General features: G+C 50.6%; 43 protein-coding genes and 1 pseudogene (2 of these 44 running past the window's edge). 32 read left to right on the forward strand and 12 right to left on the reverse strand.

The features are described from left to right. The 5 genes from MKQ68_RS13675 to MKQ68_RS13695 all read left to right on the forward strand — a co-directional run. Positions 1–918 carry the final stretch of a TonB-dependent receptor gene (locus MKQ68_RS13675; protein ID WP_264279622.1) on the forward strand. 2,394 nt of this gene lie to the left of the window's left edge, so 918 of the gene's 3,312 nt are visible here — the last part of the coding sequence; its start codon lies beyond the left edge, outside the window; the stop codon is at positions 916–918. An 11-nt stretch (positions 919–929) separates the two neighbouring features. After that, a complete protein-coding gene (locus MKQ68_RS13680; RefSeq protein ID WP_264279623.1) occupies positions 930–1,877 on the forward strand; it encodes a RagB/SusD family nutrient uptake outer membrane protein in 948 nt (315 codons plus the stop codon). A 5-nt stretch (positions 1,878–1,882) separates the two neighbouring features. Next, positions 1,883–2,380: a RagB/SusD family nutrient uptake outer membrane protein gene (locus MKQ68_RS13685; protein ID WP_349773785.1), complete on the forward strand. Its 498-nt coding sequence runs from the start codon at positions 1,883–1,885 to the stop codon at positions 2,378–2,380. Positions 2,381–2,402: 22 nt separating this feature from the next. Next, on the forward strand, positions 2,403–3,665 hold the full coding sequence (locus tag MKQ68_RS13690; protein WP_264279624.1) for a polysaccharide pyruvyl transferase family protein: 1,263 nt from the start codon (positions 2,403–2,405) through the stop codon (positions 3,663–3,665). 144 nt (positions 3,666–3,809) lie between these two features. Further along, on the forward strand, positions 3,810–6,338 hold the full coding sequence (locus MKQ68_RS13695) for a TonB-dependent receptor (protein WP_264279625.1): 2,529 nt from the start codon (positions 3,810–3,812) through the stop codon (positions 6,336–6,338). Between the two features lie 58 nt (positions 6,339–6,396). Here MKQ68_RS13695 and MKQ68_RS13700 read toward each other — a convergent pair whose 3' ends face one another. Beyond that, on the reverse strand, positions 6,397–6,906 hold the full coding sequence (locus tag MKQ68_RS13700) for a DinB family protein (protein WP_264279626.1): 510 nt from the start codon (positions 6,904–6,906) through the stop codon (positions 6,397–6,399). A 74-nt stretch (positions 6,907–6,980) separates the two neighbouring features. Between MKQ68_RS13700 and MKQ68_RS13705 the strand changes: the two genes are divergently transcribed. The 7 genes from MKQ68_RS13705 to MKQ68_RS13735 all read left to right on the forward strand — a co-directional run bounded on the left by MKQ68_RS13705 (position 6,981) and on the right by MKQ68_RS13735 (position 16,208). Then, the gene (locus MKQ68_RS13705) at positions 6,981–7,571 is read left to right on the forward strand and encodes an RNA polymerase sigma factor (RefSeq protein WP_264279627.1); all 591 of its coding nucleotides are present in this window, start codon (positions 6,981–6,983) and stop codon (positions 7,569–7,571) included. 115 nt (positions 7,572–7,686) lie between these two features. After that, the gene (locus MKQ68_RS13710) at positions 7,687–8,874 is read left to right on the forward strand and encodes a FecR family protein (protein WP_264279628.1); all 1,188 of its coding nucleotides are present in this window, start codon (positions 7,687–7,689) and stop codon (positions 8,872–8,874) included. 299 nt (positions 8,875–9,173) lie between these two features. Then, positions 9,174–12,713, forward strand: a complete 3,540-nt coding sequence (locus MKQ68_RS13715; RefSeq protein ID WP_264279629.1) for a SusC/RagA family TonB-linked outer membrane protein — start codon at positions 9,174–9,176, stop codon at positions 12,711–12,713. Between the two features lie 11 nt (positions 12,714–12,724). Continuing rightward, complete coding sequence (locus MKQ68_RS13720; protein ID WP_264279630.1) at positions 12,725–14,095, forward strand: RagB/SusD family nutrient uptake outer membrane protein; 1,371 nt, start codon at positions 12,725–12,727, stop codon at positions 14,093–14,095. A gap of 17 nt (positions 14,096–14,112) precedes the next feature. Beyond that, a complete protein-coding gene (locus MKQ68_RS13725; RefSeq protein WP_264279631.1) occupies positions 14,113–14,727 on the forward strand; it encodes a DUF1735 domain-containing protein in 615 nt (204 codons plus the stop codon). 1 nt (position 14,728) lies between these two features. Then, positions 14,729–15,049: a discoidin domain-containing protein gene (locus MKQ68_RS13730; protein ID WP_264283647.1), complete on the forward strand. Its 321-nt coding sequence runs from the start codon at positions 14,729–14,731 to the stop codon at positions 15,047–15,049. 28 nt (positions 15,050–15,077) lie between these two features. Next, positions 15,078–16,208, forward strand: coding sequence for a TlpA disulfide reductase family protein (locus MKQ68_RS13735; protein ID WP_264279632.1), 1,131 nt, complete (start codon positions 15,078–15,080; stop codon positions 16,206–16,208). 263 nt (positions 16,209–16,471) lie between these two features. Here the strand turns inward: MKQ68_RS13735 and MKQ68_RS13740 are convergent, their stop codons facing one another. Further along, positions 16,472–17,476 carry a LacI family DNA-binding transcriptional regulator gene (locus MKQ68_RS13740; protein ID WP_264279633.1) on the reverse strand — a complete coding sequence of 335 codons (1,005 nt, stop codon included), beginning with the start codon at positions 17,474–17,476 and terminating at the stop codon, positions 16,472–16,474. Positions 17,477–17,884: 408 nt separating this feature from the next. Between MKQ68_RS13740 and MKQ68_RS13745 the strand changes: the two genes are divergently transcribed. From MKQ68_RS13745 to MKQ68_RS13775, 7 genes are all read left to right on the forward strand, one after another. Beyond that, entirely contained in the window at positions 17,885–20,749 is a 2,865-nt protein-coding gene (locus MKQ68_RS13745) for a SusC/RagA family TonB-linked outer membrane protein (RefSeq protein ID WP_264279634.1), read from the forward strand. 12 nt (positions 20,750–20,761) lie between these two features. Next, positions 20,762–22,564, forward strand: coding sequence for a RagB/SusD family nutrient uptake outer membrane protein (locus tag MKQ68_RS13750; RefSeq protein ID WP_264279635.1), 1,803 nt, complete (start codon positions 20,762–20,764; stop codon positions 22,562–22,564). 11 nt (positions 22,565–22,575) lie between these two features. After that, positions 22,576–25,656 carry a SusC/RagA family TonB-linked outer membrane protein gene (locus MKQ68_RS13755; protein ID WP_264279636.1) on the forward strand — a complete coding sequence of 1,027 codons (3,081 nt, stop codon included), beginning with the start codon at positions 22,576–22,578 and terminating at the stop codon, positions 25,654–25,656. Between the two features lie 27 nt (positions 25,657–25,683). Then, on the forward strand, positions 25,684–27,528 hold the full coding sequence (locus MKQ68_RS13760; RefSeq protein ID WP_264279637.1) for a RagB/SusD family nutrient uptake outer membrane protein: 1,845 nt from the start codon (positions 25,684–25,686) through the stop codon (positions 27,526–27,528). A gap of 11 nt (positions 27,529–27,539) precedes the next feature. Then, complete coding sequence (locus MKQ68_RS13765; RefSeq protein WP_264279638.1) at positions 27,540–27,947, forward strand: hypothetical protein; 408 nt, start codon at positions 27,540–27,542, stop codon at positions 27,945–27,947. An 82-nt stretch (positions 27,948–28,029) separates the two neighbouring features. Beyond that, on the forward strand, positions 28,030–29,214 hold the full coding sequence (locus MKQ68_RS13770; RefSeq protein ID WP_244845672.1) for a serine hydrolase domain-containing protein: 1,185 nt from the start codon (positions 28,030–28,032) through the stop codon (positions 29,212–29,214). Between the two features lie 320 nt (positions 29,215–29,534). Continuing rightward, the gene (locus MKQ68_RS13775; protein WP_264279639.1) at positions 29,535–31,589 is read left to right on the forward strand and encodes a M48 family metallopeptidase; all 2,055 of its coding nucleotides are present in this window, start codon (positions 29,535–29,537) and stop codon (positions 31,587–31,589) included. 5 nt (positions 31,590–31,594) lie between these two features. Here the strand turns inward: MKQ68_RS13775 and MKQ68_RS13780 are convergent, their stop codons facing one another. After that, a complete protein-coding gene (locus tag MKQ68_RS13780) occupies positions 31,595–32,236 on the reverse strand; it encodes an alpha/beta hydrolase family protein (RefSeq protein ID WP_264279640.1) in 642 nt (213 codons plus the stop codon). Positions 32,237–32,478: 242 nt separating this feature from the next. Here MKQ68_RS13780 and MKQ68_RS13785 point away from each other — a divergent pair, with 242 nt between their 5' ends. The 10 genes from MKQ68_RS13785 to MKQ68_RS13830 all read left to right on the forward strand — a co-directional run bounded on the left by MKQ68_RS13785 (position 32,479) and on the right by MKQ68_RS13830 (position 46,903). After that, a complete protein-coding gene (locus tag MKQ68_RS13785) occupies positions 32,479–33,198 on the forward strand; it encodes an SDR family oxidoreductase (RefSeq protein WP_264279641.1) in 720 nt (239 codons plus the stop codon). A 106-nt stretch (positions 33,199–33,304) separates the two neighbouring features. After that, positions 33,305–33,889, forward strand: coding sequence for an RNA polymerase sigma factor (locus MKQ68_RS13790; RefSeq protein ID WP_264279642.1), 585 nt, complete (start codon positions 33,305–33,307; stop codon positions 33,887–33,889). A 306-nt stretch (positions 33,890–34,195) separates the two neighbouring features. Next, a complete protein-coding gene (locus MKQ68_RS13795) occupies positions 34,196–34,549 on the forward strand; it encodes a hypothetical protein (RefSeq protein ID WP_264279643.1) in 354 nt (117 codons plus the stop codon). Between the two features lie 132 nt (positions 34,550–34,681). Beyond that, complete coding sequence (locus tag MKQ68_RS13800; RefSeq protein ID WP_264279644.1) at positions 34,682–35,893, forward strand: FecR family protein; 1,212 nt, start codon at positions 34,682–34,684, stop codon at positions 35,891–35,893. A 360-nt stretch (positions 35,894–36,253) separates the two neighbouring features. Then, positions 36,254–39,613, forward strand: coding sequence for a SusC/RagA family TonB-linked outer membrane protein (locus MKQ68_RS13805; protein ID WP_264279645.1), 3,360 nt, complete (start codon positions 36,254–36,256; stop codon positions 39,611–39,613). A 13-nt stretch (positions 39,614–39,626) separates the two neighbouring features. Further along, positions 39,627–41,135, forward strand: a complete 1,509-nt coding sequence (locus MKQ68_RS13810; protein ID WP_264279646.1) for a RagB/SusD family nutrient uptake outer membrane protein — start codon at positions 39,627–39,629, stop codon at positions 41,133–41,135. A gap of 8 nt (positions 41,136–41,143) precedes the next feature. Next, positions 41,144–41,965 carry a DUF4843 domain-containing protein gene (locus MKQ68_RS13815; protein WP_244845688.1) on the forward strand — a complete coding sequence of 274 codons (822 nt, stop codon included), beginning with the start codon at positions 41,144–41,146 and terminating at the stop codon, positions 41,963–41,965. Between the two features lie 18 nt (positions 41,966–41,983). Continuing rightward, positions 41,984–43,456 carry a PKD-like family lipoprotein gene (locus MKQ68_RS13820; RefSeq protein ID WP_264279647.1) on the forward strand — a complete coding sequence of 491 codons (1,473 nt, stop codon included), beginning with the start codon at positions 41,984–41,986 and terminating at the stop codon, positions 43,454–43,456. Between the two features lie 87 nt (positions 43,457–43,543). Next, complete coding sequence (locus MKQ68_RS13825) at positions 43,544–44,401, forward strand: peroxiredoxin family protein (protein WP_264279648.1); 858 nt, start codon at positions 43,544–43,546, stop codon at positions 44,399–44,401. A 3-nt stretch (positions 44,402–44,404) separates the two neighbouring features. Continuing rightward, the gene (locus MKQ68_RS13830) at positions 44,405–46,903 is read left to right on the forward strand and encodes a zinc-dependent metalloprotease (protein ID WP_264279649.1); all 2,499 of its coding nucleotides are present in this window, start codon (positions 44,405–44,407) and stop codon (positions 46,901–46,903) included. A 66-nt stretch (positions 46,904–46,969) separates the two neighbouring features. Here MKQ68_RS13830 and MKQ68_RS25920 read toward each other — a convergent pair whose 3' ends face one another. The 5 genes and pseudogenes from MKQ68_RS25920 to MKQ68_RS13855 all read right to left on the reverse strand — a co-directional run bounded on the left by MKQ68_RS25920 (position 46,970) and on the right by MKQ68_RS13855 (position 53,631). Beyond that, positions 46,970–47,512 (reverse strand): OB-fold nucleic acid binding domain-containing protein, encoded by a 543-nt coding sequence (locus MKQ68_RS25920; protein ID WP_432803745.1) that lies wholly within the window; start codon positions 47,510–47,512, stop codon positions 46,970–46,972. A 14-nt stretch (positions 47,513–47,526) separates the two neighbouring features. After that, positions 47,527–50,172 (reverse strand): annotated as a pseudogene (locus tag MKQ68_RS25925) (helix-hairpin-helix domain-containing protein); the annotation flags it as partial. A gap of 14 nt (positions 50,173–50,186) precedes the next feature. Continuing rightward, positions 50,187–51,791: a Y-family DNA polymerase gene (locus tag MKQ68_RS13845; protein ID WP_264279650.1), complete on the reverse strand. Its 1,605-nt coding sequence runs from the start codon at positions 51,789–51,791 to the stop codon at positions 50,187–50,189. Position 51,792: 1 nt separating this feature from the next. Continuing rightward, positions 51,793–52,524, reverse strand: a complete 732-nt coding sequence (locus MKQ68_RS13850; protein WP_264279651.1) for an ImuA family protein — start codon at positions 52,522–52,524, stop codon at positions 51,793–51,795. Between the two features lie 159 nt (positions 52,525–52,683). Continuing rightward, positions 52,684–53,631, reverse strand: a complete 948-nt coding sequence (locus MKQ68_RS13855) for an alpha/beta fold hydrolase (RefSeq protein WP_264279652.1) — start codon at positions 53,629–53,631, stop codon at positions 52,684–52,686. A 118-nt stretch (positions 53,632–53,749) separates the two neighbouring features. Here MKQ68_RS13855 and MKQ68_RS13860 point away from each other — a divergent pair, with 118 nt between their 5' ends. Beyond that, the gene (locus MKQ68_RS13860; RefSeq protein WP_264279653.1) at positions 53,750–54,424 is read left to right on the forward strand and encodes a DUF2625 domain-containing protein; all 675 of its coding nucleotides are present in this window, start codon (positions 53,750–53,752) and stop codon (positions 54,422–54,424) included. A gap of 87 nt (positions 54,425–54,511) precedes the next feature. Here MKQ68_RS13860 and MKQ68_RS13865 read toward each other — a convergent pair whose 3' ends face one another. Continuing rightward, positions 54,512–55,057, reverse strand: a complete 546-nt coding sequence (locus tag MKQ68_RS13865) for a sugar O-acetyltransferase (RefSeq protein WP_244845706.1) — start codon at positions 55,055–55,057, stop codon at positions 54,512–54,514. Positions 55,058–55,165: 108 nt separating this feature from the next. On the opposite strand from MKQ68_RS13865, the gene MKQ68_RS13870 reads away from it, so the two are divergent. Next, positions 55,166–55,753, forward strand: a complete 588-nt coding sequence (locus MKQ68_RS13870; protein WP_264279654.1) for a YjaG family protein — start codon at positions 55,166–55,168, stop codon at positions 55,751–55,753. Positions 55,754–55,789: 36 nt separating this feature from the next. Here MKQ68_RS13870 and MKQ68_RS13875 read toward each other — a convergent pair whose 3' ends face one another. From MKQ68_RS13875 to MKQ68_RS13885, 3 genes are all read right to left on the reverse strand, one after another. Continuing rightward, positions 55,790–56,092 (reverse strand): hypothetical protein, encoded by a 303-nt coding sequence (locus tag MKQ68_RS13875; protein WP_264279655.1) that lies wholly within the window; start codon positions 56,090–56,092, stop codon positions 55,790–55,792. Positions 56,093–56,165: 73 nt separating this feature from the next. Then, positions 56,166–56,609, reverse strand: a complete 444-nt coding sequence (locus MKQ68_RS13880; RefSeq protein ID WP_264279656.1) for a hypothetical protein — start codon at positions 56,607–56,609, stop codon at positions 56,166–56,168. 121 nt (positions 56,610–56,730) lie between these two features. Continuing rightward, the gene (locus MKQ68_RS13885; RefSeq protein WP_264279657.1) at positions 56,731–56,925 is read right to left on the reverse strand and encodes a YwbE family protein; all 195 of its coding nucleotides are present in this window, start codon (positions 56,923–56,925) and stop codon (positions 56,731–56,733) included. A gap of 88 nt (positions 56,926–57,013) precedes the next feature. Here MKQ68_RS13885 and MKQ68_RS13890 point away from each other — a divergent pair, with 88 nt between their 5' ends. Next, positions 57,014–57,671, forward strand: partial view of an AraC family transcriptional regulator gene (locus MKQ68_RS13890; RefSeq protein WP_264279658.1) — the 5' portion only. The gene runs 242 nt beyond the window's last position; the window shows 658 of its 900 coding nt (coding positions 1–658); the start codon lies at positions 57,014–57,016; its stop codon lies beyond the right edge, outside the window.

Consider the following 57,671-nt stretch of genomic DNA (forward strand, 5'->3'; position numbering starts at 1 on the left):
TCCGTAAGCGTGCCTACCTCTTCGGGCTTCACCAATACGCTGAAAAACATTGGTAGTGTGCGTAACCGTGGCGTGGAGCTGTCTATCGGCGGTACGGTCATCGACAAGAATGATTTCCGGTGGAGCAGTGACTTCAACATCACTTTCAACAGGAATAAAATACTACGCCTCGATGGCCGCGAAGAGTTTACCACCGGCACCGACGCCCGCATTTTCAACACCTTTCCGAACCCGATATTGCTGAAAGTAGGCAGTCCGCTCGGCAACTTCTACGGACTCGTGATGGAAGGCATTTTTCAAAGTAAGGAGGAAGTGGATGCTTCTGCACAAAAGACCGCCAAACCCGGCGACATCCGCTATCGCGACCGTACCGGCGATGGTGTGATCAATGACAAAGACCGCGAAATTATCGGTAATTCGAACCCGGATTTTTTCGGTGGATTCAACAACACGTTCAGCTATAAAGGTTTTGAACTGAACGTGTTTGTACAGGGTAATTATGGCAACGAGATATTGAATTTTGGCAGTTTCGACTTGCTGAACCTGACGGGCGGCAACAACCTGAGCGCCCGTGTGCTGGAACGCTGGACGCCCACCAACCCGAGTACGACCATGCCGCGAGCCAATGCCGGCGGCGGTTCGCGCATCATCAGCAACTTCCAGGTGGAGGACGGATCGTACCTGCGCTTCAAGAACATCTCCCTGGGCTACAATTTTTCTGCATCCTGGTTAAACAAGTTACACATCCAGTCGCTGAAGGTGTATATCGCTGCACAGAACCTTTTTACAATAACGAACTACCATGGTTACGACCCGGAAGTGAACCGTTTCGGCAGCTCGTCCTTAAGCCAGGGACTGGACTATGGCACTTATCCCGCTGCCAAAACAGTATTGGCCGGTGTTAATCTGAAATTTTAATCCGACTGATCATGAAAAAACATGCCACATACATCGTTTCCACCTGCATGCTGCTGATGCTCACAGCCTGTGAGAAGAAGCTGGACATAGCCTCGGTAAGTAACCTTACCAACGCTACTTACTACAAAACACCCGAAGATGCCAAGGCCGCTTTGGGCGCCTGTTACAAATTCATGGGCGTGCTCGATCCCTTTGCCGACCTGGTGATGTCGGACGATGCGGTGCCCTTTCTTTCCGGCGCTGCGGACCGTGTAACGTTATGGCGTTACAACCTCACCCCCTCCAACGTATTTTTTGCCGTATATGCGGGTGCCTACGCGGGCATCAATCGCTCCAACATCGTGATTGACCGTGTGCCTGGCATTACGATGGACGAAGCGCTGAAGGAACGTTACATCGCGGAGGCCAAGGTATTGAGAGCGCTGCATTACTTTAACCTGGTGCGCCTGTTCGGCGGGGTACCCATCAGCATAAAAGAAACCGCCGCACTGGAAGGTTTGAATGCGCCCAGGAACACGGCAGACGAAGTGTATGCACTCATCGAGAAAGATCTGAAAGAGGCAGAAGGCGTACTGCCGCCACGTTACAATGCGGCAGATGCCGGCCGTATGACCTCCGGCGCTGCGAAGGGCCTGCTGGCGAAAGTATACCTTACAAGGGCGGGCAGTACCAAAAGCTCTCCTTTTTGGGCACAGGCAGCGGCCAAAGCGAAAGAGGTGATCGATCAGGGCGTATATGATTTGTACGACAACTATGCCGATGCCTTTGCGCTGTCGGCGCGCGGTGGCAAGGAAAACATGATCGAGATGCAATACCTCACGGACGTGTACGGGCATGGTTTAGGAAGAGGCTATGGCCCGCGTTCCGCGCCAATCTTTCCCGGGGTGGCTCCGCCATTGCCCGTCCTACCGCGAGCCTTTTTAACAGTTACACCGCTAACGATAAGCGGAAAGCCGTGACGTTCATGACTTCCTATGTGTTCAATAATGTAACGACCACCCTGTCCATTTCGGATGCCGATCCGGCCAAAGCCATTTCCTTTCAGAAGTTGTGGGACAGAAGCGCTAAGACCAATGGCGGCGAAGGTACCAGCCGGGTGGCGTTGCGGTATGCCGATGTACTGCTAATTTACGCCGAGGCGGCGAACGAAGCTAACGGCGTACCTACCGAAGATGCTTACACTGCATTGAATAAAGTGCGGTTCAGAGCGGGACTGAATAAACTGGAAGGACTGACGTACGAAGCCTTTCGCGAGGCCGTATGGTTAGAAAGGCGACTGGAGCTAACGTTCGAGAACTGCCGCCGGTTTGACCTGGTGCGTACCGGCAAGCTTGAAGCAGCAGTAAAAGCAGAGAACAGCTTTAACCGTAACGCGCAATTCGAATCCTATCACACCCTGTTTCCCATCCCCGTTTCCGACATGGATGCCAATCCCTTGCTGGAGCAAAATGACGGGTATTAATTCATCAAAAAGTACTTAACGCATGTATACACGCAGACATTTTTTAACCCAATCCCCTGCCCTGCTGGCCTTACTGGCAGGACTACCCGCACTGGCCAACACTCGTAAAAAGACCATATTGCTACGATCCTCGTGGCAAACGGTGAACATCGGCGATATTGGTCATACACCCGGAGTAATCACGCTCATTGAAAAATATATTCCCGAAGCGAACGTCATCCTCTGGCCATCCAGTGTCGACAACGGTGTAAAAGAGATGTTGCAGCAGCGTTTCCCGAAAGTGCGCATTGTGCAAACGGAGGCGGAGATAACGGCTGCCATAACGGAATCGGACTTCCTGGTGCATGGCTCCGGCCCTTCGCTGGTGGCGCGTAAGGACGTGGAGCGCTGGGCAGCTACCGGCAAACCGTACGGCATTTACGGCATTACGTTCCCAGGATATTACGGGGAACCTTCCGAAAGCCAGAAAGCCATGCTGCCTACAGAAGTCGCCCTGCTTACCGGTGCGAAGTTCGCCTACTTCCGCGACTCCATTTCGCTCGACTTTGCGAGGAACAACGGCGTTACATCGCCCGTGATGGGCTTTGCGCCAGATGGGGCTTTTGCTGTAGACTTAACAAATGAAGCTGCCGCAGATGCTTTTATGCAGCAGCATGGCCTGGAGAAAGGCAAGTTTCTCTGCGTGATCCCGCGGCAGCGTTATACACCGTATTGGGAGATCCCGTCGAAGAACAGGCCTCTTGACGAGAAGCGCAACGACCGTAACCAGGAGATGCGGGAACATGACAACGCGCCGATCAGGGAGGCCATTATCGCTATCGCCCGCCAAACCACCATGAAATTGCTGATTTGTCCGGAAGATGAAACGCAGGTTAAACTTGGTAAAGAAATCTTATTAGATAAACTACCGGAGGATGTAAAGCCGAAAGTCGTATGGCGCGACCGTTACTGGCTTACCGACGAAGCACTGAGCACCTATCGTCGCTCCGCCGGTCTTTTCGGGCTGGAAATGCATTCGCCCATCATGTGTATTGGTCATGGCGTGCCCGCCATAGTAGGGCGTTTTGCGGAACAGAGCAGCAAGGGCGTCATGTGGAAAGACATCGGCCTGGGAGAATGGTTGTTCGATATGGACGTACCCGGCGACGTACAAAAGATAGGACCTGCCGCGCTGGCCATGGCAAAAGACCCCGCAGCCGCGAAACGGACGGCCCGTAAAGGACAGGCGTTCGTACAGCAAAAACAGCGCGAAACCATGGGAGTATTGCGCAAAGCACTCGGGTAAAACAATCACCTATAAAAACTGGGGGCAGTTGCAGGCTTAGGCAGGCAGCTGCCATTTTTTTTCCGGATTTGATAAAAGATTTTCCCGAAACAGCAAACCTTCCGGGCTTTTTCAGCGGACTTTTGCATAAAAATCCTCTCCCGTATGAACATCAGGAGCTTTACCTTCCTCTTTTTTCTATTAATAGCCAGCATCGCTACGTATGCACAAAACGCCACGCTGTTTGGCAAAGTAAGCAGCAGCCAGGGCCAGCCCGTGAGCGCCATCAGCATATCCCTGCAGGATACCCGCCTGGTTGCCTTTACGGACGATAACGGCGAATACCGCCTGCAGCACATCAAACCTGGCGCCTATACGGTAAATGTTTCCTTCGCAGGTAAATTACAGAAATCCGAAAGCGTTACGTTCGCCGCAGGCGACAATAAACAGCTGGATGTGACCATCTCTTCCGGCGCACGCGAGCTGGACGAGGTGGTGGTAGAAACCAGTAAGATCATGAACCGTGCTGCGGCTACTGCCAACAAGATCCCTTTAAGCTCTCTGGAAACGCCGCAGATCGTACATTCCATCTCCAACGTCATCCTGCGCAAGCAAAACGCCATGACGTTGGAAGATGCGATGAAAAACGCGCCGGGCGTGGCCAAATTATGGGATGCGACCAGCCGTCCGGACGGTGGTTCTATCTTCGTGAGCCGCGGCTTCCAGGTAACTACCAAAGTGCGTAACGGGTTACCGAATATCGTTAACACGAACGTTGAAATGGCCAACCTCGAACGTATCGAGATCATCAAAGGGCCGAGCGCCACCATGTTTGGCAGCATTGTATCTTCCTATGGCGGTTTGATTAACCGCGTTACCAAACGTCCTTACTTCGATAACGGTGGTTATGCAGATGTATCGTACGGCAGCTTTAACTTTTACCGTGCTTCCGCAGATGCGAACTTCGTCATCAAAAAAGACAAGATCGCGGCCAGGCTTAACGTGGCCGGTCAGAACCAGGACAGCTGGCAGGATGCAGGCTTCCAGCAAAGCTATATCATCGCTCCTTCCTTCCTGTACAAACCGAACGATAAGTTTACACTGAATGTGGATGCGGAAATCGTAGGTTCAAAAGGTAACAGCAACGGCGGTAACTTTATGTTCGTGTTGGCTCCCAGCCAGATCAACGGTGCACTTGCGGGTGTACTCGCGGCACAGGGGTTGAACCAGCAGCAGATTGCGGGCATATTGTCGCAGGCGCCGCAAACCTTTAAGCAGGCTTTTGGAACTGATAAAGTCGACGAGCTGAAGCTGGACTACAACCGATCTTTCCTGCACAACGACGTCTACCCAAAAACTCAATCCAACGCCTACTTTGCAGACGCTACTTACAAACTGTCGCAGCACTGGACATCGCAAACAGCCTTTACCTACAGCCTGAGCCACAACAGTGGTTACAGCGCGTATCAATACATTATTCCTAATTACCTGCCTGCATTTATCGGCTCCATCAGCACGGGCACTCCTAGCTTCGGCACACCAGGTACCGACAGCATGGCCCGTATGGTATGGAACCCGATCGGCAGCACTAATACCATTAACGCACAGCAAAACTTCGTGTCTGACTATCAGTGGGGCAAAGTAAGAAACCGTGCGGTGATCGGCGTCGACTATGCGCGTTATAATTCCCTGGTAACGTACCGCCGCTTTACGGGCAGCCTGTTTGGCGTACCTTATGCGGATGTATTCGATATTGTACCATCCAACGGTAACTCGCCTAAAATGGGTGACTTTAATAAAGAGAACGTAGAGAACGCCTTTGCTGCCCGCCCGCCCAGCGAACTGGTATACGATCAGCGTTCGGAGGTATGGAGCGGTTATGTGAATAACGTAACGAACATCACCGATTATGTGATCGTATCTGCCGGTGTGCGCGTAGACAACTTTAAGAACCGCGTATCTGACGAAGACCAAACGAAATGGTCGCCTAAGTTCGGGTTGATCATTATGCCGATCAAGGACGTACTCACCATCTTCGCTAACTACCAAAACAGCTTTACGAACCAGTTCGGTGCAGACCGTAATAATGTTCCTTTCGATCCGGAAGAGGCCAACCAGAAAGAAGTGGGTGTGAAATATAGCTTCTTCAAGAACAAGCTGACCGGTAGTTTGAGTGTTTATGACATCCTCGCTAAAAATGTACTTCGCGCCGACCCTGTTAACCCGCAGTTCCAGATACAGGATGGTGAGCAGAAGAGCAAAGGATTTGAAGCCGAAATCGTGGCCAACCCCTACACCGGCTGGACCATCCTGTTCGGCTATGCATACAACGATAGCCGTTATGTAAGGGCCGATGCAAATGTAGAAGGTTTACGTCCTGTCGGCAGCGGTCCGCTCAACATGGCGAACTTCTGGACGAACTACACCTTTACCACTACAAAACTGAAAGGTTTAGGTATTGGGGTGAGCCTGAATTATTCCGGTGAGTCAAATGCATTTAATCAGAAACCCGATGGCGCGCTGATCCTGCCATCTTACGCCATCCTCGGTTCGCACGTAACGTACGACATGAAACGTTTCCGCCTGGGTGTGAAAGTAAATAACATTACTAACGAGCAATACTGGATGGGCTGGAGCAGCATCATCCCACAAATGAAAAGGCAGCTGATCGGTACACTGACCGTGAAGTTCTAGGATCATTTATCTAAATAAATAGTGCATGCGGTGTATATACTGCATGCACTATTTGTTTTTAGGCCGGCATGTCTTTCGACTGCTCGTACGTGGGGCCGTAGAGTCCGGGTACTTTGTTGCCAGTTGCACGCAGGTACACAATCATTTCTCCCCGGTGATGGTAGATGTGGTTGAACAGGAAACTGCGCACCACGATACCGCGGGGCATGGGGCCTAACACCACCTTACCGCCCGCCTTCATAGACCAGGGCTGTTGCAGATCTTCGTCCTTCAAGCCTTCCAGGGCTTTTCTTGCCAGTTCTACATTCTTTTCGAACAGGGCCAGCGTGGCCTTAATATCAGAAGGGGCACCGCGTTCGAGCGTGTCGGCGGTAAGGTCGTATTCAGCTTGCGTAAGCGTGCCTACGTACCAATAATAGATAGTGGCGATGTGTTGGGCAAGTTCGCCCATCGTCCAGGAAACCGGGGATGGCTTATAAGCGAGGTCCTTTTCAGGAATGGCTTCCAGCAGTTTCCGGGTGCTGTTCGTTTCGTGTTCGAACTCTGCGAGCAGGATTTGTGATAGCATATGGAATTTGTTTAAGCTTTCGTTAAAATTAAGCTATGTTTACAGCATAAAAACATTACAACCGGAAGCGTAAATTGGAGAAGAATGATATACATAGAGACCGGGCACTTTTTACCCGGATAGCAGATGGGAACGAGCAGGCATTTGAAGAATTGTTCCATCTCTATATGCCACAACTCTACCGTATTATTTACAATCTCGTACCGGTTGAATCTACTGTGAAAGACCTCGCCCAGGAAGTATTTCTGCATCTTTGGCTAGGCCGGGAAAAACTAAGCGAAGTAGAAGAACCGCAGCACTGGATATTCCGGATTGCCTACAACCGCTCCTTCAAATTCCTGAAGCGGCAACAAACCGAAGCTGCCAAACTCGGCACCACTGACGAACGCCTTTTACATACCAACGAAACCGAAGAAGCGGTACAATTGTCCGAAACCATTCGTCTCATCCGCGAAGCAATACATGAGCTTCCGGCACAGCAGCAACGCATTTATCAACTGAACCGCTTATCGGGCAAAAAGCCCGCCGAAATCGCCGCCGAGCTGGACATTTCCGTACAGGCCGTTCGCAACTCGCTCACCCGTTCGGGCAAGATCATCCGCGAGTACCTGGTAGAAAGAGGCATCGACATTCCGCTGGTAATCATCCTTTTATCCCAATTTTAAGATTTTTTTCTTTTGCGTGTGTATATTTTCTGCCGGCAGGGTACTGTATGATTGTACCGTTGCCTGGAAGCAACGCCATACACCAACCTAATCGAACATCTAACAAATTACATATTTGAACAGGAAAATTATTGAGCGCGCCGACGAGTTACTGAGTCGCATATTAACCGAAACAGCCAGTCCGGACGACTACGGGGAGCTATTACAGCTGATGAATGCTCATCCTGAGCCCTGGTTCGTGGCACACATCCAACACTACTTCAGTGAACACCCCAAACACGTTCCTGGCCAGCTACCTTCTTCCTACAGCCCGGCGTGGACGCAGGTATTGCAAAACGTACTGGAGTCAGACAAGCCGGTTATTACCGAAGCAACTGCTACCCGCGTTCGTCGTATGCGTACATGGTGGAGCGTGGCTGCGGCCGCTGTGGTAGCAGTTGGTACAGGCATTTGGTTACTGCGGGATCAGTCTCCGGTAAACAACGCCCCGCTGGCCGTTACGCAGCCCGTGCCCGCTATTGAACCGGGCAGAGAGGGCGCCGTACTCACCCTTGCCGATGGCAGCACGATGAGCCTCGACAGCCTGGGCAACGGTGTGATAGCTTCGCAGGGAGGATCGAAGGTGCTGTTGCAGAACGGGCAACTGGCCTACGAACAGGCTGATGGTACCGCTCCTGCCTGGAATGCTATTACCACTCCCAACGCCCGCCAGTTCCGGCTTACGCTGCACGACGGCACGAAGGTTTGGCTAAATGCGGCTACCGTACTGCGCTACCCAACCGCTTTCAAGGGCGGCGAGCGTAAAGTGGAGTTATCGGGGGAAGCATATTTCGAAGTGGCTAAGAATGACAGGCAGCCGTTCCGCGTCGTAGTCGGCGACACGGCCACTGTGGAAGTACTGGGCACCAGCTTTAACGTAAACGCCTACCATGACGAACCGGCTGTACGCACCACCCTACTGGACGGCAGCGTACGGATGCAAAAAAGTAAGGACGCCGTACTGTTACGTCCCGGCCAGCAGGCGGTGATGCAGCAAATAATCAGCATCGACAAGCAGGCAAATATTGAAGGTGCAGTAGCCTGGAAGAATGGTAAGTTCAATTTCGAAGGCGCTTCGCTGGAAGAGTTTACCCGGCAGATCGCCCGCTGGTACGATATAGAAGTGGAGTACCGTGGGCGTACGCCAAAGATGCAGATCAAAGGAAAAGCGGGGCGCGACCTTCAGCTGCAGGAACTATTAGATGGTATGGCCGGTTTCGGCATCCGCTATCGACTGGAAGGGCGTAAGCTGATCATTTTGTAATTACAGATAAATCACAACTAATCAAACTACATGAGAGGAACTTAATGAAAAGAGGAGAAGCCAGAAGAAGCCGGAGGGTGCTTGGAACCACCTTCCGGCGGAGCCCGGGCAGATCCTGAACGAGTCATCCCGCAAAGGAATCAACTGTTTATTCAATCAACCAAAGCTGTTGCAAAAGTATGAAATTAATCACTCTTTGTAACGGAGGGGCGTTTATTGTCAGGTCCCTCCCGACATCAACCAAATCTGGGATCGCTGCCTTATTCAATTGCGATCCGGCAATTAAAAGGAAATTTCTGATGCAGGTAAAACTGATCACGCTCCTGTTAACGGTTTTTATTTGCCATGTTTCGGCAAAAACGTTTTCACAAACCGTTACCATTTCGGGCAACCATCTTAAGCTGGAAAACTTACTGGCCGCTATCGAGCAGCAAACCGGCTACACCGCGCTTTACAATGAAGCAGACCTTCGCAACGCAGCGCCCGTATCGGTATCCGTACGCGACCTGCCCTTAAAGTCGTTCCTGGACGTAGTGTTCACCGACCAACCGTTGGACTACACCATCAGGCGCACGACCATTTTCATCCGCAAAAAGCCATCGCTGCCGGAGAAGAACGATATGACCGATGCGGCTGCGCTGCCGCCGGTAAAGGGACGCGTTACTGACTCCACCGGCAACGTATTGCCTGGTGTGAGCATCACCATCATGCGCGGCAACTCCCCTATTGGCGTGGCACTTACAGATGTACGTGGTGAGTTTACCATTGCTGTGGAAGTGGCGAAAGGCGACCGTTTGTACTTTTCGTCCGTAGGATTCGAGAGCCAGATGCTAACGCTGGATAATACGGGTGCATCCCTGAACGTGGTGATGAAAAATGCAGTGAAGGCGTTGGCTGCGTTTGAAGTTAAAACCGTTAATACCGGTTACCAACGCATTCGCCCGGAACAGAGTACCGGCGCCGTTTCGCAGATCAGTACCAAAGAATATGAATCGCGGATCAGCACCAACTTCCTGGACGGCCTCGTAAACAGGTTACCCGGGTTAATGATCAACAACGACGTACCTTTTACAGTGGGTACAAACTCGCGGCCATTGTTCAACATCCGTGGAATTTCCACCATGTCGGCCAATCAAAGCCCACTCATCGTGATCGATGGCTATCCAACCGAGCTTACGATGGACATGATCGACCCGAATGAAATTAAATCTGTCACCATCCTGAAAGATGCGGCAGCAGCTACTGTATATGGCGTAAGAGCATCCAATGGTGTGATCGTGATCGAGCGGAAACAGGCATCGCTGGGCAAACCGAAGTTCGCCTTCCGGGCTACTGCGGGCTTCACGCCGAAAGAAAACTTCCAGCGTTACCGCTGGGCAGACGATGCTTCGGCGATCGTAGCCAACTATGGCAAAACCGTTGCAGAGCGTACAGTGAACGCCACCTCGTGGGGACAGCTGTTCACCAATACCGGCGGCTCTATTACGCGCACTGCACCTTACTACATTCTCGCACAGCAGGCCGCCAGCATCATTACGCCGGAACAGGCCGCCAGCGCATTTACCGACCTGGAGAACTACGATAACATCGATGATTACAGCCGTTTGTTTCTTCGCCCGGCCGTCACCCAGACTTATAACCTAAATGTATCTGGCGGTACCGCGAATGCACTGTACTATATCACGGCCAACTATACCGGTAACCGCGAACCGGCGATCAATAACGATAACAACCGGCTGTTGTTCTCCGCGCGCAGCAACTTAAAACTATCGCAGCGCCTGTCGCTGGAGCTCACCACCGATTACCAGGAGCGTAACATCAATGGCGCACCGGAACTGAATATTACGGGCATAGCACCGTACGAACGATTCCAGGATGTAAATGGCAAGCCAAATTATATAGTTGGCAGCGGCATCTCCCCTTATTATAACAATGTACTGATTGCAACAGGCTTGTACAATCATCTCTATTATCCGCTGACAGAAGTAAACGAGGTGAGTGATAAAACACGTACGATCAACAACCGCATCACCGCGAACTTCAATTACAATTTTGGTGGCGGTTTTGATTTAGCGTTTGGCGGCATTTACGAAACCTCGCGTTCCGACCTGCGCAACCTCGCGTCTGAAAACTCCAGCGCGGCCAGGCGGCTGATCAATTCCTACGCGGCCCTGAACACCGATGGCACGATCAAGTTTAATGTGCCGAGGGGCGGCTATCTGACGCAGCAGGCGGCGACGACTACGAGCATTACCGCACGCGCGCAACTTAACTATAACAAACGTTTTGCCGGCCATCATTCGATCAATGGTATTTTGGGGGCAGAAGTACGGAACCTGGTGAATAAAAGCAACCAATCGTCCTACTTCGGCTACAATGATGAAACACTGCTGCACCAGCCGATCGATTTTTCCGGCATCAACAACGGTGCGATCCGTGGCACTTACGGACTTTCGGCGCCTTTACAGGGCATGTTTACCAACTGGTTCGACCAGCAGTTTACGGAAGACCGGTTTATTTCCGGTTATGCTAACATTGTGTACGCCTTTAAAAACACTTACTCCCTTACTGGTAGCATCCGTGTAGATCAGTCCAACCTGTTTGGTACCAATCCTAAATACAAGTACAAACCGTTATGGTCTGCCGGTGCCGCGTGGAACCTGCACCAGGAGCCATTTATACAGGATATTGTGTGGATCAGGCAACTGAAGTTGCGTACTGCGTATGGCTTCAATGGTAACGTAGCTAAGATGTCGCTGCCACAGGTAATTGCGCAGGCGGTGATGAATAACCAGACCTCGCCCGCCAGTCCGTCGCTGCGCATGCTATCGTATGCGAACAGCAGCCTGCGTTGGGAGCAGACGAAGAACTTCAACGTAGGGTTAGATTACGAGTTGTTCAAACACGTTTCCGGCAGCCTGGATTACTACAGGAAACATAGCTCTGACCTGCTGGGCAACTCACTCATCGATCCTACGATCGGTGTAAGCCCCACGCTGATCAACAAAGCGACGATCAATAACAATGGCGTGGAACTGGCTTTGCATGCAGACTGGATCAGCACTAAAAAACTGAACTGGAATACCGGGCTCGTAATGGCGAGAAATACCAGTAAAGTGCTGGAAGTATACCAGCGTGGAGACTTTGGTGCGCATACTATCAGTTCCATCGGGTACGTAAAAGACTATCCCGTTGGTGCGCTGTTCGGTTACCGCTGGGGCGGCCTGGACACCGCAGGTTACCCATTAGTAGTGAGCCCTAAAGGCACCGTGTACCGTACAAACGTGAACACGATCAATAATGCAACAGCGGCAGCGATGGCCAGCGACACCTCTGGACTTACGAGACACCTTGGCTCATCCATCCCTACAATCAACGCGGGTTTGAGCAACCGGGTCGACTTTGGAAATTTCTACGTGTTTTGCATGATCAATTACTACGGCGGGTTTAAGGTAAGAGTACCCCGTGCTAATCCGTCAGCCAGCAGGCCATTGGAAGGTGCGGGTGATTACTGGAAGATGAAAGGCGATGAGAACAATACCGATGTAATGGCACTTATTGCCTACACCAGCGCCAACTCTAATAATGCCTACAACTTTGCCGATAAATACGTAGTAAACGGCGATTACATCACCCTGGCGGACCTTACCCTGTCGTACAGCCTGGATAATGCCGCCTTTGTAAAACGAGCCGGTTTCAGTCATGTGGAGCTGAAGGCACAGGCCTCCAACATCTGGACCGTTGGATTAAACAGTTACAATTATAGCAGGGCGACCGGTAGTTTCCAGAAAACATATGTGACACCATCGTTCACCTTCGCCATTTTCACCAACTTCTAAACAGCGCATCCGTGAAAAAACAAACATATAAACTTCTGCCCATCCTGCTTTGCTGCCTGTCCCTCACCGGCTGCGATAAATACCTGGGCATCACCCCCAAGGGTAAAAAACTGCTCAGCACTGTAGCCGATTACGACCAATGGCTGAACGACGAGTTCCTCGCTTATGGCGCCGGCCGTTCACAGAGCCTGGTCAACATCCTGGGCGATAATTATGATTTTGTAAGCATTCCTACTCCACCAGCGAAACCGGCAGAACTGCTGTACGTATGGGCATCGCAATTTTCCCCCGACATCAATATAGCACCAATGTTCTGGGGCGAGCATTATGGTAATATCAACTTGTACAATACCGTGCTGGTTGGCATCGACAACGCCCAGGCAGGCACCGCCGCACAAAAAAGGAGCCTGAAGGCCGAAGCATTATTGGGCCGCGCATGGGAGTACTTTAACCTGGTGAACGAATACGCACAACCGTACGATTCCGCTACCGCCGATACCGACCTTGCCGTGCCTTTCGTTACGTCGAACGACGTATCGCAGACCGTTCCCGGCCGCAGCACCACCGCTGACATCTATCAACATATCATTACAGATATTACTGCTGCCATAGAAGACCTGCCGGCCGACAACAGTGCTAACCGTTTCCGCGGATCGAAGGCGGCGGCATACAGCTTGCTCGCACGCGTATACTTTTATGCAGGCAATTATGCAGACGCCCGTACAAACGCAGCCCTGGCGCTCTCTAACAGCGCCGCCGAAATGCTGGATTACAATGCAGCGGCGCCTTTATCAAACCTGCTGAGCATTCGTAAGGACGCCATCTTTGCCAGGATGGTGGCCGCGAACGATGTGCCTACCCTGGAGTATATGCGCAGCTTCGCCACGAACGACCTGCGTGTAAGAAAGTTGTTTTACAGCACCGATGGTTACCGATTCACCACCAGGGGCGCTACCCTGCACTTTCCGAACCTGGTGACGCCTACATTGATGTATGCTAACCTCGGCACCTCCGTACAGGAAATGAAACTGATGATCGCCGAGTGCGCAGCCCGTAGTAATGATCTGGCCGTCGCTTTGCAGCAGCTGGATGAAGTGAGAAAAAATCGCTTCGCTGCAGCAAGTTATGTGCGTTTCGAATCTGCAAGCCAGGAAGCCGTATTACAAGAAGTATTAAAGGAAAGATACCACGAACTGGGCTTCAATGGGCTTCGCTGGTTCGACATGCGCCGCTTCGATAAAGAGAACCGGATGCCTGCCGTTAACCGCTACAACGCGCAAGGGGCCGTTATTGCTACCCTGGAGCCGCACAGCCCGCGCTACACCTTACAGATTCCTGTGCAGGTGATCAGCTTCAACCCCGGTATGCCACAGAATCCTTAATCACAAAACAGCTCATCATGCAAAGAATATATATCGCTATCATTTGTCCGCTGCTAATTTTACTGGCGGCCTGCAGTAAAGACAGCTCCCCTGCACTGCTGCCGGAAGGAAGCATTTCTTTCAAACTATCGGAAGGTAAAGACACCATTGAAATGCCTTTATCTATCCTGAAAGATTCAGCCGTTGTACTGAAGTTACAAGCTGCCTTTACCGGCAGCACGTCCGGCAACCACTGGATCACCTTCGCGATAGACACCACGAAGATCCGCGACTACCGCGCTAGGTTTGGACAGGGCATACTGGTTCCTGCACCGCACTACCTGTTCTTTAAGTCCAACGTGCGGTTGTCTGCCGGCGCTACGGAGTCCGACACGGCGCAACTGAACATTGGCCAGCAAACGAAGCTGATGGAATACAGCACTTATGTATTACCGATCGTCATACAATCCGTGGATGGCGAGCCGGAAGGCGCTGCTTCCGGAAGAGTGATCTATTTTGTATTTAAAACCGGCAAACCTTTATTCATCAATAAACAGGGCTGGACGATCGCGGCATTTACGTCGCAGAACGGCACGAACGCACCAACCGGCTTGCTCGACGAAAAACAACCTGACTACCTTTTGGGCCAGTAACATTACGCAGTTCATGCCGCAGAGCGTTACGATCAACATGAACAGGGAGGTGACTTTTACCGGGTTGAATTACTACCTGCCTACGGTACTGAACTACCCTAACCTTGGCGGCTATCCAACCTCTATCAAAATAGAAACCAGCATGAACGGTACTACATGGACAGACAAAGGCACATTTGCCGGGAACGTCAGCAACAACATGCAGTCCATTCTCTTCGGGCAAACCACGGCGAGGTTTGTGCGCTTCACCGCGCTGGCCAGCGTAAAATACAGCAACACCTATGACGCCATATTTATCAGCGGTATCGGCCTGCTGCCTTAACCATTAAAAAACATAGAAAACATACGCAATGAAAACGAAATTCATGTTGGCAGCGGCCTGCTGCCTACCATTCAGCCTAATGGCACAAAAAGGCTTCACCGTGCGCGGTAAAGTAGGTACGCAAAGCGCTCCTGCCATTGCTTACCTGGAATACTCCGATGCGGGCGTAAAGAAGAAAGATTCTGTACTGCTGAACAAAGGCCAGTTCGTGATCAAAGGCAAAGTAAGTCATCCCGTGATGGCTTACCTCACCGTTAAACATGATACGGCTGCCGCCAAACCTTACCGGAGCGACAACACCCAGTTTTACCTGGAAAATGCAGACATCACCGTTACCTCTCCCGACTCCGTATACCGCGCGGTAGTTAAAGGATCGCGCACCAATGAGGAAGAGGCGATGTTACGCAGATGGCAACGTCCATATAAAAAATCGGCCGACTCAGTTACTAAGGCATACTACGCCCTCACACCAGAGCAGCGTAAAGACGAAGCATTCCTGAAAGACTTACGCGTTGTAATGGCTGCTACGCAGGCCGGTTACGACAGTGTAAACCGCGCTTTCATGAAAGCCTATCCGGCATCGTTCATTTCGCTGAATGTGTTCAGAGAAGTAGAACTGGCCTACAACTTTAACCCGGATACTGCAGCTGCGCGTTTCGCCAGATTACCGCAACAAGTGCGTAACTCTTATGCAGGAAAACAAATTCAGAAAGCCATCGATACCGGGAAGAAGACCAACCTGGGCATGATGGCGATGGACTTCCAGCAGAACGACAGCACCGGCAAACCGGTGAAGCTCTCCGACTTCCGCGGTAAATATGTACTCGTTGACTTCTGGGCATCGTGGTGTAAACCGTGCAGGGCAGAAAATCCGAACCTGCTGGTGGCTTACAATAAGTTCAAGGAAAAGAATTTTACGATCCTCGGCGTATCACTTGACGATGAAAAAGCCCGCAGGGCATGGCTGATGGCCGTTCAGCAGGACAATATGCCCTGGACGCAGATCTCCGACCTGAAAGGCTTTAAATCCGAAGCAGCCGTGATGTATGGCGTGAATGCTATTCCTACCAACTTCCTGGTAGATCCCAGCGGTAAGATCGTAGCCCGCAACCTGCGCGGCGACGACCTGCAAAAGCAACTGGCCGTATTGATCAAATAACCCCGGGTTAACTATTAAATGCAAAGGGCTGACCAACACGTTTGGTCAGCCCTTTATCGTTAAGGCGATTTTCAAAGCCTTCAGGTTGCTTTTTGGTTGATCCATTTGATTTTATTAGACGAGCGGCCGGGCGTGGGTGTGATCAAGCTTAACCAGATCGAGAAAAGTTGAGCGACTTCACGACTGGCAAACTGGCCTTTTGGACGGATAATAACTCCGGCGGTTCGTAGAGGAACATCGAACCTGATCCGGCCAAATCACAGCTATCCGCGGAACGTAGACTTCCGTTCGATCAGTCTCGATTGCAATACTACGTCCCCTTTCGCACTTCCTTTTTTGCGGATGATGCGCAGCAATTCGCGGGCGGCGGTTTCACCGATCTCGAAGGCCGGCTGAGTAATAGTAGTCAGCGATGGATTGAGCAGCGCTGCTGTTTGCAGGTTGGAGAAGCTGATGACCTTAATATCTTCCGGGATTTTTACATTGGCCTGTTCGCATACGCGGTAACAGATCACCGCGAGCTTTTCTACCGACGCAAAAATGCCATCCGGCTTTTCGGCCAGCAGCATGTTGTGAATGGCGGCAAAGGCCTCGTCGTTGTTATTGGGACACTCTACTACGAGCGGCGTTTTCTGTTTGGAATATTTCTTCAGCGCCTGCAGGTAACCATTCTTACGGATGTTACCTACCGGGATGCTCTTATCCACTTTGAGGTAAGCGATCTTTTTACAACCTGTGTCGATGAGATGTTTGGTGGCCGTAATCGCGCTTTCGTAATTATCAGACGTCACCTTCACATTATCCATACGCTCACTCACGCGATCGAACAGTACCAGGGGAATACCCTTATCGTTCAATTGGGCCAGGTGTTCGTTGTCGTTACTTTCATCGGTAATGGACAACAATACGCCATCTACCCGGCCGTTTACCAGTGTATTAATAAATGACACCTCCAGCGCATGGTCGCCATGCGTAAAGTAAAGGAGAATATGATACCCCTGTGCCTGCGTTACCTTTTCTATCCCACTGATCACCAACGAAAAGAAATCATTTACCATGTCCGGGATCACGACGGCGATCATTTTGGTTTCCTGGGCGCGTAATCCGCTCGCATTTGCATTCGGTTGATAATTTAATCGCTTCGCCAGGGCAAACACCTTTTCCTTCGTTTCCGGGCTGATTTCATGGCTGTCCCTCAATGCGCGTGACACCGTGGAAATGGCCAGGTTCAGCTCCTTCGCCAGGTATTTTATGTTAATCTTGTTCATCAATCCGCTCACATTATAATACTATTCCGCTTACTATTACACGTATAATTTACGCTTTTAACGGAAACGTTTCCGTAAAAAAACGCTAAAAGCACTGTACTTTTTCCTAAGTTAACCGCGGTTTTAGCTATTCCACGGTAAAAAATGACATGTTGCAAACTACTACTTATATGAAAATAGAACAAGAATCGACCAGACACTAAATCGGTATTGCTGTATATCCTCTGGTTAAAGTGAATGGATGATGACTTATGTGAACGACTGCCAATGACAAGGCAGCCTACACCGTGCATTTCGCACACATGACAACTAAAGTTTTATTTGCCCACCGGGTAAGGGTTCTTTATGCCTAGACCAACCAGGTGACCACGTTTTTAAATCCTTAATCACTCATTGAATTATCACGCTATGAAAAGATCAGCCTCAAGCAAGGCCTTGCTCAAGTACCATCTGTATTTGAGAGCTTCCATCGGGGTCATTATTTGCCTGTGCCTATCGCTCGCTGCCAATGCGCAGAAGCCAGACAGTTCCAAGACTATCAGCACCTTTAATGGTAAACAGCTGTTCCAGGAAACGACGGGCGCTTTTTCGCAGATCCAGGGCAAAACGGTAGAGAACGTGCCCATCATTAACAATCTTAATCGCATGCAGGGCATGTTGCCAGGCCTCTTCCTGATGCAGAACAACGGGGAGCCGGGCGACGAATCAGCCTCGCTGCAAATGCGCGGTAAACGCACGTTCAGAAGCAATACGCCGATCGTATTAGTCGACGGCTTCGAAAGAAGCATGGACCTGCTGGACCCGAACGAGATCGAAAGCATTACGTTGCTGAAAGATGCTGCTGCCACCGCGCAGTACGGTCTTCGCGGCGGTAATGGCATCATCCTCGTGACCACCAAACGCGGAGCAGAGGGTAAGATCAAAATTACCTTTAACGCACGCGCCGGGGTAAAAGCACCAACTACTACGCCTAAACTGCTCAACTCCTTCCAGTACGCTACGCTGTACAACGAGGCGCTCGCCAACGACGGCGCAGCTCCAAGGTACTCAGCAGCCGACCTGGAGAAGTACCAGAATGCCACGAAGGGCATCTACGAGAACGAGATGGACCGCTACCTCTATCCCAATATCAACTGGTACGACCAGTACGTGAACGAGTCTACCTGGCAACAGCGTTACAGCGTGAACGTACAGGGCGGCAACAAAAATGCCCGTTACTTCCTGTCTGCAGGTTACACCGGCAACAGTGGACTGTACAAAGTGGATAAAGCGGCTAACACTTACAACACCAACGCAGACTTCAATATGATCACCCTGCGTTCGAACATAGACGTAAACGTGAACAAACGCTTCAGCCTTACGCTGGACCTGGCGGGCCGCCAGGAGCAGCGTACCTATCCGGGCGAGCGTGGCGATGCGGCCCTGCGTGTGTTCCGTACGTTATATAAAACACCGCCTAATGCCTTCCCGGTGCTAACCCCTGATGGTAAACTCGGCGGCAGCAAAGACTTTCCTGCCAACCCTTACGGTTTGCTTAACAAAGAAGGCTACTCGCTGTACTATGTGCGCAGCATGTTCGCCACTTTACGCGGTAAACACGAGCTGGACTTCATCACACCGGGCCTTTCTATCACCGGTACCGTAGCGTTCGACAGCTGGTACGATATGGTGACTAACCGTAGCAAGGACTTTAAAGTGTACGACATTCGCCAGCCAAGCGGTACGGTGGAGTACAATCCGGACGGCAGCATCAAGTACATAGAAACAGGTACAGATACGCAGATGTCTTCCGGCGTTGAATATCCAGGTACCCGTCGTATTCTTAACTACGAAGGCGCACTGAATTACCAGCGCACGTTTGGTCTGCACGCGATCACTGCCGTTGCAGCTATCAACCAGCGTATCATATCCTCCGAGAACAATACCGATATTCCCCGTGCTTACCTCGGTTCCAACGGCCGCGTGTCGTACGCTTACAACAAGCGTTACCTGGCCGAGTTTAATTACGGCTTCCAGGGCTCCGAGCAGTTTTTGCCAGGTAATAAATTCGGCTTCTTCCCGGTAGGTTCTTTGGGCTGGGTAATCAGCGAAGAAGATTTCCTGAAAGATAACAAGTGGGTAAACTTCCTGAAACTGCGTGGTTCCTATGGCATTACCGGCAACGATGATGTGGGTGGTTACTTCCTGTGGTTCCAGAAATACGCTACTGCAGGCGGTACCAACTTCGGTTACACTTCTACCGGCTACAACGGTTTCCAGGAAACGGCTTTTGCACTCAACAACGTAACCTGGGAGAAGATCCGCAAAACGAACGTAGGCATCGATGCGACCTTCCTGAACAACAAACTGAACGTAACGTTCGACTACTTCTACGAGAAGAACCAGGACATCATGATCCAGCCCGGGCTGCCTTACATCATGGGCATCCGCTTCCCTGACTTCCCGATCGGTGTAATCGAGAACAAAGGCTTTGACGCATCGTTGCGTTACACGCAGCAGGTGGGTGATGTAGAGCTGTCGTTCCTCGGTAATGTAAGCAGCGCGAAAAACAAAGTGATCAACCGTGGCGAAGAAAAACCGCGTTACGATTACCAGGCACGCACCGGCAGACCACTCGACGGTATCTACGGTTTAGAGGCCATGGGCCTTTTCCGTGACCAGGCAGAAATTGATGCAAATCCAAGACAAACGTTCGGGCAGGTAAAACCTGGCGACATCCGGTATAAAGACCAGAACGGTGACGGAGTGATCGATGCTTATGACGAAGTGTTTCTTGGTCAGGGCGGCTTCCCTACCCTGCAATATGGTCTGGGACTGGGAGCTAAATTTAAAGGCATCGACCTGAGCGTATTGTTTACCGGTCATGACGGCAGCCAGATGGGCCTTACCGGCGAATCTATCTGGGAGTTCCACGATAACGGTACGGTACGTGATCATCACCTGGGCCGCTTTAACCCGGAGGATGAATCTACCTGGGACAATGCCAGCTATCCACGCCTCTCCCTCGCTAACAAAGCGAATAACCAGCGTACATCCACTTACTGGCTGCGCGATGGTAAAATGGTGAGACTTAAAACCGTGGAGTTAGGCTACACCCTGCCGGCAAGCTTTGCTAAGCGGATAAGGCTGGAGAACCTGCGTGTGTATGCAAGTGGTTACAACCTGGCTACCTGGTCGTCAACCGGCCTGGTAGATACAGAAGCCCGTTCCGGCCACTATGTACTGTATCCTATTCAGCGCATTATCAATGCCGGTGTGACTGTAACGTTCTAAAATTTATCAGAAATGAGAAAAACAACAATCAGCATATTATCTATCGCCATCGGTTCCATAGCCGCGTCATCCTGTATGCGGAAGCTGGAAGTGGTGCCGGTAGAGTTTAAATCCGCGGAGTTCGTGTTCAGGGATTCGGCCCGGGCGGAAATGTTTATCAACAACGCGTATACCGATTTTCCTGCCGACGTATCCGGCTCCTTTAACTGGCTGGATGGTAATGCGATGCTGGCCTCTGCAAGTGACGAAGCCATGCACGTTTCCACCAACAAAACCGTTCCTTCTGCTGCGCAACGTATGAGTGCCGGTAACTGGAACCCCTCTAACATGCGTTATTGGCGTGCAGACGATGGTGCGGGCAATATCGGCTCATGGATGAAGTATGGCGGCTACCACGGTAACCGTAAGCCCAATACCGTACTTAAAAACATAGACCTGCTGCCTAACACTACTACACAACGCTTCCGCAACCGTATTAAAGGCGAGGCACTTTTTCTGCGGGCCCTTTACCACTGGTTCCTGTTCCAGCGCTGGGGAGGTATCCCGATCGTGGACAGATCTTTTGAAGCATCGGAAGATGTGCAGTTGCCACGTAACTCCGTTAAGTCTGTAGTAGACTTTATCGTACGCAGCTGCGACGAGGCCTACGCTTTATTACCGGCAGAACCTTACTACGAGCCAAGTGAAGTGGGTCGTGCCGACCGTGGTTCCTGCCTGGCCCTCAAAGCCAAGGTATTGTTATACGCCGCCAGCCCGCTTTATAACCGCGCCGGTGAAGATACCCTTACCTCCTATGGCAATATGGACGCCACACGTTGGGAACTGGCCGCTAAAGCCGCACAGGACCTGGTTGACCTTAACTGGTACAGTTTATACCGTCCTGGCACAAACCCACAAACCAACTACTCTGGCTTATTTAATGCATGGGGAGCAGGTACAACGAACCGCGAGCTTATTTTCGCCCGCTTACGTACGCCTAACCGCGATACCGAGAATGATAACTTCCCGGCTGGTTTCACGAATGCAAGAGGTGGTACTTGTCCTTCACAGGACCTGGTAGACGCCTACGAAATGGCAGACGGTACCTTGTTCAGCTGGAACAACACCGCGCAGGCGGCAGCGCCCTATACTAACAGGGACCCACGCTTCTACGCCAGCATCATCTACAATGGCGCACGTTATACCCGCTTTGCTGGTCAGAATAACTACACGTTTCAGATCTATACCGGCGGCGTAAACGCTAACGGTAACGCTAAAACGGAAACAGGTTACTACCTGAACAAGTTCATGGACTATTCTAACGCGAACCCTGCTCAGAACACCGGTACGGTTTATCATAACTGGATGTATTTCCGTTATGCTGAAGTACTGCTCAACCTGGCGGAAGCCGGTAACGAAGTGGGCGGTCCGTCGTACATCGCTCCGGGCGCATCGGCAGGTTTAACACCTGTACAGGCGCTGGATCTCGTAAGAGCACGTGCTGGCATGCCGGATGTACTCACCACCTTCAGCAGGCGTGGTACACCGTTGAACAAGGAAACACTGCGCGACCTGATCCGCAACGAGCGCCGTATAGAGCTGTCATTCGAAGATCATCGCTACTTCGATGTACGCCGGTGGATGATCATCGAAACATTACCGAAGTTCATTCGTGGTGTAGTGATTACGAGAAACGCAAATGGTACGTTCACTTACAATCCAAATGTGCAGGTAGAGAACAAAGTGTTTGAAACGAAACATTACTTCTTCCCTATCCCACAAATTGAAATGAACCGTAACGGTAACATGGTCCAGAACCCGGATTGGGAACTATAAAAACTAAGCAGATGAAACATATTTTATCCATCTTCATATTGCTCTGCCTTTCCATCTCCCAGGCGATGGCACAGGGCAAAACCATCACCGGTAAAGTGGTGGACGCCAACGGCGAACTTCTGATAGGCGCCGGCATCACGGAGAAAGGTACTACCAATCGCACGGTAACCGATCCCAAAGGTGAATTTAAACTCACCTTATCCGGCACCACCGGCATTCTGCAGGTATCCTACATTGGTTACACTGCACAGGAAGTAGCCATCAAAAATCAGTCGTCCCTGCACATCACACTGCAGTCGGATGCAACCAAACTGGGCGACTACGTAGTTGTAGGTTATGGTCAGCAGAAAAAAGCAAGTGTGGTAGGTGCGATCTCCCAGGTTAAATCCGAAGAGCTGCAACGTGCCTCCACGCCTAACTTGTCCAACGCCATCGCAGGCCGCGTATCGGGTGTGGTGAGCATTATGGGTTCCGGTAAACCCGGCGATGACAATGCGCAGATCCTCATCCGTGGTATGGCTACAACCAACACTACCTCTCCCCTCGTATTGGTGGATGGTGTGGAACGTGAATGGCAGCAGATCGACCCGGTAGATATTGAAACTTTCTCCGTATTGAAAGATGCTTCTGCGACCGCTGTATACGGCGTACGTGGTGCAAACGGTGTTATCCTCATTACCACCAAACGTGGTACGCCCGGCCGCCCGGTGTTGACTTTATCAACACAAGCAGCTGTGCAACAACCGATCCGCACCCCGGATTACCTCGGCTCCTACGACTTTGCGATGCTTACCAATGAAGCGCTCAAAAATGAAGGCAAACCGCTGGAATACACCGCGAGCGACCTGGAACACTACCGCCTGAAAAACTCTCCGTATACGCACCCGGACAATGATTATTACGAAGACTTCATGCGTAAGGCATCATGGCAACAGCTGTCGAACCTGAGCGTAAGAGGTGGTAACGAAGTACTGCAATACTTCATATCCGCCAACCACCTGCACCAGGAAGGTCTTTATAAAGATTTTGGCAACGTAAGATATCCGACCAACACCACCTACGATCGTATGAGCTTCCGCTCTAACCTCGACTTCAACGTAAACAAGTCGCTGAAGATCGGTGTGGACCTTACCGGTAGGTTCGAAGAAAGGCAACAGCCTAACTTTGACCAGGACCTGTTCGATAAACTGAGAAGGTTACCGCCTAACTTCCAGTCCTACATTAACCCGGACGGTTCTATCGGCGGCCGCTCCGACGACAGCCGCCTGTCGCCGTACGCCCTGTTGTCGCAAATGGGTAACCGTAACCGAAACAAGAACGTACTGGAAGGCGCGTTCACCATCAAACAAGACCTGAATAAGATCACCAAAGGCTTGTCTTTCCGCTCCCTGGTAGGTTTTGTAAGCACTTACAACTCCCGCCGGGACATCGTGGAAAGACCACTTTTGTATGAATACAACCGCTTCGGCCAGTACTTCCTGAACAGGAACCCGTCAGAACTGGTGATCGAAACCGGCAGAGGCGGCGGATTCCGTCGCCAGCACGTGGAGCTGGGCCTGAACTACAACCGGAACTTCGGCGACCATGCAGTGACCGGTATGGTGTTATACCAGCAGATCCAGAACTTCGATGAAGCCAGGATACCCACCGGTTACCTGGGTTGGGTAGGACGTGCTACGTACGGCTACAAAAGCAAATATCTCTTCGAAGTGAATGCCGGCTACAACGGCTCTATGCAGTTCGAAGCGGGCCGCCGCTACGGTTTCTTCCCGGCAGTATCACTCGGATGGGTACCATCTGAAGAAGACTTCTGGCAGAAAAACAGCTTCGTGAATTACCTGAAGATCAGGGGTTCCTATGGCGAGATCGGTAACGACCGTATCGGTAACTTCAACTACCTGTACGAGCAGCGTTACATCTATGCTAAAAACGAAGATGGATGGCGTTACTACTGGGGCGAGCAGCCGACCTCTGAAAGAGGTATCATCGAAGGTCAGCCAGGCAACGCTTTCGTAACCTGGGAAAGGGCTAAGAAGAGCAACATAGGCTTCGACGCACGCCTCTGGAACAACCGTATCACCATTACCGCAGACGCCTTCCAGGAAAACCGCCGCGACATCCTCGCCATCCCTTACTCCCTGCCACTGGTGTTCGGTATGAACAACCCGCAGAACTCAGTAAGGGACGACGGACAAGGCTTACCGCCTGAAAACATCGGCCGCGTGATCAACAAAGGCTTCGATATGGAACTGGGCTTCAGCGATAAAAAGGGGCCGGTTGGTTATTTCATCCGTGGCAACTTCACATTTGCGCGCAACCGTATCCTCCGTATAGATGAAGAAGGCAAACGTTACGACTGGCAGCGCCGTGAGGGCAAACAGATCGGTCAGCACTTCGGTCTGAACGCCGAAGGCCTGTACTCAAGAAACGACTTCGAGCAGGAAGCAAATGGCGACCTGAAAATGGAAGGTGGCTTCCCTGTTCTCAACAAAACCTTACCTATCCCCTCTTACGGCGTGGTATACCCTGGCGATATCAAGTATAAGGACCTCAACGGCGATGGACTGGTAGACAGCTATGACGAAGGTGCGATCGGCAGAGGCACTGTTCCTGAATATATTTTCGGTATTACCGTAGGTGGCAGCTACAAAGGCTTCGACCTGAACGTGCTCGTACAAGGTGCCGGTAATGCAGACATGTACTTCAGAGAAGATGCGGTATGGGAATTCAGCCAGCTGGGTAAAGTAATGCGCCATCACCTGGGCCGTTACAATCCGATTGATCCTACCTCCTGGGAGAACGCTACTTATCCGCGCCTGCACCCGACTGAGAATACCAATAACCACCGCAAATCGAGCTACTGGCTGTACTCCCGCAACTATGTTCGTTTGAAGAACGTAGAGCTGGCGTATAACTTCCCTAAATCACTGCTTTCCCACATCAAGATGCAGAGTGCGCGCATTTTCGTAAATGCGAACAACCTCATCACCTGGGATAAAATGATGAACTGGGACCCAGAGTCATCCAGCGAAATCGGCGACGCCTATCCACAATTACGTACCTGGAACCTGGGCATCAGCGTCACCCTGTAATCAACGGACCACGAAAAAAACTAACAGATGAAGAAACTAACATACCTCCTCCTGGCACTCACACTCGCCGCCTGTACCAAAGACGGCGCGGGGCTGCTGGATAAAGCTGAATCCGGCGACCTGAACGAGGAAAGAGTGTTTTCAAGCGCGAAATACACTAAAGAATTTCTGACGGATATATACCGCCGTATTCCCTACAGCTGGGATAACAACGTATACCTGGACGCAGCCACCGACGACGGTGAATCGCGCCCCTGGTGGGGATGGACCAACAACGTGCACGTTGGCGCCTATAACCCGACCAGCTTGCCGGATAAATTCAAACGCTGGGCGAACTATTATGCCGCCATCCGCGCCTGTAACCTGTTCCTGAGCAAGATCGACAATGCACCTGTAGATCCTGAGCAATACATGAACACGCCCGAAGTACGTGAGCGTATGAAGTACGAAGCCGTGTGCCTGCGTGCCTTCTTTTACGCTGAACTCGTGCGCTGGTATGGTGGTGTACCCATCATCACCAAAGTGCTGGACCGAGAATCGCCGGAGCTGTTTACGGCCCGCGCTAATCTTGCCGAAATACAAAAGTTCATTGCTGATGAATGTGATACTGCGGCCGCACATCTGCCTGCCAAACAAGTTGGTTCCGACTACATGCGCGTAACCAGCGGTCTGGCAAAAGCGGTAAAAGCAAGATTGATGCTGCACCTCGCAAGCCCGTTGTTTAACAGCAGCACTGCAGGCGAGGCCAGCCCATGGTCTTGGGGCAGCTATGACGTAAACCATTGGAAACAGGCGGCAGATGCAGCCAAAGCCGTAATGGACCATAAAGACGAAGGCGGTGCACAAGTGTACAGCCTCGTTGTAAGAACAGAGCCCACCAACTACTTCGGCACCCGCGTAACCTACCCGGGTTCATTCAAAGCGATGGGTTGGTTCAATGTGTTCATCACCCGTGTTAATACAGAGTACATCCTGGGTTATGCAAGAAAGGGATTGACAAACGAGCTGGATAAATGGCAGCTGCCGGGTGCCATGCAACGTTCAGGCGACGCTTCCTTTACCCTGCCTACTTACAACTACGCCGCTGCCTTTGAAACCAAAGATGGTTACCCTGTTTATCAGACCGACGAGAACGGCGTACCACTGATTGACGGTAACGGACAATTCGTGGTAAATCCAGCTTCCGGCTTCAATCCGCAGAAACCTTACGACAACAGGGACTCCCGCTTTTACCATTCCCTTTGGTACAACGGCTCTATGTTCAGCGGTGTAACCTTCAACACCTGGCGGGCAGAAGACGGCTCGTTCGGACAGGAATACCTGAACGGCTATGCCCACACCGGCCTGTTCCTGCGTAAGTTCATGGACCCGAAAAACGTGTCGATCAATAACAGCGGGGTGCAGGGTACAACGAACCACTCCTTCCCTGTATATCGTTTTGTAGAAATGCTGTTGAACTATGCAGAGGCGATGAACGAGTACCTGCCTACCGGTACCGATCGTACAGAAGTGATACAGGCATTGAACCAGGTACGCACCCGCGCCGATATGCCCGACGTTGCTACGACCTTTACCCGCAATGGCTGGAATATTACCAGCCAGGCAGACCTGCGCAAATTCATCCGTAATGAACGCAGAGTGGAACTGGCCTTCGAAGAACACCGCTTCTTCGACATCCGTCGCTGGAACATTGGTGAGCAAACACAGAAAACCGTGTACGAGCATGATGTGCTGAAAAGACCTGACGGCTCGTTCGTGTACACCATTAAAGTTTGGGAGAGACGCGTATTCCAGCCCAAACACAACCTGCTGCCCATTCCGCAGTCTGAAGTAAACAACAATCCAAACATGCAGCAAAACCCGGGCTGGTAAAACTGATTGACATGAGAAACATTCTTTTAATAGTGACGATGATGCTGGTAGCGTTCACCAGCTGCAAGAAAGAGAACATCTACGATAAGTTTCCGCCGGAAGTACTCTTTTACGCGAACGCGAATGTAGAGAACGCCGATTTCGTAACCACCACCCTGGCTGCCGGCGTTACCGACTGGACCGTAAAAGCCCGCGTAAGCGCGCCGAGCCAGCTGAAGGAGATCAAACTTTACAAAAAAGTTGGAACCGGTAATGAAGAACTGCTGGAAACCTTCACCGATTTCGATCTTATGCCGAACGTGTACAATGTGAACTATGTGGTGACAGGCATTACTGCCGAAACCACCATCCGCATCAACGCGATCGATAAGGACGGGAAGCCCACGAGCCGAACGTTTTTAATAAAAGTAACACCGTAACCATGCGGCGGCCGGCTTCGAAGGGAGCCGGCCTTTTTTATCCGTTCAATTGCGTATCTTATACGGATAAACACCCAAAAACATGCGTTTCCCCCTCCTCATGCTCCTTTGCCTTCCCACCTGCGCCTCCGCACAACAGATCAAACGGATCGATGGTTCCCGAATATCTGCTGAAGCACTGACCCGTAAGATCCATTACCTGATGGATACCGCACATGTACAAGGCATGGGCGTTACTGTATTTAACGATAACAAGATCGTTTACCAGCAAACCTTCGGCTATAAGCGGGCGGACACGAAGGCGCCGCTTACGGGCAGTACCAACATTTATGGTGCATCCCTCAGTAAAGCCGTTTTCGCCGTGATGGTCATGAAGCTCGTAGAGCAAGGCCGCCTGGACCTCGACAAGCCCTTGCAACAATACCTCGACAAACCCATCTACGAGTATTCTACCCGCACCAAATGGCAGGACCATTACGAGTATTTTAAGAAGGATACGAATTATCGCCTCATCACTGCCCGTATGTGCCTTTCACATACCAGCGGCCTGCCTAACTGGCGATGGGACATGCCCGACCAGCAACCGCAGATCCGCTTTAAACCAGGCAGCCACTATGGCTATTCCGGCGAAGGTATGGTATACCTGCAGACCGTACTCGAAAGGCTTACAGGCCAATCACTACAATCCATGGCCGACGAACTCGTATTTAAACCGCTAAGGATGCAACGCTCCGCCTACCAATGGCTGCCTGCCTACGAAAGCGACTACGCCTTTGGTCACCAGCCGGACGGCAAGTTGTATGAGAAAGATAAAGACAACGAACCCCGCGCCCCCAGCACACTCGAAACTACTTTTGACGATCTGAGCATCTTCTTCCAAAGTGTACTGCAACAAAAAACATTATCCGCCGCCAGCACCAAAGCAATGTTTTCTCCGCAAATCCCTTTGCGCAGCCAATACCAATTCGGCACAAACGCCTGGAGCGATACCCTGGGTCGTTATCATCATACCATTTCCCTGAGTTATGGACTGGGTTGGAGTTTATTGAAAACACCCTATGGATGGGGTGCGTTTAAGGAAGGACATGGTGATGGATTTCAGCACTATTGCATTTTGTTTCCTTCGTTAAAATCGGGCATTTTGATAATGACGAATAGTGATAACGGGGAGAGCATTTATAGGGAGTTACTGGAAGCGGCGATTGGGGATAGGTATACGCCGTGGGAGTGGCATAGGTATGTGCCGTATGATGTGAAAAAGATGTAGTTTGTGCTTGCTTTATATCGTAAAAATATTTTCGGAAACAATCCTTAGAACTAAGCCCCCCTTACTTTATATGTAAAAGGAAAGTATAGCCCATCCACTTTTTAAATCAATATGTCAAAGAACTTATAAACCTGCCAGGCATCTTACGACGGAAAAACAGGCTCGTTTATCACGGTTTCAGCGAATTAGCATATACGCAGGATATACGCTGGATATACAAAGCACTTATTTGCATCGTTGAGATGGCAAAAAGACAGGAGGCGGGAAAATAAGCACGTTTGTGGGTATTTTTCTATATTAGCACCCACAATCCTACACCTATGCACACATCATTGTACCCGCCCGCGCCTGTGGTAGCCGATAAGAGCGTACTACAACCCTCTGAGGGGTTCAGGAAACAAGCCATCAAAGTTATTTTCGCGATCGTACTATTTATGATCGTATACTTGTTACTGGTAGCTGCCGCCGTGGGGCTGGCGGTAGCCTGTGTATATGCGGGCATCTGGCTGCTGGCTGCTATGAGTACGATTACCATCCTGCTCGGGGTAGGCCTGATCCTGTTGGGCGCATCCGTGTTATTCTTCCTGGTGAAATTCGTGTTTGCAGTATCGAAGAACGAAAACGCCGGGCGGATAGAGATCTTGGAATCTGAGCAGCCGCGTTTGTTCGATTTCATTCGTCAGGTGGCTACGGAAACAAATACACCTTTCCCTAAAAAGATATTTCTTTCTGCGGATGTGAATGCCTGTGTGTTTTATAATTCCAGCTTCTGGAGCATGATGCTGCCCGTACGCAAGAATCTTGAAATCGGGCTGGGGCTCGTAAACGCGACCAATATCAGCGAGTTTAAAGCGGTGATGGCGCATGAATTTGGGCACTTCTCGCAACGGAGTATGAAGCTGGGCAGCTTCACTTACAACGTGAACCGCGTAATCTATAATATGCTGAACGAAAACAGCAGTTATACCAGCTTCCTTCAAAACTGGGCGAGCATTCACGGTATTCTGGCGTTGTTTGCGCAAATGACAGCTGGCATCGCGACGGGCATTCAACAGGTATTGAGAGGGATGTACGGCTTCATCAACAAAAGTTATAGCGGCTTAAGCCAGGAGATGGAATTTCACGCAGATACGATCGCAGCCAGCGTGGCAGGTGGGAATAACGTAATCAGTGGCCTGAGCCGGATCGAAGTGGCGCAGGGTTGTTATAACACCATCCTGCAGAGAGCGGGAGAACAATTCAACCAGAAAAAAGCATTCAAAAACATATTTACGAATCACCTCACGGTATTTCGTGCGATGGCCAACGAACACACGTTGCCCGTAAAACAAGGCATCCCGGAAGTGTCATTTGCGTTCATCGATTCTTTTTCCAAATCACGTATCAACTTTAAAGATCAATGGGCGAGTCACCCCCCTTTAGCGGAACGAAAAGCGAGCCTGGACAAAGTAGGCATCTACGCCACACCTGATGAAACACCCGCCTGGGCTATCTTTGATCATGTGGAAATGTGGCAGGAGAAATTTACAAAAGTGATATACCGCGACGTATCGCTCGACGACACAGAAACGCTGGATGACAGACAGTTCGAAGCGCAATACCACGGAGATATCGAAAAGTATAAACTACCGGCGGCTTACAAAGGCTTCTACAGCAAGCGCATTCCCGCATTTAACAAATGGGAACTCGAAACGGTAATTGTGGATACTCCCGTTAAATCATTCAACGAGATATTTACCGAAAAGAACGCGCAGCTGTTCTCCGTTTTACAGCAAAACATGGCCGATAAGCATACCGCACAGGCGATCGCTGATGGCCACATCCCGGTGAAATCGTTCGACTTCGATGGTGTGAAACATGTAAAGGAAGATGCGATCGTTGTTGTCGGGCAAATTGATAAGGACATTGCGGCGCTGGAAACGGAAATTGACTGGAACGACCAACTCGCGTTTATGCACTTCTACCAGCAACAACCATCGCTAAAGGAAGATTACGCGCGTATAATTGATATGAGTAAAGACCACGCAGCTTTTGTAGATGCGATGACGGCGATGATGGAAATGGTAAGACCGTTTTACCAGGAGCGCCTCACCTTCGACGTAATCGAGATCCGTATAAAAGATTTAAAGAAAGATCTGGAACCACCGTTGAAAGACGCCCTTCGTAAGATCGTAATCACCGACGACGCACTGGACAAAAAACGGAACGACTATCTGGCCAGCGACTATGTATACTTTGCAAACGAGGCGTTTAAGAACGACGAGTTAAACCACATGATCGAACTGGCGCGCGAGGTGAGTGAATTGTGGGACGAGCAGTTACATATGTCGTACAAGACGCTACTGATAAAGCAGCTGAAACCGGTGGAAGCGTGATCCGCTTATACCCACTCTTTCGTCGCCTCCACCAATAACGCAATCGTATCGGTTTTACCGGCTTTGAAGGAATGGTCAGCCCCTTCCAGCTTTACCAATGTTGTCTTTTTTAATGACTTACATACCGGCTCGATAAGATCCCAGGTGGCCAGGGTATCACGTGTACCTTGCAGGAACAACATAGGCACTTTTACTTCTTTCAGATGTTCGGCGCGGTCGGTAGAAGGTTTACCGGCTGCGTGTAACGGAAACCCATAGAAGATAAGGCCTTCCACGTCGGTGCGGTGATTGGTGGCCATGTATTGTGACGACATCCGTCCGCCGAAAGACTTGCCGGCAACGAATAACGGTAACGAGGGATATAGTTCGCGGGCTTTATCGATAGCGGCCGCTATGGTTTGATGAGCGACTGCCGGTGTATCGGGGCGTTTCTTTTGTTGTTCAGAAAACGGAAAATTGAAACGCAAAGTGCCGATACCGGCAGCAGCCAGGGCTTCCGACAGATTATTCATAAACGAGTGTTCCATCCCTGCTCCGGCACCATGCGCCAATGTCAGGATCGCTCTTGCTTTGGGAGGAACGATCGCGATGGCGGACACGCTGCCGATGGTGGGAGAAACTTTTATCTTTAACGCCTTGGCTTTCATCTGTTCATCTATTTAAAAACGAATATAGGACATTCGGTGATGTTTTGTTTAGTCGACTCTTACAGACACCGTCGGTTCCTCACCGCCTTTGGTAGTCGCGGGAACAAAGCCGTCAAAGAGCAAGGCCATTATCTCCATCCAGCCATTCCCTCATCCTGTAGGCCAATTCCCACACTTGGGCGGGCAGGGCTTTTTACCTTGCAGGCTTATGCTGATTTTACCTGCCTAAACTGCAACAAACCATGTCCCAAAAAATCGTCCTCGTTACGGGCGCTAACCGTGGGTTAGGCCTTGAAACCGCGCGGCAGCTGGCTGCGCTGGGGCACATCGTTTACCTTGGAAGCCGCGATGTGCAGAAAGGCCGGCAGGCTGCCGGTAAAATCGATAGTAAACAAGTATTTACATTACAGGTGGACCTCAATGATCCCGACACCTTCCACGCGGCATCCGCCACTATTGAGGCACAACATGGCCGGCTGGATGTGCTGATCAACAACGCCGGTGTGATGCTTGAAGAAGACATCATGAGCGACTCCACCGCCAACGTTAATCCCGGTGTGCTACGAAACTCGTTCGTGACCAACTTCTTCGGCACCGTGGAACTGACCAACACCCTGTTGCCCCTGTTATTAAGGAGCCAGGCACCGCGTATTGTAAACTTATCGTCGAACGTAGGCTCACTAACCATGCACGCCCAGGGAGCGCCATTAATGAAAACTTTTGCTTACAACAGCAGTAAGACGGCCCTCAATAGTTATACCGTGCATTTGGCCAACGCGTACGGCAGCACGCCGTTGAAGGTAAACTCTGCGCATCCCGGCTGGCTGAAAACGGACATGGGCACCTCTTACGCTCCAATGGAGGTGGCGGAAGGCGTGGAGACCGTTTTATGGCTGGCTACCCTGCCGGCTGACGGCCCGAGTGGCGGATTTTTCCACAAACAAGAACGGATAGACTGGTAATACGGATAACGCCCGCCTTGTGCGGGCGTGGTTTTTATAGTTATGACGATAGTTTTTATACCTTTATGATCATTTGCACCACTGACACGCGAAGACGAAACCGAGTTTGCCGACCATTAAGACATACGACGAGCAGGAGCTGCTGAGCCGCATTGCGGACGGTGATGCCACCGTATATCCCTATTTGCACGATACTTTCTACAACGCCCTCGTTTACTTTTCCCTCAGTATTATTGAAGACCAACAACAAGCGGAAGACATTGCCATCGACTCGCTCGTAAAACTATGGCAGGCCCCCACCCGTTTTGCATCGATCGGCAAACTACGCGGATACCTTTTTACACTCTCCCGGAATGCAAGCCTGAATTATCTCAAACACTTGCGTATGCGCGAACGCAGCGAACAGGAACTTACGGCGCCGGATACACTGGTAGATGAGCGCCTGGAAGCATTGATCGTAGAGTCGGACCTGGTGCGACTCGTATACCAGGAGATCGAACGTTTGCCGGAATCGTATCGTCAGGTGATGGAACTGCTGTATGTACAGGATTTGAGCGCGGCTGAAGCGGCAAAACAACTCGGTATTACCATGGAAAATCTGCGGCAACGTAAAGGCCGTGCGATAAAAGAACTAAAAAATGAGCTACTCCGTAAAGGACTGAGCAACAAGCTTTTATCCCTACTCTTCTAGGAGGGAACACCACCTGCTATTTTAGTAAATGATTTTGCCAATACTAAAAATGGATTTAGTTTTGAGTGGCTGCCACCGTTAACCGTTTAAAACATATTATTTATGTCCCAAAATGAAATGCAAACAATTTTAACGGCAATCGCATCACTTAACAACAGATTTGACAGGCTTGAAACTGAATTCGGAACGTTTAAAAATGAATTCGGATCCTTCAAAAGCGAATTCGGATCCTTCAAAAGCGAGTTCGGTTCCTTCAAAACTGAGTTCGGATCCTTCAAAACTGAGTTCTACTTACTTAAAAGTGAGATGACAAACAGATTTGATGAGATTGACGAACGGTTCAATGTAATCGAAACGGAAGTAAAAACGCTCCGAAATGAAACGAACGTAAGGTTCAATGCACTCGAAGAAAGGCTCAGCACTGTCGAAACGCAGGTAGTGTTACTTAGAAATGACACGAACGCGCTGGGAGAAAAACTTACCAAAGTCGAAACGCAAGTCGGCTCCCTTCGCACCGAAATGAGCGGACGATTCGATGTAGTCGACGCCAGGTTGATACACATCGAGTCAGACCTGGACAAAATCGAAGTATGGACAGGCTACCGCGCAGATCATCGGCTGCCGGAAGTTCGCAGGAAAACGGAAACGGCTACTGCTTAAATTCAACCAACTGAAAGTCTTTGAGGCCTCACTGTCAAGCAGTGCAGGCCTTTTTTATGCCAAATAGCTGTTTTTTTCAGAAACCGTGTCACGCTCCGTCCCCTTCAGTTGTTCTACTCTTAAACAACCAAAATGCCGCCGGAGGATTTTCCCAATTTTGACATGACTTTCCTGGAAACAATAGCTGTATTACTGCAAAAGCAGCTGGCGGGAGAAGTACTTTCTCCGGACGAGCAGCTGTCCCTGGCCGCCTGGAAGCAACAATCCGCCTATAACCAGGCCCTGGCCGACAAACTGAACTCCCCCGAGCAACTGCAACAATTGCTGCTCCAATGGCATACTATCGAACAACGCCGGGAACATAACAAACAGCGGGGCATGGAACGCCTGGCGCAACTTACTGCACCTGCCCGCCGTCTGCCGTTACTGCGTCGCAGAAGCTTCCAGGTTGCCGCAGCAGTCGCGCTGCTCATCAGTGCCGGCGTTTATGTCTGGACTACACAACGGCCCGATCAATCAGAAACCGTCGCTTCCAACAATACGATCATCGCACCCGGTCGCGAAGGCGCCATCCTTACGCTGGCAGATGGCTCGCAGGTGGTGCTGGACAGTGTAGCCAACGGCGTAGTGGCCAACCAGGGGGGCGCACAGGTCATGTTGCAGAACGGGCAGCTCGCATATGGTAATACGGGCAATGCCGCCACTGTCAACACGATCACAACGCCTAAAGGCCGCCAGTTTAAACTGTTATTGCCCGATGGCAGTAAGGTTTGGCTGAACGCCGCCAGCGCTATTACTTTTCCTACGGCGTTTACCGGCAACGAACGGCGCATCAGCCTGCAGGGCGAAGCATATTTTGAGATCGCGAAGAACCCCCAGCAGCCCTTTATGGTAAATATTGCAGAAGCGGTAAACGTGGAAGTGTTGGGCACCAGCTTCAACATCCACGCGTATCAGAACGAAAACAGTATTAAAACCACCTTACTGGATGGCGCTGTAAAACTGCTCGCCTATCAGCAGTCGCAAGTGTTGAAGCCCGGCCAGCAGGCTGCGGTTACGTCTTCCAAAGCTAACATTACACTCATCCCTAACCCCGATATAGATAAAGCGATGGCCTGGAAAAACGGCCTTTTCAATTTTGACGACGCCAGCCTCGAAGAAGTCATGCGCGAGCTGGAACGTTGGTACGACATCGAAGTGGTATACGCCACAGGTATTCCCCGCAGCCGGTTCGGCGGCGAGATCAACAAACAGAACACTTTACAGGACGTCTTACAGATCCTGGAGAAATCGGATGTACACTTTAGACTGGAACAAGGCCGGAAGCTGGTTGTAATGCCCTGAGTGGCACGCTATGCATAACAACGAAAATTAAACGACGCTATCAACCAAATTTTAAACTAAAACGCTTTCAACTAATGGGAACTTAAAAGACATCCAGGGGCGCCCATAAAGAAGCCGAAGGCGCTTGCAACACCTTCGGCGGATGGCAGGGCCGACCCTATAAACAATTTTCTTTCGGGGAACAATCGCTTATTTATCAACCCAAACCAGACGTAAGTTATGGATTTTACAGCTTATCCCAAGCCGTGTGTGACCGCTATGCCCTCGTGGCAGCGGACGGCTGGGGCAACATCAACCAAATCGCTGTTGCCGGCGTTTGCACAACATTACCGTGCCCGGGCAGCCTCAATTGTGCTAGCAATGAAATTGACAATTGTTCTATTAACCGTTGTACTTGTTCAGGTACAGGCAGCCGTGGTAGCGCAAACCGTATCGCTTACCGGAAAAAATATCCCGGTTAAAAAGGTGCTGCAAACGATTAAACAGCAAACGGGTTATGTAACCTTCTACAACCAGGATATGCTGTCGGCCGCCCGCCCTGTTACGCTGGACGTCGACAAACTGCCTTTGGACGAGGTGCTGGCGCTTATCTCAAAAGACCAACCTTTCCGCTTTGAAGTGAAGGAAGCTACAAAAACGATCATGCTGTCGCCCCGCGCACCTGCTGCTGTAGTGGGCGGCAATGGGAACGTGATCGATGCGGTGGTATTTAAGAACGTGTCGGGCCGTGTAACGGATAGTACCGATAATTCACCGATGCCGGGAGCCTCGGTGAGGATACAGGGCAAACAACGCAGTGTATCAACCGACGCGCAGGGCCGTTTCCAGATTGATGCGGAGCCTGGAGATGTGCTGGTCATCACTTATGTAGGATACCGCCCTACGTACTATACCGTACGCAGCGACGGACGTGCGGCTAACATCAGCATGGCACCGGCCATCTCCACCATGAATAATGTGGTGGTAACGGGTATCTTTAACAAACCACAGGAGAGTTATACCGGCGCGGCAAAAGTGATTACGGCGAAGGAGCTGCAACGCTTCCAGGGACGTAACATCTTTGTGACGATCGGTAACATTGATCCGGCCTTCTACATTGCACCCAACAACGCGGCGGGTTCTGACCCGAACCAGTTGCCAGATGTGCAGCTTCGCGGCACACGTAATCTCCCTAACATCGACCAGTTGCAGGACAACACGTCTGCGGCACTTAACACACCACTCATCATCCTCGATGGTTTTCCGACCACACTGCAACGGATGATGGACCTGAACAATAACCAGATCGAGTCTATCACCTTACTAAAAGATGGTTCTGCCACTGCACTTTACGGTTCGCGTGGTGCAAACGGCGTAATCGTTATTACGACGAAGCCACCATCTGGAGGGCGATTACAGCTCACTTACCGCGGCGGCTTAAACCTGAGCATGCCCGACCTGAGCAGCTACGACCTGCTTAACGCCCGTGAAAAGCTGGAGCTGGAACGTGTTTCAGGGTTTTATGCAAGTGCCACTAAAGATCCACTCGCCAACATTGGCTTACAACAATATTACAACGCGATCAAGGAGAAAGTAGAAGGTGGACTTAACACTGACTGGATCTCAAAACCGCTGCGCACCGAAGTAGACCAGAACCACTCCATTCGCCTGGATGGTGGTGAAAACGCTTTCCGGTACGCGCTGGAAGGTCAGTACAACCGCATTAACGGCGCCATGAAAGGCTCCAAACGCGAAACGCTGAATGCGACTATGGATATTACCTATCGCATGCCTAAGCTCAACTTTCGCAATAACCTGATCGTGGGTAACATGAAAGGCACCCAGTCGCCGTGGGGCTCTTTCAGTGACTATGTGAAACTAAATCCTTACTGGAGTCCGTACGAAGCAAACGGCCAGGTTGCGAAAACATTTAACCCGTTCAACTGGGATTACTGGACGCAGGTTTCCGGCCACGGCACCACGCCGTACCCTAACCCGATGTATGATGCTACCTTGAACACCTTCAACAAAAGCGGCTACAATTCTATTACCAATAACTTCCAGGTAGAATGGTTGCCAGTAAAGAATTTGTCCATCCGTGGCGGCCTGGGCATCAATACCCAGGATAACAATGCCGATATCTTCAAACCAGCCTCCCACTCTTCCTTTGCGGGATACAGCGAAGCAGATATCATCCGTAAAGGCAGCTACGAATATGCCAGCGGAAAACAATCTGCCTACAGTGCGAACCTTACGGCGAACTACTTCAATACTTTCAAGGGCGGCCATACCCTTACCCTGGGCGCGTCGTTGGATATGAACGAAGAGAAACGCCACGAATATCGCTTTATGGCGGAAGGCTTCCCGGATGAGAGCATCAACTTCCTGGGCATGGCGTTACAATATGCTTCAGGCGGAAAACCGAAAGGCACCGAAGCTACCACCCGCAGAATTGGCGTAGTAGGTAACGTGAACTATGCCTACCGCGAGCGTTACTTTGCCGACCTTGCCTACAGGATGGACGGCGCCTCGCAGTTTGGCCTGGACAAACGTTTTGCGCCATTCTGGAGTGCTGGCCTTGGCTGGAATGTACATTCAGAAGCATTCATGCAACCTTACCTTCATGCCATCAACCGGTTACGCGTACGTGGGTCCTATGGTGTGACTGGCAACCAGGCGTTCTCGGCCTACCAGGCGCTGGCGACCTATAGTTACATCGTGGATAATCACTATAAAAACTGGCTCGGCGCTACGCAAACCACCTTGGGCAATCCCAACCTGCAATGGCAGAAAACCGGCAAATCCAATATCGGTATAGAATCTGAGTGGTTCAAGAGCCGCATCATTCTGCAGGCAGATGTGTACAAAGAAAAAACCTCTAACCTGCTTTCATCCCTCGAATTGCCTTACTCTAACGGCTTTACCAGCTATGTAGAGAACATTGGCAAACTGGACCAGGTAGGTTTTGAGCTGATGGCAAGTGTAGTATTGATACGCAATACCGCCAAACGTTTGAACTGGTCGGTAACGGGCAACGTTACGCACAACCGTGACCAGATCGTTGCACTATCGAATGCTATGAAAGCAGCGAACGACAAACTGGCCTTACTCACCAACGGTAATTCTCCCAACAGGATCATCCGCGAAGGTGCTTCCCAGAATACGATTTACGCCGTTCGTTCATTGGGTATTGATCCCAGTACCGGTAAAGAATTGTTCCTCACCAAAGACGGCGACGTGACTTACCTCTGGAACCCGGCCGACCGTGTGGCAACAGGTTTGAGTCAGCCTAAGTACCGCGGCAACTTCAGCTCCCTGTTCCGTTACGGCAACTTCAGCGCAAACGCATCTTTCGGTTATCGTTTTGGTGGCCAGCTGTATAACCAAACACTGATCGACAAGATCGAGAACGCCGATAAGATGTTTAACGTAGATGCGCGTGTATTCTACGACCGTTGGAAACAACCAGGCGATCGCACCTTCTTCCGCGGCATCAATGAAGTGGTTTACTCCTATCCTTCCTCCCGCTTTGTGCAGGATGAAAGGACCCTCGTTTGCCAGAACGTAAACCTGTCGTACGACGTATACGGTCGCGCGTGGCAGGACCGGATCGGCATGAAGTCGCTGACGATTACAGTAAACACCGGCGAGTTATTCTACACTTCGAGTGTACGCCAGGAGCGCGGACTTGACTTCCCGTTCACCCGCCAGGTTTCATTGAATGTGTTCGCCATTTTCTAATTCAGACATCAACATGAAAAAAATAATTATCTCTGCTATACTACTCGGCGCTTTTGCTGTAACCGGCTGTAACAAATGGCTGGACGTAAAACCCGTAGCCGAAACGACGAAGGACGAGCTGTTCAAAAGCCAGAAGGGCTTCCGCGACGCGCTTACCGGCGCCTACATTCACATGAAACATAGTGATGCGTATGGAAACGCCATGATGTGGGGTAACATCGAATTTTTAGCCCGCAACTGGGACGTGAGCAGCACTGCCAACCTGGCGATGAACAACCTGGTGAACGCCAACTATACCGACGCAGCCGTTCGTACCTGGATGGATAACACTTATGCCGCTTTGTATAAGATCGTTGCCGACGTTAACAGCATCCTTGAAAACATAGACATCAAAAAGAACATTTTCACGGACGAAAACTATTCCCTCATTAAGGGGGAAGCGCTGGCCTTACGCGCCTTCGCTCACTTTGACGTGTTGCGTATGTTTGGGCCCGTGCCAGACAATCCGGCTGCAACTATTGAGCTGCCTTACGTACAGGCAGTATCGTCCCAGATTGTAGAGCCAATAGGTTTTCTGCCATTCACTCAACAAATACTGGCCGACCTCGACGCGGCGGAAATATTGTTGAAGGATACCGATCCCTTTGTTCACTATTCCCGTGCAGAACTGAATCCCCCGTCGAGCATGCCGCCACCTTACGTGGTAGCAGACGACTTCTACATGTATCGCCAGATCCGTTTTAACTATTATGCTGTACTGGCATTGAAAGCCCGTGTATACATGTGGTTATCTGCCCAGGACCCGGCGCAAAAAGCGAATGCTGCTAAATACGCGCAGATGGTGATCGATGCCAAAGACCACAACGGTACTCCCACCTTCCGCCTTGGCAGAGAAAGCGACCGTGTAGCCGGCGACTATACCATGACGCCGGAGCATATCACTGCGCTGCATGTATTCAACCTGAATGATATTGCGAATAATACTTTTGGAGAGGGAGGCCCGCTGTCCAGATACGACCTCAACGTAAGCGACGGCTACTACTACCTGAACAACCTGTTCCCTGTATCGGAGCGTGTATCCGACGTAAGATGGACAGGCATGTGGGCGTACAAAACAACCCCGGGTGCGACGAACTATGCGATGTACCGCAAGTTTAACCAACGTTCCAATGCGCCGTTTTTACAGGTTCCGCTGCTGCGGTTGAGCGAAATGTACCTCGTACTCACCGAGTGCGCGGCTACCAAAAGCGAAGCCGAAAGCTTTTACCGGACCTATGCCGATCAGAAAGGCATTCCGTTCGTGAACGGCTTTGCTACCAGCGGCTGGGAAGCAGATCGTAAGAATAAATTGATCCGCGAATATGTGCGGGAGTTTTATGCGGAAGGACAAACCTTCTTTACTTACAAACGCTTTAACCTGGCGAACCTGCCCGCTAACTGGACCTACGTGTACTACAACGGAAGCGCCGCACGCTACATAGTGCCTAAACCTGATCGTGAAATCAATTATCACAACAAGTAATGACAGCAATGAAGAAATTCACTTTTTATACAATTGCGTTGCTAAGCATGGCAATAGCCTGCAAAAAGGCGGAGAACCTGCTGTACAGCGACATTTACCGCGTGCAACTGGCCGATACATCGATCATGAGCAGCACTTTTATTTATGATGATGCGGCGATCGTTACCGATACGCTTTATATCAAAGTGCCGACGATTGGGGGCATCAGCGACAAAGATCGCCCGGTGAAGCTGGAACAGGCGATGGAATACGACATTTCACTCGTGCGCGATCCGTTGACGAACGAGATCACCGACACGATTAAAACACCCAGGCCGTTTACCGCACAGGCAGGCGTGCATTATGTAGATTTTAATGACCCTTCCCTGGCTGCATTGATGGTCGTAAAAGCCAATGAAGACACCGGCCTGATTCCCATCGTACTAAAGCGTGATGCGAGCCTGAAGGCCAACAGTTACAGACTACGGGTGCAACTGGCGGCGAATGGAACATTTGGCTTGGGCGAGCAGAAAATGCGTGCCCGTACCATCGTGTTCTCCGATCGCCTTGAACGTTTCGACTCCTGGCGGAACGACAACTATACATCTGCCGCGTTTCTTGCTTTTGGAAAGTACAGCATTGGCAAACATCAGTTTATGATCGACGTGCTGAAAACGAACATCGACGAAGCCTGGTTTAAAGCCCTGGCAGCTGCCGGCGCCACCGGTCATTATACCAACTACATGAAAGCAGCGCTTAAAACCTTCAATGAAGACCCGGCCAATATCGCCAGCGGCAAATCGCCTGTGCGCGAAACGAGTGCTGCCGATAGTGCACCCATCACCTTCTAACACAACAATCGCATCAACATGAAAAAGATATATATCATTGCTGCCTGCCTCCTGGTAATACTGGCCGGCGCGTGCAGCAAAGACGACAGCTCCGGCATCACGAACCCGCTGCCCGCCGTGGAAGTAGATGGTTTGGAGGAAGCCTATTCCTTATACACCCGCCGCGATACGCTGCGCATCAATCCAACGGTGGCCGATGAGTCGCTGTACGACTTTTACTGGACGGTTTACACCACCGGCTTTGTGCAAGGCACTGGCCAGGTACCCAAGCCAGATACATTGGCACGTACCAAAAACATCGAATATGCCGTAGTAATGGACCCGGGCAACTATTACCTGATCTTCAATGTAAAGCATAAAGCATCCGGCGTAGTGAAGATGATCAACATCCCGCTTACCGTGGCTACCCTTACGATGAAAGGCTGGTACCTGTTGAAAGACGACGGTGCACATACCGACTTCGACTTCATCCACCCGGAAGGCCGTATCAACAATTGGATCGCGTTCTTTAACGAGGGCAGAAAAATGTCCGGCAAAGCCGTGAAAGCAGTGTTCATACCCGGCTATAAGACCGGCCTGTCATCTACCAACCTGTTTAGTACACTGATGGTTTTATCAGAAAACGACCTGCTGGTTTGCAGGGTAGACAATGGTAAAGTAGTGAACAGCTTTGACGACATCTTCTTCAGCAAGCCGCCGGTGCGCAAGTTACAGAACGCGCTGGTGTCGATGTCGGGCAGCAACATAGGCCTCATCAATAACAACCTGGCTTACGCGATGACAAAAGGCGCATTATTCGCTGACCTGCCTCCCACCTACCGCGTTTCTGGAGTAGCAGGCGTAGCAGCGATGGATATCGGGTTTGACATCACCTCAAAATCTGTGATCTGTTACAACTTCGCCAACTTTGCAGCCCTCGGGTCTAATGGCGGCGATCTGAAAAACATGGGTGCCGACATGACCTGGATCGGTGGTTATGCGGGTGTACGCAGTGCGGCCATGGCCCTGTTCCGTAAACCAGACGGATCGGGCATATTGGCAAAGTTAAACGCGCAATATGGCTACCTGGCCGGCTTTCAATCGCCGCTGGTACCTAATAAACAAAACCTTTCCTCTGAACATGGGTTGATGAATGCCAGCACAATTGGCGGCAACTATGATGCAGACTACGTATACTACGCTATCGGCAACAGCATCTACCGTACGGATATCGCTACCATTTCGGAAACGTTGCAGGTAAGTGTACCCGCTGGTGAAACGATTACGTGTATTCAACATGTAAAGTACCCTCAGCCGGTAAGTGCTACCGTACCGCCTACCGTAGACTACCTGGCGATTGCCTCTTACGCAAACGGACACTATAAGGTATGGTTGCATAAGGTGAACTCCACCGGCACCATTCAGCCTGTAACAGCACCAAGTTTTGAAGGCGATGGTCGAGTGACCAACATTACCTACATGGAGCAGGGACTGGGCAGCCGCACCTTTTAACATCATCAACGAAGATCGTCCCACTTGCGGCCTTACGACAGGCGGCGGGGCGGTCTTCCGATGTTCTTTCATAAAACTGTTTTCGACATGAAACACCTTCTTCTCGCGGCCCTATGCAGCCTGGCCGCCTGCAACCTGTATGCCCAGTCGGACACGGCGCTGATCGCAGCACAAAAAGCAGAATTGAAACGAGCGCTTGCCGGTGCGGACAAGAAGCTGGAAGACCTGCAGCAGCAATACCTGGATGTGCAGGCAAAGAAAGCGAAGTACGACACCATCGGCCTGGCACTGTATCGCGCAGAAGCACGTGAAATAAGGCTGCAACGCAAGCAGCAGGCAATAGCGTTCATTAAAAAACACCCGGACTACTATGCCAGCCTCGATGCGCTGAAAGAAGTGATCGGTGCTATCCCGGACGACATTACCATCTACGATCGCATGTTTGCCGGCTTAAAAAGACCCGTTCGTGAAAGCGAAAATGGCGTTAAGCTCAAGCAGGTGATCGACCGTTACATGGCTGTACGTTTAGGCGCAAAGGCACCTCTATTCACCTCTACCGATACATCGGGCAGGCAGGTGCAGCTCGCAGATTACAAAGGTAAATACGTGCTGATCGACTTCTGGGCTAGCTGGTGCGGCCCGTGCAGGGAAGAGAATCCGGTAGTTGTTGCGGCGTATCAGCAGTTTAAAAACAAAAACTTCCACATTCTTTCCGTATCGCTCGATCAACCGGGCAAAAAAGAAGCGTGGATGAAGGCAATTTACCAGGATAGATTAGCCTGGCAACATGTATCCTCCCTCCAATACTGGGATGAACCCTTGGCGAAACTGTACATGGTGCGGTCGATCCCACAGAACTTTCTTATCGACCCAAAAGGAAAAATCGTAGCGAAAGACCTTCGCGGCGAACAACTAATCAAAAAACTAGAAGAAATACTGCAATAAACCATGCTTAGATCTAACATTACATGGATAGCGCTGCTTGCAATGGGCACGGCTGCATACGGGCAGAAGCCCGCTTCACCGAAAGACAGCGTTGCCAAAAAAACGGATACCATCCCCGCTGTTATTAAGCCCTACGCACAAGTCATTACTGCCAAATCGAAAAGCTACGCAGGCATGTTTACGGTGCATCAACTGAACAACCGCATTTACTTCGAACTGCCGGATTCGATGCTTGGCCGCGAGATACTCGTGGTGAACAGGATTGCGCGGGCAGCAGCCGGCCCCAGACCGCAAATGACTAACTATGCCGGCGATCATATCGGTGAAAACGTGATCCATTTTGAGAAGGGACCGGATGATAAAATATTTATGAAGCTGATGCGCTTCAACGAACGGTCGGCCGACACGACACCTAATGGCTTGTATCGTTCTGTGCTCAATTCCAACTTCGAACCGATTGCGGCAGCGTTCCCCGTAAAGGCTTATCATAAAGAAGCGAATAGCACGGTGATAGATGTAACGGATTATCTCAACACAGAAAATGAGATCTTCTATTTCTCCGCCCAGCTGAAAACCGTGTTGAACATCGGGGCCGTGCAGGCAGATCGGTCTTATGTTTCATCGGTGAAAGCCTTTCCTATGAACGTTGAACTGCGCTCCGTACGCACCTACATGAAATCCGGGGCGGCTGCCGCATCAACTATACCAGATACCTATGAATTAAACAGCTCTATGGTGTTACTGCCAACTGTGCCGATGCAACCGCGTTACTTCGATGCGCGTGTAGGCTTCTTTGCACGTGGTTATGTAGATTTTGATGCAGATCCACAGGGTGTAAGAGAACGTTACCTCATTACCCGCTGGCGTCTGGAGCCAAAGGAAGAAGACATGGAAAAATATACACGCGGCGAATTGGTGGAACCGAAAAAGCCGATCATCTATTATATTGATCCCGCTACACCAAAGAAGTGGGTGCCTTACCTGATCGCGGGCGTAAACGACTGGCAAAAAGCCTTTGAGCAGGCAGGTTTCAAGAACGCCATCAAAGCTTTACCGGCGCCAACAGACGATAGCACCTGGAGTATGGAAGATGCGCGGCATAACGTGCTGGTGTATAAACCTTCGGCCGTACCGAATGCAAGCGGTCCGCACGTACATGACCCACGCAGCGGGGAGATCATCGAATCGCACATCAACTGGTACCACAACATCATGCAACTGGTACGCAACTGGTACATGGTGCAGGCCGGCGCGATCGACCCCGGCGCCCGCAAAATGCAGTTCGATGATGAGCTGATGGGACAACTGATCCGTTTTGTATCCTCACACGAAGTAGGGCATACCTTAGGTCTTACCCACAACTTCGGCTCCAGCTCCACCATACCGGTGGAAAAACTGCGTAACAAAAAGTACGTGGAAGCGCATGGGCATACCCCATCGATCATGGACTATGCCCGCTTTAACTATGTGGCGCAACCGGAGGATAATATTGGCAGGGCGGGCATCTTTCCGCGCATTGGAGAATACGACACCTGGGCTATTGAGTTCGGTTACCGTTGGTATCCGCAATTCAGGAGTGCGAAAGACGAGGCGCCTTATCTGAACAAACTGATCATCGATAGCCTGGCAACGAATAAACGCCTGTACTACGGCAATGAGTTTAACAGCAGCGATCCCCGCGATCAGAGCGAAGACCTGGGTGATAACACTGTGCTGGCGAGCCAATACGGCATCAAAAACCTGCAACGCATCCTGCCCCAGCTTAAAACCTGGACGCGCGAACCCAATGAAGGATATAACGCGTTAAAAAACATGTACGAGGAAGTATTGAGGCAATACCGCCTGTACAATGTGCAGGTACTGAAAAGTGTGGCCGGCGAGTATGTTACGCCAAAAAGCGTTGAGCAGCCCGGTGTGATACTGGAGCCTGTTGAATATGAGCGCCAGAAAGCAGCCATGAAGTTTTTATGCGACAACCTGTTTACCACACCGCGCTGGATCGTGAACGACTCATTGACTGCCCTCACGGGTGTCGACCCTATGATTCACCTGAGTGCCGGACAGTTTGCCGTATTGATGAAATTGCAGGGATCAGGTACACTTATGACGTTGTTGAAGGCGGAAGAAACGAACAAGGGCCGGAAGTTATATAAAGCGACAGAGTTCCTGGAAGATATGAAGCAGGGCATCTGGGGCGAGTTGTACAATAATAAGCCGATAGAAATGCCTCGCCGCAATTTGCAAAAAATGTATGTGGAGAATGCGTTCAAGTCATTCGTTGCCACCAACGAGATCGTGGGGCGCAATAACGGGAACGGTACTATTTTTTATGTCAACCCCGATCCTACTGCAAACGATGTATCGAGCATCATGCGTGTACACCTGGGTGCTTTGCGCCAGGATGTATTGCGAGCGATCCCTTTACAGTCGGGCGTTTCGAAGTATCATTTACAGGATATTGCGAACAGGATAGAGCAGGCGTTGGAAGGAAAGAAGAAATAATCAGCCATTTTGATACCTGAGCAAGGCCTCCCGGGTGGGAGGCTTTGCTTTTTACTGCGCACGACGTTACCTGAAATTCCGCGCCTGCGGAAACACAATTTCCTGCGCGCTTTCACGCACCTGCGTTCTTTTGTCCTGGCTCGGAAAGTCTGGCAGGGGCTTTTCATCAGCACGCGCGAGGGTGAGAACATTGGGATCTTTTTGCGAGGAATTGAGCAGGCGTAATAGTTTAGAAAGATCGTAGCAACGTTTAACGACGACGTGAATTACTTCGCCTTCGCGTTGCAATTTACCTTCTACCATGAGCAGGCGGGCATGCAGGATCTCTTTGCGATATTTTTCGAAGAGACTTTCAAACACCACGAGGTTGGCGGTGCCTGTTTCGTCCTCAATCGTCATAAAACATACGCCGCCGGCAGTTCCCGGGCGCTGCCTGACCAGTACGAGGCCGGCAATTTTCAGCGGTGTGCCATTGGGAATACTGAACAAATCACGGGCAGATACGATATGCAGTTGCGTGAGTTTCTCTCTTACAAAACTTACCGGATGGGCTTTGAGGGATAGGGATAAGCTCGCATAATCTTCTACCACATGTTCGGATAGCTGCATGGCGGGCAATTTTACCGGCTGCTCCTCCTCTCGCTGACCAGTGAATATACCGTTCGGGCGTCCTTCCCGGACAGACACGGCCCATAGCGCCTGGCGGCGGTCGAGGCCCATCGAACGAAAAGCATCTGCATCGGCCAGCTTTTCCAAAACCGGGGTGGTCATGCCGACATTGTGCATCTCATCGATACTGGTATAACCTTCACCACGATGCGCTGTGAGCAACATCGCATCTTCCTGCCGCATGCCCTTTATCTGCCTGAAACCAATGCGTAATGCAAAATAGCGGCCGTGCATAGGCTCAAGCGTATTATCCCACATGGAGTGATTTACATCTGCCTCCCGAACTTCCACGCCGTGCCTTCTCGCATCGATCACGATTTGAGCGGGTTGATAAAAACCCATCGGCATACTGTTGAGTAAGGCGCAGGCAAATACATCCGGGTAGTGGCATTTTATGTAGCAGGAAACGTATACCAGCAATGCAAAACTGGCAGCATGACTTTCCGGGAAGCCGTAACTACCAAAGCCTTCCAGCTGTTTGAAGATGCGTTTAGCGAAATCAAGTTCGTAACCGTTTGCCAACATCCCTAAGACCAGTTTTTCTTCGAACTGACTGACCAAACCTTTCAGCTTAAAGGTCGCCATGCTACGACGCAACGCATCCGCCTCGGACGGCGTAAACCCGGCCGCCTGTATCGCAATGTTCATCGCTTGTTCCTGGAAAAGGGGGACGCCTAAGGTTTTCTTCAGGATACTTTCCAGTCCGGGAGGATAGTCGACCGGTTCCTCCTTATTACGCCTGCGCAGGTAAGGATGCACCATATCACCTTGTATAGGGCCGGGACGAACGATCGCCACCTCAATCACCAGGTCATAAAACACCTTGGGTCTTAAACGCGGCAACATCGATTGCTGGGCGCGGCTTTCAATCTGGAACACACCAATCGTATCCGCGCGGGAAATCATTTCATACACCTCATCATCATTATTCGTAAACCCAGCCAGCGTCCATGTTTTTTTATGATGTTGTTTTCCCAGGTCGAAGGCTTTGCGGATGCAGGTGAGCATGCCCAATGCCAGCACATCTATCTTCATAAATCCTAAGGCATCAATATCATCCTTATTCCATTCGATGCAGGTACGATCTTCCATGCGCGCATTCATGACCGGACACAAATCAATGAGTTTGCCCCTCGTGATCACGAAACCGCCGGTATGCTGCCCTAGCTGCCGCGGAAATCCCATAAACTGCGCAGTGAGGTCCAGTATTTTATGCAAGTGCTTATCCCCCGGGTCCAGACCTTGTTCTGATATCCTTTTTCTTCGAACCACTCGTCTGTATATTGCCAGATGCTGCCAGACAACCTGTTGATCGCATCTACCGACAAGCCCATCGCCTTGGCTACATCCCTGAGTGCGCCCTTTTGATGTTGTTGCGTAACCGTTGCAACGATTGCAGCACGATCGCGGCCATATTTATGATAGATATATTGGATCACCTCTTCACGGCGCTCATGTTCGAAGTCAACATCAATATCCGGGGGCTCATTGCGGGCAGATGAAATAAACCGTTCGAACAACAGATCGATCTGCGTGGGATCAACCGACGTGATACCCAAGCAGAAACAAGCCGTGGAGTTCGCGGCAGAGCCACGTCCCTGACAAAGAATGCCTTGCTCACGGGCGAAGCGCACAATATCGTAGACGGTGAGAAAATAAGATGCATAATTCATCCCCTCGATGAACTTCAATTCATATTCGATGGCCTGCGCCACCTTTGTGGGCAGCTCTTTACCGAAATGCCGATGCGCACCTTTCCAAACCTGGTAAGTCAATTCTTCCTGCGGAGTACGGCCTTCGGAAGTAATTTCTTCCGGGTATTCATACTTCAGTTCATCCAGCGAAAACGTACAGGCATCTGCGATCTCTGTTGTTCGTTCCAATGCCTGCTGGTAAAGGCGGAACAGGCGTTCCATTTCAGGAATGGGTTTCAGGTATCGTTCTGCATTGGGATGAAGGCGGTAACCGGCATTGTAAATCGTACACTTTTCCCTTACACAGGTAAGTATATCCTGCAACTCGCGACGTTCGGAGCAATGATAATGCACATCATTGGTGATCACCATCGGCACCTCTAATAGCGAAAGTGCATACAGGTATTTATTATCATCCCCCTGGTAATAACGCGTAGCAGCTAGGTACAGCTGATCACCAAATATGTTACGATACTCCCTTAACGCCTGTTTAAATTCAGGCTCAAATGTAAAGTGAGCATTTAGTTTAGAGGGAGGGATGGCAATGATCTTCATGCCTTCCGCATGTTCGTACACATCTTTTTTATACAGATGGCATTCGCCTTTTTCAGCACGAAGATTACCTGAGGACAGCAACCGGCATAATCTTGAATACGCTGCCAGGTTGGTGGGATACACCAGCAAACTGGGGCCATCCATAAGATCGAGGCGGCAGCCTGTAATAAACCGGATGCCATTTTTTTGCGCCGCTACATGCGCACGCACCACACCTGCCAGGCTATTACGATCGGTGAGTGCAATAGCTGTATAACCGAGTACGGCGGCCTGCTCTACCAGTTCGTGCGGATGCGAGGCCCCACGGAGGAAGCTGAAATTAGACGTTACTTGTAATTCGATGTACTGCATACTGCACGTTATCGTTACGCAAAAAAACCATGAATGAACCACTGAAAAGTTCGTTCCTCATCATAGTGTCCGAGGCGGAACAGCCAGTAACGGCGGCCCAACTCGTCCTCCACGGTGTAATAGTCACGGTGCTGCCCTTGCTGCAGCCACCATTCCTGCTCGATGCGCTCTGGTCCATCGGCACGTTTGATTGTATGTAAAACGCCTTTGTACCGGAAGTTCATCGGCGGATAATCCGGGATAGGCGCGGCAACTACTATCAGTTCCGGTTGCGGTAGCAGGAGAATGGGCCTTGGCCTGTCCAGCCGCCAGGGAATATCCGGTTCCTCATGAAAAGAGGTCGCTGGTTTGACCGCCCGTTCCGGCCAGTAGTGTTCTGCCGGCAGGAAACGTTTGATCTGCGCTGCACCGAGACGTCCCGCCAGGCGGTCGAGTAACTCTGCGAGGGCGGTATCCTGCAGGCTGTTATCCTGCCGCCAGATGGCATCCTGTACATGGCTCACCTCTTCTACCTGTGGGGCTTCGAGTACGAAGAGTTCAATGCCCAGGTCCGGACGAATACTCCGGATCTTATCTTCAAAAAGTTTGAAGATATGTTTTGCGTTATGAGACGGCCGGTTGGTTTGCACGCCGACCGTTTCTACACGCCCATCGACACAATAACATTTCAGTTGTGCGATGCGCAGACCTTTTTCCTCATGCGTTAAGCGGTTACACATCATTGCCAGCAAGTTTTCCAACGCCATCTCGATCCCTTTGGCAGTAACGATCGGTTCGAGGCAAGGTAATCGCTCCTGGTATAATTCGGGAGAGATGACCGGCGTAATAAATTCCTGCTCGCGACCAAATGCCTGATCGAGCCGTAGCAAGGTTTGCGGCCCAAAACGTTTACGGAGCGACGTTCTTGGCAGCGCTGCGAAACTCTGTATATCGCGGAGGCCTAGTTTGTACAGGCGTTCCTGGACGGTAGCGTCTATGCGGAGTGCAGCAGGCGGCAGTGGTAATAGTGCGTTGAGATGTTCGCGGGGGCGGATAACGATTGCTCCAGGATGCACGGCGTCTCGGGCAGGCGTTGTATGCTGCAAGGTTACTGCATCCGAGACTATTGACGCTGTATGTTTACTTGCCGTTGCCTGCTGATTCAAGTCGACACTATACCTCGCAAACGCCCATGCACTCCCCACCGTATCTGCCATAGCAGCGCACAGCTGATAACCTTTCTTGCCGAGCCTCTCCACAAGATCGTTTACGTAAGCCTGCTCGCCACCCCACAGATATGCGCAACCGGAAGCATCCAGCACAATACCATCCGGCGAATCGACTGCAGCTATTGGTGTATACCGGATACACCATTCCGCAATCCCTTTTAATAATTTATCACCTAACTCCGGCCGGTCGTCTAATACTTCCAAGCCGGATAAAATAGAACGCGCATCCGCCACTACCATTCCCACTGCTACGCCTCCTTTTTCTGCCAAACGATTAGCAGCGGTTATTACCATACGTCCATGTACCGGCAACGCCAATACAAAAGGCATATCTTTCAACCTGGGTTGACGAAGCGTGAACCAATCCGTTTTGAGATAACGGAACCACAACGACACAAAACGCTGCTGCATATCACCCGGTTTGTTTTTGAGGCTGCCGGGAAATAACAGGTTTAACATGCAGATGCCTGAACCTTCCTGCTACCCACTCCATTTCCCAAACACCCGGTTTACCATTACGCACTTTCATCAACGACACTTTCCATCTTGGAAAACCAACACCCGGCATTTCATCATCCTGCAAACTTGGCAACGGCTCAATTACCCAGCGTGTCACACAAGCAGTAGTACTCATATGGCGAGGATTGCGGAGCACCACAAACCCAGTTACGTTACTATTTTCAACCGCGAGTTGTAGCCGCCGGGATGCTTTAAAACTCAACGCTCCCACTTCTCCCACTACAGCAGCCAATCCTTCACAACGAAGCGCTTCCTCCATCGCCCACAACAACTCTTTATCCTGCCGCGCCTGTACAAAAATCACTTTATCGGCCTCGATACCAAATGTTTTTAAAGCAGGCGGATAAAGCGTTCCGGCAGCACCGATCCATAATATCACACCATGTTGCTTCATCAGTAAGGACAGCAGCCCGGCCATGAATCCATTCGTAGCCGCTGCGCCTTCCTGGCTATAGCTGACCAGCTCATGCACCGCTCCCACCGGGAACGTTGCATTCGGAAAAGCAAACTTCATCGGGCCGAGACCAAAGTTCAGCGAAGGATTGCTGAGCTTTGGCTTCAGGCCTTGCAACGGGAGTAAATCCCGCCGCAGTTGGGCGATGATGTCTGCTTTTGCGGAGGGCATTGAAAGTGTCTATAATTACAGTGCGAATATTTTTAGCGAAAATACTAAAATTTTTAGCTAACAATATTTCATTTCTGCAGATGTTGATAAGTTTTATCCCCTGCTTTAAATAAAAAGAGCCGGATACTTAGGTATCCAGCCCTTTATACGTTGATAAATTTATTTTTTAGCCCGCCCCACATTCCGCACCACCGCATCCGCCATCTGCCCCAAAAACCTTTCCGACACATCATGCCCCATTCCTTCCACCACGACCAACTCGCATCCCGGAATCGTAGCCGCCACTTCCTTACCGGATGCCACTGTTACTAATGGGTCCGCATCTCCATGAATCACCATTGCTGGTACTTTTATTTTTGCCAGATCAGGACGACGATCGCAATTATCGCCAATGATCACAGCGGCGGCGTGACGGGCAGTGCCTGTAGGATACCAGGCGCGGTTAATATGCATTAACGCGCGCTGCTTACGCAGCGCTTCACCGTCTGTACTACCCAATGCCTTGTATATACCCGCCATGTAGTTCGACAATGTATCCGCATGGGTACTGGCCGGGGGCGGGGTCATCATCGCTGCCATGGCTTCGGGTTTGGCAGGCGGTAGCTCAGGATTGCCGGAAGAGGCCATCACGCTGGTAAGGCTACGCACGCGATCAGGAAAATTAATGGTGAGGATTTGCGCGATGGCACCTCCCATAGAAACGCCAACGATATGGGCTTTGTCGATCTTTAACGCAGTGAGTAAACCGGTGGCATCTTTGGCCATATCCAGTAAGGTATAAGGCAACGGGGCCGGACCACATTTTTTGATCAAAGGGATGATGCCCGCCCAATCAGGCTGACCGAGCGAGTCGAGATGTGTCGTTAAGCCGGCGTCGCGGTTATCGAAACGGATAACGCGGTAGCCACGACCAGCAAGGTCTTTACAGAAAGCTTCGGGCCAATCGGTTAATGGAGAACCGGTACCATTGATGAGCAGGATGGCTTGCTTGTCGGGTTTACCAAAAGATTCGTATGCAATGGTGATGCCATTGGCTTGTACTTTACCAGGCTGGGCTTGCGCCACGAAAGGACTGAGGGCTACAAGCACTAATAAGATTTTTCTCATAACTAAGTTTTAGACGTGGATCAGCTGCCAATATAATTAATGCAAATTTATCTGCATAGAAGGAAGCCGACATCTATATAACCGAAGAATTAATTATTTTACAAGCCACTCACAAGATATGAAAGAGATCAACGAACTGATAAACCTGGACGAACCAGGATGGCCGCTCGTACAGGAATGGATCAGCGAAGCCACGAACCTGGTGGAAGTATTGCCAAACGATGCCGCCCAGGCGGAGGCCGCGCTGTACCAAACGCAGGTCACCACCCGCTCTCCCATGGGCGCCATTATTCATAGCACTGGTGGCATACTGGTCGATAATGGCTGGTTGCGTATACTCGGATCGGGCAGTGCGAAATTAAATCGCAGTCTGCCGGCATGGAACCTGGGCAAATCTTTCGAGCAACCTGGCGATGCCCCCTCTTTCCTCCTGGTGGCAGACGATGCAATTGGCGGCTTCTGGGCGATCAATGGCGGTGAGTTCGGCGAAGATACAGGCAACCTGTACTATCTAGCCCCAGACACGCTGGAATGGGAAGAAACAGAACTCAGCTACAGTGAGTTCCTTACTTTTTGCTTCAATGGCGACCTCGACGAGTTTTATGAAGGCTTCCGCTGGAAGGGTTGGGAAAAGGATGTTAGCGGATTGGATGGCAACGAAGTATTCAGCTTCTATCCTTTCCTGTGGACGAACGAAGGCAAAAACATCGATAAACTGGAGCGCAAAAAAGTGCCTGTACAGGAAGCTTACCAGCTAGCACAGGAACAACGCGATACTTTCGAAGAAGAATAATATACAAAGTGCTATATCTAAAGTACGCTGACCACCCTGGCATCCAGTAAAATGGCCAGCGTACTTTTGATACAGCCTTTCATTTTATCAGGACTTAGGTACTACTCTCGCAGGATTCCCTACCACGGTCGCGCCCGCAGGAACATTTTTAGTGACCACACTGCCCGCGCCGATAATCGCATCATCCCCTACAGTTATACCGGGCATTAATAACGCCCCACCACCAATCCACACATTTTTACCAATATGGATCGCTTTACCCGATTCCAGTCCGGCTTTACGCTGCTCAGGATCGCGCGGGTGATCGGCGGTGAGTATTTGTACACCAGGACCGATCTGTGTCATATCACCGATGTGTACGGGCATTACGTCCAGGATAATGCAATTGAAGTTCATAACCACACCATCTCCCAACAAAATATTATAGCCATAATCGCAATGGAACGGCGGACGGATATTTACCTGCTCGCCTACTTTGCCTAAACCTTCCTTCAGTAATGCCTCACGTTCTTCGGGGGCTGACTGGTTGTAACGGATCATCCACCGGGCATTGGCGAGGCTATCGGCCTGTAACTCGGGCGAACCGGCGTTGTATAACTCGCCGGCCAGCATCTTTTCTTTCTCTGTGCGCATATGGTTTCTTTTCTGAAAGATACTTTAATCAACTGAAACTGAGCCCTTCCGAAGAGGTATAGAAAAATACGATAGGGAATAATTGATTTCGTCCTTATCTTGGACGTTATGTATATTAAAAACCTGGGGAATCTGAAAGGCTTGGGCTACCATAAACAGCTCGCCTTCGCCTACCTGGCCTGTGAAAGATTATACCCGAATTATGTTCATTTCTCCAATAAAAATGCTTTTGGCGACCCGGCCATCCTGAAGGAGGCCATCCAGTTCGTACGCGCTGCCGTATTGGCTAAAAATATCAATCAGACCCAACGCGAACGGTTACTGCATATCGTAAACGAACACACGCCGCTGCCGGAAGATTTCGGAACGGCACTGGCTTCGGCCGCACTCGACGCTACTTCGGTTATTTTTCATACACTGGATTTCATGAGCGACCAAAACGCCGCATCCCTGGAAGATATTTCCAATGCTGCTACCGATAGTGTACATATCTACATACAGGAAAATTTATCGCTCAATTTTCAATCGCCCGACTTCGAGAACATCATCCTTCAACACCCGCTGATGTTACAGGAAGTACATATACAGGAAGGCATTATCACCTATCTGAGTAAAATCGGCGAAGTGGAGGAAGACGACCTGGAAACGCTGATGGCGATGCAGGACAAGGAAGGAAAAGGAAACCTTGGGTTGTAAATACGACCCTTTCCTATGATGTTACAGAACGCGCGCCTATTCGAATTTAATTTCGCGCATTTCGTTGATCAGCTGCTCTTTGGTAATACGCTCGAATGTTTTCTCCGGGCGCTTTTCCAGCGATTCCATGTCTATATGCTCAAACTCTGCGTAATACCGCATATCGTCGGCCGGCAAGGCACTAAAATCTGAATTGGAAATATATACCAGTTTACTCTTACGTACCAATCCTACCGCATGTTCATCCTCGTCCCAAAAGCTGGTGGCTGTCCAGAAGTCAGTAGGAAAGGCTTTTTGAATAGCCTCTACTATGTTTAGAATGGCTGTGTCTTTATTCATATTGCAATCGGTTTAACTCCGCGGGGAAGTGCCATTTCTTTCCCGGGGGATTCAATTTACGACATCTGGACCGTTAAACCTCGCCTTTGCCACTGAATTTTAGCCGTAAATAAGTAATTTCTACATCTTCCCCGGCATCCAGCTCCTTCCCTGCAACAGTCATGCAGTAGTCGCCGGGTTGTTCGCCGCTGTTACGGAAGTACAGGAAATAGCAATCCTCATTAGGAACATACTTCTTTTCATACTCCGGGTACAGGCCGAAAAAGTCTGCCAACTCGAGGTCGAACACGCCCGATAGACTCACCGTCGCAATGCCTTCCGGCTGGTAATCGAACTCCCAGGTGTTGATGTAAAATTCGTTATTACGGATGATCAGCCGCTCGTCCAACTCTTCCTGCTCGCCTTGCAGTACATTGCCTAACAGCACCACACTGCCGCGGTGTTCTCTCAGGAGGCTGATAAAATCGCTCAGGTTGTGACCATTGAGCAGAATGTTATTTAACTCATTGAGGGTCATATAGGGGATGATTGAATACTAAAAACAGGTTAACGTGAAACAGGGATACCTACAAATTAAATATAATATTTTATGGCGGGATGTTATCTTTTTTTAAGCCAGGGGCTACGGCCTTCGCAGGTTAACCTTCAATCTGGGCCACACGACCTACCTGACCGTCTTCCAGCCGCACTTTAATACCGCGGGAATGATAAGGCGCAGAGGTAAGTATATCTTTTACAACACCCGGCGTCAATTTGCCGCTGCGCTGGTCTTTTTTCAGGATGATGGATACCTCTAAACCCGGATAAATGTCTTTTCTGTACCTGCCATGCATAATCTTCTGAATTGATGCGGCAAATGTACTTATTTCTCCAACACGGTAAAACTCACTATATTACTCCCAGCAACCAACCATTCAAAAGATGCTTCAGCAAAAACGGAGGGATGGCTTCGACGGACAGAAGCTCATCAGCCTGCCTCCTATCGTGTATAATAAGCTGCACCGGGGCGGACTCCCCGTAAGTCGCATTTTCATTAAACATATCGGGTACTTTCCTAAAGCGGCGCATCATTTCCGGGAAAGGAAAAAGGGCTGCGCCGATAATATCCTGATCTATTGCCTTCGTGGGAAAGGCTGGTATATGCTGGGCAATAAACTGCACCACGTAGGACCGAATCAGTTCATCCACATTCCTGCAACCAAACAATATTTACGTTATGGGGCGGATGACGAAGACCCATGGACGATCTACTGGGTGCATTACAGCGGCCCGGAAATGAAGGACTTTAACGTCACACTGCGCATCAGCGAAAAGGATGGTCCGCAGGATATTGTGTTTAATGAAAAGGCGATCAACATCTGGCAGGATATGTACCAAAGCCTGGAAATGGGTTACGGAACAGACAACCTGATGAATGCCAACCTGGCCTTACCACATTTCGTTTCCACTTTCTTATATCCTGAAAAACACAGTCCGGCGCCTGCCAATGATACGCCCGACCTGGTGACCGATACTGCTTTGTTCATGCGGGCCCATATCGCATCGAAACTGACCGTGGAGGACTTTGCTGCGCGCCGGC

The sequence above is a fragment of the Chitinophaga horti genome (assembly GCF_022867795.2).
In the GTDB taxonomy this organism is placed as follows: Bacteria; Bacteroidota; Bacteroidia; order Chitinophagales; family Chitinophagaceae; genus Chitinophaga; species Chitinophaga horti.

Coding starts and splice junctions, on each gene's coding strand:
- MKQ68_RS13680 (WP_264279623.1), top strand. CDS start 930: ATGAAAAAACATGCCACATACATCGTTTCCACCTGCATGCTGCTGATG.
- MKQ68_RS13685 (WP_349773785.1), top strand. CDS start 1,883: ATGACTTCCTATGTGTTCAATAATGTAACGACCACCCTGTCCATTTCG.
- MKQ68_RS13690 (WP_264279624.1), top strand. CDS start 2,403: ATGTATACACGCAGACATTTTTTAACCCAATCCCCTGCCCTGCTGGCC.
- MKQ68_RS13695 (WP_264279625.1), top strand. CDS start 3,810: ATGAACATCAGGAGCTTTACCTTCCTCTTTTTTCTATTAATAGCCAGC.
- MKQ68_RS13700 (WP_264279626.1), bottom strand. CDS start 6,906: ATGCTATCACAAATCCTGCTCGCAGAGTTCGAACACGAAACGAACAGC.
- MKQ68_RS13715 (WP_264279629.1), top strand. CDS start 9,174: ATGCAGGTAAAACTGATCACGCTCCTGTTAACGGTTTTTATTTGCCAT.
- MKQ68_RS13725 (WP_264279631.1), top strand. CDS start 14,113: ATGCAAAGAATATATATCGCTATCATTTGTCCGCTGCTAATTTTACTG.
- MKQ68_RS13735 (WP_264279632.1), top strand. CDS start 15,078: ATGAAAACGAAATTCATGTTGGCAGCGGCCTGCTGCCTACCATTCAGC.
- MKQ68_RS13740 (WP_264279633.1), bottom strand. CDS start 17,476: ATGAACAAGATTAACATAAAATACCTGGCGAAGGAGCTGAACCTGGCC.
- MKQ68_RS13745 (WP_264279634.1), top strand. CDS start 17,885: ATGAAAAGATCAGCCTCAAGCAAGGCCTTGCTCAAGTACCATCTGTAT.
- MKQ68_RS13750 (WP_264279635.1), top strand. CDS start 20,762: ATGAGAAAAACAACAATCAGCATATTATCTATCGCCATCGGTTCCATA.
- MKQ68_RS13755 (WP_264279636.1), top strand. CDS start 22,576: ATGAAACATATTTTATCCATCTTCATATTGCTCTGCCTTTCCATCTCC.
- MKQ68_RS13760 (WP_264279637.1), top strand. CDS start 25,684: ATGAAGAAACTAACATACCTCCTCCTGGCACTCACACTCGCCGCCTGT.
- MKQ68_RS13765 (WP_264279638.1), top strand. CDS start 27,540: ATGAGAAACATTCTTTTAATAGTGACGATGATGCTGGTAGCGTTCACC.
- MKQ68_RS13770 (WP_244845672.1), top strand. CDS start 28,030: ATGCGTTTCCCCCTCCTCATGCTCCTTTGCCTTCCCACCTGCGCCTCC.
- MKQ68_RS13775 (WP_264279639.1), top strand. CDS start 29,535: ATGCACACATCATTGTACCCGCCCGCGCCTGTGGTAGCCGATAAGAGC.
- MKQ68_RS13780 (WP_264279640.1), bottom strand. CDS start 32,236: ATGAAAGCCAAGGCGTTAAAGATAAAAGTTTCTCCCACCATCGGCAGC.
- MKQ68_RS13785 (WP_264279641.1), top strand. CDS start 32,479: ATGTCCCAAAAAATCGTCCTCGTTACGGGCGCTAACCGTGGGTTAGGC.
- MKQ68_RS13795 (WP_264279643.1), top strand. CDS start 34,196: ATGACAAACAGATTTGATGAGATTGACGAACGGTTCAATGTAATCGAA.
- MKQ68_RS13800 (WP_264279644.1), top strand. CDS start 34,682: ATGCCGCCGGAGGATTTTCCCAATTTTGACATGACTTTCCTGGAAACA.
- MKQ68_RS13805 (WP_264279645.1), top strand. CDS start 36,254: ATGAAATTGACAATTGTTCTATTAACCGTTGTACTTGTTCAGGTACAG.
- MKQ68_RS13810 (WP_264279646.1), top strand. CDS start 39,627: ATGAAAAAAATAATTATCTCTGCTATACTACTCGGCGCTTTTGCTGTA.
- MKQ68_RS13815 (WP_244845688.1), top strand. CDS start 41,144: ATGAAGAAATTCACTTTTTATACAATTGCGTTGCTAAGCATGGCAATA.
- MKQ68_RS13820 (WP_264279647.1), top strand. CDS start 41,984: ATGAAAAAGATATATATCATTGCTGCCTGCCTCCTGGTAATACTGGCC.
- MKQ68_RS13825 (WP_264279648.1), top strand. CDS start 43,544: ATGAAACACCTTCTTCTCGCGGCCCTATGCAGCCTGGCCGCCTGCAAC.
- MKQ68_RS13830 (WP_264279649.1), top strand. CDS start 44,405: ATGCTTAGATCTAACATTACATGGATAGCGCTGCTTGCAATGGGCACG.
- MKQ68_RS25920 (WP_432803745.1), bottom strand. CDS start 47,512: ATGCAGCTATCCGAACATGTGGTAGAAGATTATGCGAGCTTATCCCTA.
- MKQ68_RS13845 (WP_264279650.1), bottom strand. CDS start 51,791: ATGCAGCAGCGTTTTGTGTCGTTGTGGTTCCGTTATCTCAAAACGGAT.
- MKQ68_RS13850 (WP_264279651.1), bottom strand. CDS start 52,524: ATGCCCTCCGCAAAAGCAGACATCATCGCCCAACTGCGGCGGGATTTA.
- MKQ68_RS13855 (WP_264279652.1), bottom strand. CDS start 53,631: ATGAGAAAAATCTTATTAGTGCTTGTAGCCCTCAGTCCTTTCGTGGCG.
- MKQ68_RS13860 (WP_264279653.1), top strand. CDS start 53,750: ATGAAAGAGATCAACGAACTGATAAACCTGGACGAACCAGGATGGCCG.
- MKQ68_RS13865 (WP_244845706.1), bottom strand. CDS start 55,057: ATGCGCACAGAGAAAGAAAAGATGCTGGCCGGCGAGTTATACAACGCC.
- MKQ68_RS13870 (WP_264279654.1), top strand. CDS start 55,166: ATGTATATTAAAAACCTGGGGAATCTGAAAGGCTTGGGCTACCATAAA.
- MKQ68_RS13875 (WP_264279655.1), bottom strand. CDS start 56,092: ATGAATAAAGACACAGCCATTCTAAACATAGTAGAGGCTATTCAAAAA.
- MKQ68_RS13880 (WP_264279656.1), bottom strand. CDS start 56,609: ATGACCCTCAATGAGTTAAATAACATTCTGCTCAATGGTCACAACCTG.
- MKQ68_RS13885 (WP_264279657.1), bottom strand. CDS start 56,925: ATGCATGGCAGGTACAGAAAAGACATTTATCCGGGTTTAGAGGTATCC.